Origin of the sequence: Rhizobium sp. BK418 (genome assembly GCF_004341105.1) — a bacterium.
Taxonomy (GTDB): domain Bacteria; phylum Pseudomonadota; class Alphaproteobacteria; order Rhizobiales; family Rhizobiaceae; genus Rhizobium.
The window spans coordinates 340,285-397,955 of record NZ_SLZK01000007.1 but is presented as its reverse complement, the minus strand read 5'-3'; the positions used below and the strand labels follow the sequence as shown (position 1 = coordinate 397,955).

The 57,671-nt window shown below is 59.7% G+C and carries 48 protein-coding genes, 1 pseudogene and 2 riboswitches (1 of these 51 running past the window's edge); of the genes and pseudogenes, 28 read left to right on the top strand and 21 right to left on the bottom strand.

The window, feature by feature from the left end; translation table 11 throughout:
- Nucleotides 1-212: 212 nt before the first annotated feature.
- From EV281_RS26240 to EV281_RS26230, 3 genes and pseudogenes are all read left to right on the top strand, one after another.
- The gene (locus EV281_RS26240) at nt 213-1,010 is read left to right on the top strand and encodes a cysteine rich repeat-containing protein (RefSeq protein WP_132657222.1); all 798 of its coding nucleotides are present in this window, start codon (nt 213-215) and stop codon (nt 1,008-1,010) included.
- A 167-nt stretch (nt 1,011-1,177) separates the two neighbouring features.
- Nucleotides 1,178-1,968: pseudogene (locus EV281_RS26235) on the top strand (DUF2092 domain-containing protein).
- Nucleotides 1,965-2,294 (top strand): hypothetical protein, encoded by a 330-nt coding sequence (locus EV281_RS26230; RefSeq protein ID WP_132657220.1) that lies wholly within the window; start codon nt 1,965-1,967, stop codon nt 2,292-2,294. Before EV281_RS26235 ends, EV281_RS26230 begins: the two are co-directional and overlap by 4 nt.
- 13 nt (nt 2,295-2,307) lie before the next feature.
- Here EV281_RS26230 and EV281_RS26225 read toward each other — a convergent pair whose 3' ends face one another.
- The 10 genes from EV281_RS26225 to EV281_RS26180 all read right to left on the bottom strand — a co-directional run bounded on the left by EV281_RS26225 (nt 2,308) and on the right by EV281_RS26180 (nt 14,414).
- Nucleotides 2,308-5,475 (bottom strand): multidrug efflux RND transporter permease subunit, encoded by a 3,168-nt coding sequence (locus tag EV281_RS26225; RefSeq protein ID WP_132657218.1) that lies wholly within the window; start codon nt 5,473-5,475, stop codon nt 2,308-2,310.
- Between the two features lie 42 nt (nt 5,476-5,517).
- Entirely contained in the window at nt 5,518-6,714 is a 1,197-nt protein-coding gene (locus tag EV281_RS26220) for an efflux RND transporter periplasmic adaptor subunit (RefSeq protein ID WP_132657217.1), read from the bottom strand.
- Nucleotides 6,715-6,951: 237 nt separating this feature from the next.
- A complete protein-coding gene (locus tag EV281_RS26215) occupies nt 6,952-8,085 on the bottom strand; it encodes a calcium:proton antiporter (protein WP_132657215.1) in 1,134 nt (377 codons plus the stop codon).
- Between the two features lie 176 nt (nt 8,086-8,261).
- Nucleotides 8,262-8,612 carry a ribbon-helix-helix domain-containing protein gene (locus EV281_RS26210; RefSeq protein ID WP_132657213.1) on the bottom strand — a complete coding sequence of 117 codons (351 nt, stop codon included), beginning with the start codon at nt 8,610-8,612 and terminating at the stop codon, nt 8,262-8,264.
- A gap of 124 nt (nt 8,613-8,736) precedes the next feature.
- Nucleotides 8,737-9,333, bottom strand: coding sequence for a DJ-1/PfpI family protein (locus EV281_RS26205; RefSeq protein WP_132657211.1), 597 nt, complete (start codon nt 9,331-9,333; stop codon nt 8,737-8,739).
- 87 nt (nt 9,334-9,420) lie between these two features.
- Nucleotides 9,421-9,816: a DUF779 domain-containing protein gene (locus EV281_RS26200; RefSeq protein WP_132657209.1), complete on the bottom strand. Its 396-nt coding sequence runs from the start codon at nt 9,814-9,816 to the stop codon at nt 9,421-9,423.
- Between the two features lie 73 nt (nt 9,817-9,889).
- Nucleotides 9,890-11,398, bottom strand: coding sequence for an aldehyde dehydrogenase (gene adh, locus EV281_RS26195; protein WP_132657207.1), 1,509 nt, complete (start codon nt 11,396-11,398; stop codon nt 9,890-9,892).
- 168 nt (nt 11,399-11,566) lie between these two features.
- The gene (locus EV281_RS26190; RefSeq protein WP_132657205.1) at nt 11,567-12,526 is read right to left on the bottom strand and encodes a helix-turn-helix domain-containing protein; all 960 of its coding nucleotides are present in this window, start codon (nt 12,524-12,526) and stop codon (nt 11,567-11,569) included.
- 215 nt (nt 12,527-12,741) lie between these two features.
- Nucleotides 12,742-13,953, bottom strand: a complete 1,212-nt coding sequence (locus tag EV281_RS26185; protein ID WP_132657203.1) for a TIGR03862 family flavoprotein — start codon at nt 13,951-13,953, stop codon at nt 12,742-12,744.
- A gap of 38 nt (nt 13,954-13,991) precedes the next feature.
- Nucleotides 13,992-14,414, bottom strand: coding sequence for a helix-turn-helix domain-containing protein (locus tag EV281_RS26180; RefSeq protein ID WP_132657201.1), 423 nt, complete (start codon nt 14,412-14,414; stop codon nt 13,992-13,994).
- 71 nt (nt 14,415-14,485) lie between these two features.
- Here EV281_RS26180 and EV281_RS26175 point away from each other — a divergent pair, with 71 nt between their 5' ends.
- From EV281_RS26175 to EV281_RS26145, 7 genes are all read left to right on the top strand, one after another.
- A complete protein-coding gene (locus EV281_RS26175) occupies nt 14,486-16,771 on the top strand; it encodes a heavy metal translocating P-type ATPase (protein ID WP_132657200.1) in 2,286 nt (761 codons plus the stop codon).
- 40 nt (nt 16,772-16,811) lie between these two features.
- Nucleotides 16,812-17,017: riboswitch (cobalamin riboswitch) on the top strand.
- A 100-nt stretch (nt 17,018-17,117) separates the two neighbouring features.
- A complete protein-coding gene (gene metE / locus EV281_RS26170; protein ID WP_132657198.1) occupies nt 17,118-19,439 on the top strand; it encodes a 5-methyltetrahydropteroyltriglutamate--homocysteine S-methyltransferase in 2,322 nt (773 codons plus the stop codon).
- Nucleotides 19,440-19,596: 157 nt separating this feature from the next.
- Nucleotides 19,597-19,823: riboswitch (cobalamin riboswitch) on the top strand.
- A gap of 263 nt (nt 19,824-20,086) precedes the next feature.
- Nucleotides 20,087-20,308 carry a glutaredoxin-like protein NrdH gene (nrdH, locus tag EV281_RS26165; RefSeq protein WP_132657254.1) on the top strand — a complete coding sequence of 74 codons (222 nt, stop codon included), beginning with the start codon at nt 20,087-20,089 and terminating at the stop codon, nt 20,306-20,308.
- A 13-nt stretch (nt 20,309-20,321) separates the two neighbouring features.
- On the top strand, nt 20,322-20,723 hold the full coding sequence (nrdI, locus tag EV281_RS26160; RefSeq protein ID WP_132657196.1) for a class Ib ribonucleoside-diphosphate reductase assembly flavoprotein NrdI: 402 nt from the start codon (nt 20,322-20,324) through the stop codon (nt 20,721-20,723).
- On the top strand, nt 20,702-22,870 hold the full coding sequence (gene nrdE / locus EV281_RS26155; RefSeq protein ID WP_132657194.1) for a class 1b ribonucleoside-diphosphate reductase subunit alpha: 2,169 nt from the start codon (nt 20,702-20,704) through the stop codon (nt 22,868-22,870). Before nrdI ends, nrdE begins: the two co-directional genes overlap by 22 nt.
- A gap of 16 nt (nt 22,871-22,886) precedes the next feature.
- Entirely contained in the window at nt 22,887-23,861 is a 975-nt protein-coding gene (gene nrdF / locus EV281_RS26150; protein ID WP_132657253.1) for a class 1b ribonucleoside-diphosphate reductase subunit beta, read from the top strand.
- 93 nt (nt 23,862-23,954) lie between these two features.
- Nucleotides 23,955-25,202 carry an adenylate/guanylate cyclase domain-containing protein gene (locus EV281_RS26145; RefSeq protein ID WP_132657192.1) on the top strand — a complete coding sequence of 416 codons (1,248 nt, stop codon included), beginning with the start codon at nt 23,955-23,957 and terminating at the stop codon, nt 25,200-25,202.
- Here EV281_RS26145 and EV281_RS26140 read toward each other — a convergent pair.
- Nucleotides 25,199-26,251 carry a LacI family transcriptional regulator gene (locus EV281_RS26140; protein WP_132657190.1) on the bottom strand — a complete coding sequence of 351 codons (1,053 nt, stop codon included), beginning with the start codon at nt 26,249-26,251 and terminating at the stop codon, nt 25,199-25,201. The two genes, EV281_RS26145 and EV281_RS26140, sit on opposite strands and share 4 nt — an antisense overlap.
- Nucleotides 26,252-26,559: 308 nt before the next feature.
- Here EV281_RS26140 and EV281_RS26135 point away from each other — a divergent pair, with 308 nt between their 5' ends.
- The 4 genes from EV281_RS26135 (at nt 26,560) to EV281_RS26120 (ending at nt 30,911) form a co-directional block, all read left to right on the top strand.
- The gene (locus EV281_RS26135; RefSeq protein WP_132657189.1) at nt 26,560-27,819 is read left to right on the top strand and encodes an ABC transporter substrate-binding protein; all 1,260 of its coding nucleotides are present in this window, start codon (nt 26,560-26,562) and stop codon (nt 27,817-27,819) included.
- 75 nt (nt 27,820-27,894) lie between these two features.
- Nucleotides 27,895-28,848: a sugar ABC transporter permease gene (locus tag EV281_RS26130; RefSeq protein WP_132657188.1), complete on the top strand. Its 954-nt coding sequence runs from the start codon at nt 27,895-27,897 to the stop codon at nt 28,846-28,848.
- The gene (locus EV281_RS26125) at nt 28,845-29,792 is read left to right on the top strand and encodes a carbohydrate ABC transporter permease (RefSeq protein WP_132657186.1); all 948 of its coding nucleotides are present in this window, start codon (nt 28,845-28,847) and stop codon (nt 29,790-29,792) included. Before EV281_RS26130 ends, EV281_RS26125 begins: the two co-directional genes overlap by 4 nt.
- Before the next feature lie 3 nt (nt 29,793-29,795).
- Nucleotides 29,796-30,911, top strand: a complete 1,116-nt coding sequence (locus EV281_RS26120; protein ID WP_132657184.1) for an ABC transporter ATP-binding protein — start codon at nt 29,796-29,798, stop codon at nt 30,909-30,911.
- A 6-nt stretch (nt 30,912-30,917) separates the two neighbouring features.
- Here EV281_RS26120 and EV281_RS26115 read toward each other — a convergent pair whose 3' ends face one another.
- The 3 genes from EV281_RS26115 to EV281_RS26105 form a co-directional block, all read right to left on the bottom strand.
- Nucleotides 30,918-33,161 carry a glycoside hydrolase family 2 TIM barrel-domain containing protein gene (locus EV281_RS26115; RefSeq protein ID WP_132657182.1) on the bottom strand — a complete coding sequence of 748 codons (2,244 nt, stop codon included), beginning with the start codon at nt 33,159-33,161 and terminating at the stop codon, nt 30,918-30,920.
- Nucleotides 33,162-33,265: 104 nt separating this feature from the next.
- Nucleotides 33,266-34,264 (bottom strand): LacI family DNA-binding transcriptional regulator, encoded by a 999-nt coding sequence (locus EV281_RS26110; protein ID WP_132657180.1) that lies wholly within the window; start codon nt 34,262-34,264, stop codon nt 33,266-33,268.
- Nucleotides 34,265-34,273: 9 nt separating this feature from the next.
- Nucleotides 34,274-35,278: a Gfo/Idh/MocA family oxidoreductase gene (locus tag EV281_RS26105; protein ID WP_132657178.1), complete on the bottom strand. Its 1,005-nt coding sequence runs from the start codon at nt 35,276-35,278 to the stop codon at nt 34,274-34,276.
- A gap of 202 nt (nt 35,279-35,480) precedes the next feature.
- Between EV281_RS26105 and EV281_RS26100 the strand changes: the two genes are divergently transcribed.
- The 6 genes from EV281_RS26100 to EV281_RS26075 all read left to right on the top strand — a co-directional run bounded on the left by EV281_RS26100 (nt 35,481) and on the right by EV281_RS26075 (nt 40,878).
- Nucleotides 35,481-36,773 (top strand): extracellular solute-binding protein, encoded by a 1,293-nt coding sequence (locus EV281_RS26100; protein WP_132657177.1) that lies wholly within the window; start codon nt 35,481-35,483, stop codon nt 36,771-36,773.
- A gap of 88 nt (nt 36,774-36,861) precedes the next feature.
- Nucleotides 36,862-37,749 carry a sugar ABC transporter permease gene (locus EV281_RS26095; protein ID WP_132657175.1) on the top strand — a complete coding sequence of 296 codons (888 nt, stop codon included), beginning with the start codon at nt 36,862-36,864 and terminating at the stop codon, nt 37,747-37,749.
- Nucleotide 37,750: 1 nt separating this feature from the next.
- Nucleotides 37,751-38,662, top strand: a complete 912-nt coding sequence (locus EV281_RS26090) for a carbohydrate ABC transporter permease (RefSeq protein WP_132657173.1) — start codon at nt 37,751-37,753, stop codon at nt 38,660-38,662.
- Nucleotides 38,663-38,681: 19 nt separating this feature from the next.
- The gene (ugpC, locus tag EV281_RS26085; protein WP_132657171.1) at nt 38,682-39,764 is read left to right on the top strand and encodes a sn-glycerol-3-phosphate ABC transporter ATP-binding protein UgpC; all 1,083 of its coding nucleotides are present in this window, start codon (nt 38,682-38,684) and stop codon (nt 39,762-39,764) included.
- Between the two features lie 15 nt (nt 39,765-39,779).
- Entirely contained in the window at nt 39,780-40,529 is a 750-nt protein-coding gene (locus tag EV281_RS26080; RefSeq protein ID WP_132657169.1) for a ThuA domain-containing protein, read from the top strand.
- A gap of 160 nt (nt 40,530-40,689) precedes the next feature.
- The gene (locus EV281_RS26075) at nt 40,690-40,878 is read left to right on the top strand and encodes a MurR/RpiR family transcriptional regulator (protein WP_165911957.1); all 189 of its coding nucleotides are present in this window, start codon (nt 40,690-40,692) and stop codon (nt 40,876-40,878) included.
- A gap of 10 nt (nt 40,879-40,888) precedes the next feature.
- On the opposite strand, the gene EV281_RS26070 is transcribed toward EV281_RS26075, so the two are convergent.
- The 3 genes from EV281_RS26070 to EV281_RS26060 form a co-directional block, all read right to left on the bottom strand.
- Nucleotides 40,889-41,800: an SMP-30/gluconolactonase/LRE family protein gene (locus EV281_RS26070; RefSeq protein ID WP_132657165.1), complete on the bottom strand. Its 912-nt coding sequence runs from the start codon at nt 41,798-41,800 to the stop codon at nt 40,889-40,891.
- Nucleotides 41,801-41,895: 95 nt separating this feature from the next.
- Nucleotides 41,896-42,717: an SDR family oxidoreductase gene (locus EV281_RS26065; protein WP_132657163.1), complete on the bottom strand. Its 822-nt coding sequence runs from the start codon at nt 42,715-42,717 to the stop codon at nt 41,896-41,898.
- 81 nt (nt 42,718-42,798) lie between these two features.
- The gene (locus EV281_RS26060; protein ID WP_132657161.1) at nt 42,799-43,986 is read right to left on the bottom strand and encodes a phytanoyl-CoA dioxygenase family protein; all 1,188 of its coding nucleotides are present in this window, start codon (nt 43,984-43,986) and stop codon (nt 42,799-42,801) included.
- A 107-nt stretch (nt 43,987-44,093) separates the two neighbouring features.
- Between EV281_RS26060 and EV281_RS26055 the strand changes: the two genes are divergently transcribed.
- Together EV281_RS26055 and EV281_RS26050 are read left to right on the top strand one after the other, a co-directional pair.
- On the top strand, nt 44,094-45,116 hold the full coding sequence (locus tag EV281_RS26055; RefSeq protein WP_132657160.1) for a LacI family DNA-binding transcriptional regulator: 1,023 nt from the start codon (nt 44,094-44,096) through the stop codon (nt 45,114-45,116).
- A gap of 83 nt (nt 45,117-45,199) precedes the next feature.
- Nucleotides 45,200-46,423: an adenylate/guanylate cyclase domain-containing protein gene (locus tag EV281_RS26050; RefSeq protein ID WP_132657159.1), complete on the top strand. Its 1,224-nt coding sequence runs from the start codon at nt 45,200-45,202 to the stop codon at nt 46,421-46,423.
- 238 nt (nt 46,424-46,661) lie between these two features.
- Here EV281_RS26050 and EV281_RS26045 read toward each other — a convergent pair whose 3' ends face one another.
- Nucleotides 46,662-47,441, bottom strand: a complete 780-nt coding sequence (locus EV281_RS26045; protein WP_132657158.1) for an SDR family NAD(P)-dependent oxidoreductase — start codon at nt 47,439-47,441, stop codon at nt 46,662-46,664.
- A gap of 79 nt (nt 47,442-47,520) precedes the next feature.
- Nucleotides 47,521-47,916, bottom strand: a complete 396-nt coding sequence (locus tag EV281_RS26040) for a DoxX family protein (RefSeq protein WP_132657157.1) — start codon at nt 47,914-47,916, stop codon at nt 47,521-47,523.
- Between the two features lie 366 nt (nt 47,917-48,282).
- Here EV281_RS26040 and EV281_RS26035 point away from each other — a divergent pair, with 366 nt between their 5' ends.
- The 4 genes from EV281_RS26035 (at nt 48,283) to EV281_RS26020 (ending at nt 53,835) form a co-directional block, all read left to right on the top strand.
- Nucleotides 48,283-48,714, top strand: coding sequence for an OsmC family protein (locus EV281_RS26035; RefSeq protein ID WP_132657156.1), 432 nt, complete (start codon nt 48,283-48,285; stop codon nt 48,712-48,714).
- A 150-nt stretch (nt 48,715-48,864) separates the two neighbouring features.
- The gene (locus EV281_RS26030; RefSeq protein ID WP_132657155.1) at nt 48,865-49,473 is read left to right on the top strand and encodes a TetR family transcriptional regulator; all 609 of its coding nucleotides are present in this window, start codon (nt 48,865-48,867) and stop codon (nt 49,471-49,473) included.
- 50 nt (nt 49,474-49,523) lie between these two features.
- Nucleotides 49,524-50,663, top strand: a complete 1,140-nt coding sequence (locus EV281_RS26025) for an efflux RND transporter periplasmic adaptor subunit (RefSeq protein WP_132657154.1) — start codon at nt 49,524-49,526, stop codon at nt 50,661-50,663.
- A 25-nt stretch (nt 50,664-50,688) separates the two neighbouring features.
- On the top strand, nt 50,689-53,835 hold the full coding sequence (locus EV281_RS26020) for an efflux RND transporter permease subunit (RefSeq protein ID WP_132657153.1): 3,147 nt from the start codon (nt 50,689-50,691) through the stop codon (nt 53,833-53,835).
- A 52-nt stretch (nt 53,836-53,887) separates the two neighbouring features.
- On the opposite strand, the gene EV281_RS26015 is transcribed toward EV281_RS26020, so the two are convergent.
- On the bottom strand, nt 53,888-54,373 hold the full coding sequence (locus EV281_RS26015) for a hypothetical protein (protein WP_132657152.1): 486 nt from the start codon (nt 54,371-54,373) through the stop codon (nt 53,888-53,890).
- Between the two features lie 137 nt (nt 54,374-54,510).
- Between EV281_RS26015 and EV281_RS26010 the strand changes: the two genes are divergently transcribed.
- Nucleotides 54,511-56,424: a family 20 glycosylhydrolase gene (locus EV281_RS26010; protein ID WP_132657251.1), complete on the top strand. Its 1,914-nt coding sequence runs from the start codon at nt 54,511-54,513 to the stop codon at nt 56,422-56,424.
- A gap of 58 nt (nt 56,425-56,482) precedes the next feature.
- Here the strand turns inward: EV281_RS26010 and EV281_RS26005 are convergent, their stop codons facing one another.
- Nucleotides 56,483-57,394, bottom strand: a complete 912-nt coding sequence (locus EV281_RS26005) for an ROK family protein (RefSeq protein WP_132657151.1) — start codon at nt 57,392-57,394, stop codon at nt 56,483-56,485.
- A 261-nt stretch (nt 57,395-57,655) separates the two neighbouring features.
- Between EV281_RS26005 and EV281_RS26000 the strand changes: the two genes are divergently transcribed.
- A protein-coding gene (locus EV281_RS26000; RefSeq protein ID WP_245508359.1) for an exopolysaccharide biosynthesis protein crosses the window boundary here: on the top strand, nt 57,656-57,671 show its 5' end (the start). 563 nt of this gene lie beyond the right edge of the window; 16 of the gene's 579 nt are visible here — the first part of the coding sequence; the start codon lies at nt 57,656-57,658; its stop codon lies off the right edge, out of view.

The following is a 57,671-nucleotide window of genomic DNA, read 5'->3' as shown; positions in this document are numbered from 1 at the left end:
CTTACAGCCAACATAAAAGCACAACACGCTAGTCCTTGAACGGATATTCGAGCCTAGTCTATAGAATTCGAATGTGCTAATTCTAAAGACAGGTGGACATTCCACAATTCCGGTTTCGCGACTTTCACCGACCTTTCGAGATCCTGTTGTCTTGTTCAGCCGGAGTATTTGTTTTCATGCCGTAAATCGATGAATATTTGTGGGAGGGGACAATGCGAGAACGTGCATCTTCTCTAAGGACAAGGCGGCGCGGGAGACGTCAACTCTTGTCCGGACTATCGATATCAAGCGTTGTCTGCGCCAGTCTTTTCGCCGGGATTGCCGTTGCGCAGGCGCCAACCGAAGAGCAGAAAAGCGCGATCAGATCAGCCTGCCGGTCCGATTTCATCGCACAATGCTCCGGCGTGCAGCCGGGCGGCATGGAGGCGCTGCAATGCCTGCAGCAGCATGATTCCACTCTTTCTGCTGCCTGCCGCAAGGCGGTCTCCGCTATCACCGTCAAGCCGAAATCGACATCCGCCGAGCCAACCCAAACGGCGCCCGCTACAACGGGGACGGCAACGCCCGCGCCGGCGAGCGGCGCCCAGACGGCGGCTCAACCGACCGAAGCGCAACGCAGTGCCGTTAAATCGGCCTGCAGGTCCGACTTCATGGCGCAATGCTCCGGCGTGACTCCAGGTGGTGCAGCGGCACTTTCCTGCCTACAGCAGCACAGTGCTCGCCTGTCGGCGCCCTGCCAGCAGGCCGTTGCGGCATTGGGTGCGTCAGGTGCTCCCGCTGTAGGCGGAGGTTCTGCCACTGCTGCGGCACCGGTGCCGACCAAGCCGGCGGCAATGCCTGACTTTTCTCCGCGTGAAGAATTGATGATCGCGCGGGAAGCCTGCGGGCCGGATTTCCGGGCTTTTTGCCGGGCGGTGCCTGTCGGCGGGGGCCGCGTGATTTCGTGCCTGCGGGACAATCTGCAGCGCGTGTCGCCGGCGTGCCATCGGGTACTGAGCTCCGGACTATAGAGGCCTGCTCTCCTTCATTTTCGACGTTCGTTGGGAACGCCTAAGCCTCCGGGCGAGGCGATTTCCATGACGGTAAAGGAGGATGACCGTCGGGCGGCCATCCATTTTTCGCATCGAAATCCCAGCATCGATGAATTCAATGACGACACAAGTGAAAGGCAATTGCCATGTCATCGACTTCTCATCTATCGCGATTGAAACGAATACTAACCTATTCCGTGATTGCCGCCGGCCTTGTCCTGCCGACGCCTGCGTGGGCGGATGATGCTAAAGACCTTCTTAAGGCCATGTCCGATTTTCTGGTGGCGCAGAAGACAATATCCTTCAACTATCAATCTTCGCTCGAGGCTGTGACGCGGACTTCGAAAAGCTGCAGTTCGTAAGCTCGGGTACGGCCAACATCACGAGACCCGACAAATTGCGTGTCACAAGAACCGGAGGTTTTGCCGATATCGACGTCAGTTTCGACGGTTCGACGCTGACAGTGCATGGGAAGAACCTCGATGCTTATGCAAAGATCGACGGCAAGGGCTCGCTCGACGATCTGATCGACAGGCTTGCCGATGCGGGCGCGGAAGCGCCTGGTGCGGATCTTCTGTCGTCGCATGTCTACGATATCCTGATGTCTGACGTGACTGAGGCCAAGCATATCTCCAGCGCCTTCGTCGACGGGGTGGAATGCGAATATCTGACCTTCCGGACACCGGAACTCGACTGGCAGATCTGGATACAGACCGGGTCGCAGCCGATACCGCGGCGCTATGTGATTACCAGCAAGCATGTCGTCCAGGCGCCGCAATACACGCTTGAGATCAGCGACTTCAAAAGCGGAGCGGAGGTTGCCGCCACCTCCTACAACATCGAGATCCCGGCCAATGCCAAGACCGTCGATTTGAGCGAACTCCAGTCGATCGATGAGCTTCCCGCGCCCGTTGCCGATACAGGAGAGATGAAATGACTTTCAGCAAGCTCGCATTTGCCCTCGCCCTTGCCGGCGCGATGACCTTCACCGATTTTCGCATTGAGGGACAAGGTCCGCTGCCGTTCGCGATCGGCTTTGCCACTCCGGCGGGTGCCGTCATCGGTCGGCCTTTGACACCGCTATCCTATGCCGGTGTTGCCCGCAGGACGACGCGCCGGGTTGTCCGTCGAACGGCGACGACGATCCCCGTGCTGCCTCCGGGCTGCATCTATGGTCCCTATTACGGCGGCTATTACTATCGCTGCGGTGGATTGTATTACGCCAAGAGCGGCGGCGTTTATGTGCAGGTGATCGTACAATAGGCCGTTTGCAGGCCTATTGCGCTGCCATCTCCGCATCGGCTTCCGCCGGAGTTTTACTGCGGCGCTTTCGGAATTCTTCGAAGCGCTGCAGCACGACGTAGAAAGACGGGACAAAAAGCACGGCAAGGCAGGTCGATGCGATCATGCCGCTGAAGACCGATATCCCGATCGACTTGCGGGCGGAGGCGCCCGCACCCGTTGCCAGCACGAGCGGCAGCACCCCTAGAATGAAAGCAAATGATGTCATGAGGATCGGACGGAAGCGCAGGCGTGCCGCCTCGACCGCCGCGTCCAGTATCTCCATGCCCTCCGCCCGTTTTTCCCGCGCATATTCGACGATGAGGATAGCATTCTTCGATGCCAGAGCGATCAGAAGGATCAGGCCGATCTGGGTGTAGAGGTTGTTGGCAACGCCAGCCGCCATTAGCGCTCCGACCGTGCCGAGGAGAGCGAGCGGCACGGCGAGCAGCACCGCAAATGGCAGAATCCAGCTTTCATATTGTCCTGCCAGCACGAAGTAGACGAGCAGCATGGCGAGGGCGAAAATGTAATAGATCTGACCGCCGACTGCTTTCTCCTGATAGGAAAGCGCGGTCCATTCGTAGCCGGTGCCGGGCGGCAAGGTGTGGTTGGCGATCTGCTCCATGACATCGAGCGCCTGACCGGAACTGAAGCCGGTGGCCGGTCCGCCGACAATCGTTGCCGATGGATAGAGGTTGTAGAGGCTGATCAGCGAGGGGCCCTGCATCGGCGTGACATCGACGACGGTTCCGAGCGGCACCATGGTGCCATCGCCGGCCTTGACCTTCAGATTGCGGATATCGTTGGGACTGACGCGAAATTCGGAGGAGGCTTGTGCATAGACCTGGAATGTGCGGCCGAACTTGTTGAATTGCGTTACATAGCTCGATCCTACATAGCCCGAGAGCGCCGAGAAAACCTGACCAACGGTAACGCCCAGCGTTTCAGCCTTGATGCGGTTGACGGAGACTTCGAACTGCGGAACGTTCGAGCGGAACGGCGTGCTCAGCCTCTGCAGCGATGACTGGGCTTCGCCATTTTTCACGATCGTGTCGGAGAGAGCCTGCAGCAAAGCGTAGTCGGAAACGCCGTTCTTGAGTTCCACCTGCATCGTGAAGCCGCTGGCATTACCAACGCCCTGGATTGGGGGCGGTACGATGACCAGGGTTTTTGCGACCAGTATGCTTTCGAGGGCGCCATTCAGATGCTGGTAGATGGAAAGCAGATCCTGCCCCTTTTCCTTGAGGCGTTCGTCCCAGTCTTTCAGCACCACATAGGCGACGCCGGCATTCTGCAGACTGGCATTGTTGTCGAGAACGGACATGCCGCTGATCGTCAGCACCTGATCGACACCAGGCGTCTCCTCGGCAATCTTTCCGACCTGCGCCAACACTGCATCAGTGCGTTCCTTCGCTGCGCCATCAGGCAGCTGGGCATTGATCAGGACGTAGCCCTGATCCTCGATCGGCAGGAAGGCGGTCGGCACCCGGCTGAGCCCCCAGACGGCAACGCCCATCAGCGCCAGCGCCAGGATGACCATGACGACGCTATGATGGACCATCGCGTTGATCAGCCTGACGTAACCGCGTTCACAGCGATCGTAGATGCTATTGAAGCTACGATAGAAGAAGTTGCGTTTTTCAGGCGGCACCGGCGTTCGTAGCCAGAGAGCGCATTGTGTCGGTTTCAGCGTGACGGCATTGATGGCGCTGATCAGTGCCGTTGCCGCGATGACGAGCGCGAACTGCCGGTAAAGCTGGCCGGTCAGTCCCGGCAGAAAGGCGGCAGGAATGAAAACGGCCATCAGCACCAGCGTGATGCCGATCACCGGGCCGAGCAGTTCGTCCATCGCTTTTTCGGCAGCCTTGCGACCAGACATGCCGGCTTCGATGTGTCGCGCCACCCCTTCCACAATGACGATCGCATCGTCGACGACGATCCCGATCGCGAGAACGATCGCAAACAGCGTCGACAGATTGACGGTAAAGCCCATCGCCGCCATGGCGGCAAAAGCCCCGATGATGGTGACGGGAACGGTCGTCGCCGGCACGAGCATCGCCCGCCAGTCCTGCAGGAAAGCGAGGATGACGATGAGAACGAGGATGCCTGCCTCGATGAGCGTAACGTAGACTTCGTTGATCGACGCTTTGACAAATTTCGTCGTATCGAAGGGAACGTGATATTCGAGACCTTGCGGAAAGCTCTTCGACAGTTCCGCCATCTTGGCGTTGACTGCCTCGGCCACCGCGATGGCGTTTGCTTCCGGTAGCTGGAAAATGCCGATGCCGGCTGCCGGACGGCCATTCTGCATGAAGGACTGGCTGTATGTTTGCGCGCCCAGCTCGACACGGCCGATATCGCGGATTCGCGTTACGCGGCCGCCGTCCAAACCATCGACTTTGACGATGATGTTCTCGTAATCGGCGGCATCATTCAGCCGGCCATTGACATTGAGCGTGTATTGGAAGGTCTGTCCCGCCGGGACTGGCGGAATGCCGATCTGGCCGGCCGTCACTTCCTGGCTCTGCTGCTGCACCACATTGACGATATCTTGAGGTGTCAGCCCGCGGGCCTGCAGCAGGTTCGGATCCATCCAGATGCGCATGGCATATTGGCCGGCGCCGAACACCGTGACGTTACCGACGCCCGGCAGGCGGGCAAGCTCGTTCTGCAGATTGATGACCGCATAGTTGGAGAGGAACAGGCTGTCATAGCGGCTGTCGGGCGAGGTCAGGCTGACGAAGCCGAGGATCGCCGTCGATTTCTTCTGGGTCGTCACGCCCTGAACCTGCACCGCCTGCGGCAACGACGACATGGCGATGGCAACGCGGTTTTGTACCAGTACCTGCGCCTGGTCGGGATCCGTGCCGATCGCAAAGGTCACGGTCAGGGAATAGGTGCCGTCGCTCGCGCTCGTCGACTGCATGTAGAGCATGTCCTGAACGCCGTTGACCTGCTGCTCGATCGGCAAGGCGACCGTATCGACAAGCGTTTTGGCACTGGCCCCGGGAAAGCGGGTCGTGACCTGCACGGTTGGCGGAACGACATTCGGATATTGCGCCACAGGCAGTTGGAAGAGAGCCACCGCGCCGATGAGAACAAAGACCAATGCCAGAACATTGGCGAGCACTGGCCGTTCGATGAAAAAGCGCGATATCATGCTGTTGTCCTTGGACGTTCAGATGAAGCGTGGCGGCGGATTTTATTGCGTCGTGGTGGCCTTCGCATCGGCGCCGGCTTCCGCCGACTGCACATTCATGTCGATCTTTTGAGGCGCAACCTTGCTGCCGGGGATGGCCTGCTGAATGCCCTGGACGACAACCAGGTCCGACGGATCGATGCCGGATTCTATGACGCGGAGCGCGCCTTCCCGCTGACCTGTCTTGACCTGTTTCTGCTCGACCATATCGTCCTTGCCGAGGACGAGCAGATAGCTGCCGAGCTGGTTGGTGGCGATCGCATCGTCGCGCACGAGCAAAGCCTTATCGCTCTGGCCGATGGGCACGCGCACGCGCACGAAGAGGCCTGGCAGCATTGCTTTGTCCTTGTTTTCGAACAGAGCCCGCACCTGCAGGGTGCCGGTCGATGCATCGAGCTGGGGCGAGACGTAATCGAGATGTCCCTTGTGTGGATAGCCTTCTTCCGATTGCAGGCCGAGCTCGGCGGGAATGCTCGGAAGGTCCGTCTGCTTGAATGTGCGTCCCTGCTTCCTCAGCATATCCTTGATCAGCAGCACCTGGGATTCGCTGACGTTGAAATAGGCATAGATCGGATCTGTCTGAACGATGCTGGCAAGCTTGGTTGGGCCTGAGACGCCGACGAGCGTACCGATATCGACGAGGTGGTTGGTCACAGTACCGTCAAAGGGCGCAAGCACTTCGGTGTAGCCGAGATTGATCGTCGCGAGCTCGAGATTGGCCTGGGCGTTGAGGATGGCGGCGTTCGCTTCGTCGAGCGTCGCCTTGGCGCTATCGACGGCAGTCTGCGTGGTGACCTGCTGTTTGAGGAGGTTCAACTGGCGGTCATATTCCTGCTTGGCCCCGACCTGAGAGGCCTGTTGCGAAGCGAGCGATGCCTTCGCCTGATCGAGTTGTGCCTGGTAGGTATCGCGTTCGATGCCGAAGAGCTTGGTGCCCTTCGTCACCGATGTGCCGTCCTGATAATCGATCGATTGAAGGTAGCCCTGGACACGCGCTTCGATATCGACGGAATTGAGTGGGGCGGTGTTGCCCGTCAGCTCGAAATAAAGAGTTATGGGCTGTTGCACAGGCTCGGCGACGTGAACGGCGGGTGGCGGAGGCGGAACGTAGGTGTTGCTGCTTCCATCGCAGGCGGCGAGTGCGGCCATGCCGATGAGGGTTACAAAAATCTGCTGGCCCCGATGCAATCCCTCACGCATTCCTGTTGCCCCGACAATTTACGTGTCCCGGTCTTATGCGTGCCTCGGCGGCGCCCCTCAAAGTTCGCCGGATCTTCAGGCATGCGCTACTATGCCGCGGGATGTTTCGAAATTGCAATAGCTTCCGGTAAGCAATTTAGCTGCGCCTAAACAAATCATGGCCGCTTGGTACCGGCAAGGCTAAGCCTCGGCTTCTTTTGACGAAATGGCCGCCAGCAGGCGAGACGGGCGTTGTGCTCATTGTTGGGTAATGAGCAGCACGTAGGCGATGAACAGCACCAGGTGAACTGCACCCTGCATGAGATTGGTGCGGCCGCTTGAGAAGGTGATGATGCTGACGGCGAGCGTCAGCAGGAACATGACCAGATCTGGCCCCTGAAGGCCGAGCGTGACCGGATGCCCGTAGAGGTGGCTGATCGCCAGCATTGCCGGCACGGTCAGACCGATCGTCGACAAGACGGAGCCGAGAAAGATATTGATGGCGCGCTGGAGATGGTCGGCGATGGAGGCGCGCACGGCGCTGATTGCCTCGGGCGTTGCAACAAGAATCGCCATGACCACGCCCCCGAATGCAGCGGGCGCATGCAAGGTTTCGATTACGTAGTCGATCGGCCTTGCAAGCTGTTCGACCAGGAAGGCAACCGGTCCCATGAAGGCCAGCAGCATCACCGCGTGATACCATACCGGTCGATGGTGGCTGATGACGACGGTATGGGTTTCATGATGATCGCTGTCGTCGGCGAAGTAGCGATGATGCCGTCCGGCCTGCAGCAGCAGAAAGATGCAGTAAAGACCGATCGAGACGACACCGAGGAACATCTGTCTTGGAGCCGAGGGATGCGGGTCGTCCGGGCCGGCGAGGAACGTGGGCATGACCAGGCTCAGGGTCGCCAGCGGAACGATAACGCCGAGATAGGCATTGGCACCGTGCAGGTTGTGCTGCTGATCCTCGCGCCGCCATGCGCCAAAGAGCAGGGACAGCCCCACCATGCCATTCAGGATGATCATGACCACGGCAAACAATGTGTCGCGAGCAAGTGTCGGATTATTTTCTCCATGCAGCATGACGGCCGAAATCGCCATCACCTCGATCGAGGTGATGGCAAGGGTCAGGATGAGGGTTCCGTAAGGCTCCTGAAGCTGCTCCCCCAGATGATCGGCGTGGCGAACGACCGACAAGGCAGAGCCCAGCACCACGGCAAAGAGCCACAGAAAAATGAGAGCGAACCAAAGCGGCTCAGAAAGCCGGCTAAATATTTGCTCCGGGAAAACGAGGAAAGCCAGGCTGGTCGCGAAACTGACGCCGAGAAACCATTCCTCGCGTGCAAGGCCCGCTACGCCCGAGGTGCGTATTGTGGAACCGTCAGTCATCGAGACCACCATGGGTCACGAAATACCGTCGCGCTACGACCGTTGCCACTTCCCCCTCCGCTCCCCTCCGCCCTATCCGACCGAGCAGGGCGGTTTGAAGGCGGTTAAGGGCGATTGTCTCACGCAGAAGGGTATTCCGCCTATCTAAAAATCATCACGCCGTGTGTGATCCGCGATCAATGATATTTCCGCTTCTCCCGCCCCAGAATTTCCGGCGCATTGAGGCCGGCAATCGGCCTCGAGAGGTCGGCGGGGATGTCGCCGGCAAGCTGGAGGTCCAGGTAGCGGGCGCAGCAGACGCGGAGGAACGAGGTGAAGTTGCCGAGATCATGGCCGGCATCGATCGACTCGTGGTGCAGCTTGGTGATCAGCTGGACCACGTTCATGCCGTCGCGGGCGGCAATTTCCTCTAGCTTCGACCAAAAGAAATTCTCCAGCCGCACACTGGTGACCATGCCATCGATACGCAGCGACCGGGTGGTGCTTTCCCAGAGCCGCGCATCGGCTTTGATGAACAGTTCACACATCACGTTCCTCCCGCCGGTCCATTTAAAGCGTGTCGCGATCCTTCGGATTCGTTTGCCACGCTTTAAGGCTTTGATTTTGCATGTCGGTATCGCAGAACCGCTGCGTACTTTGGCGCGACATGCTTTAGGCGGCATTGGTCTCCAGAACCGTTGCCGCATCGAGCACCGTCATGAACTGGCGCAGCCACGAAGGATGGGCTGGCCAGGCCGGTGCAGTGACGAGATTGCCATCGGAAACCGCATCGCTGATCGGGATATCGGCATAGGTGCCGCCGGCAAGCTCGACTTCGGGACGGCAGGCGGGATAGGCCGAGCAGGTGCGGCCCTTGAGAACGTCGGCGGCGGCCAGAAGCTGGGCCCCGTGGCAGATCGCGGCAACCGGCTTGTTGGCATCAAAGAAATGCCTGACAGTCTTGATGACATCGGGGTTGAGGCGAAGATATTCCGGTGCGCGGCCACCGGGGATGACGAGCGCATCGTAATCTTCGGCGCGCACGCTTTCGAACGTGGCGTTCAGCGCGAAGTTATGACCGCGCTTTTCCGAATAGGTTTGGTCGCCCTCGAAATCATGGATGGCGGTGGCGACCGTCTGGCCGGCAGTCTTGCCGGGGCAGACGGCATGGACCGTATAGCCGCAGGCAAGCAGCGTCTGGAACGGCACCATGGTCTCGTAATCTTCAGTGAAATCGCCTGTGATCATCAGGATCTTGCTCGCTGGCATGTCTTCCTCCCGTAAAAACCAACAGATGGACTTTAACAAAGGATCGCGGCCGCGGGTAATATAGGAATACTACACGGGGCTTCCTAATCAGGTCGTCTCGCGTGCCCTGACATCGGGAATCGCGCAGGCCTCGCCGCCGCCGAACATGCGCGAACGGGTGAGGAAGCGCTTCTCACGGCCATTATCGAGCGAGAACATGCCGCCGCGGCCGGGCACGACATCGATGATGAGCTGCGTGTGTTTCCAGGCCTCGAACTGGCTGGCGCTGATATAGACTGGCACGCCGCCGATCTCGCCGAGCTTCACATCCTGATCGCCGACGATGAAATCGTCCGTCGGATAACACATGGGTGAAGAGCCGTCGCAGCAGCCGCCGGACTGATGGAAGAGGATTTTGGGATAATCCTGCTGGATTTCCCTGATGAGGTCGAGCGCTGCATCGGTGGCGAGCACACGTGGTTCGCCATTGGCCGTCTGTTCCATGATTGCCTCCTCCAAGACAATGTCTCCTCCCCACGAAGGGAGGAGACTTGATAGTAGAACAATTGGATGGCTCTCAGAAGAAGCCGAGCTTCTTCGGGCTATAGCTGACCAGCATGTTCTTGGTCTGCTGGTAGTGGTCGAGCATCATCTTGTGTGTTTCGCGACCAATGCCGGACTGCTTGTAGCCGCCGAAGGCCGCATGGGCCGGATAGGCGTGGTAGCAATTGGTCCAGACGCGGCCGGCCTGGATTTCCCGGCCGAAGCGATAGGCGCGGTTGGCATCGCGTGTCCAGATACCGGCGCCGAGGCCGTAAAGCGTATCATTGGCGATCTCGAGCGCTTCCTTCTCATCCTTGAAGGTGGTGACCGAGACGACCGGCCCGAATATCTCTTCCTGGAATACGCGCATCTTGTTGTGGCCCTTGAAGATGGTCGGTTTGACGTAATAGCCGTCAGACAATTCGCCGCCGAGATCGTTGCGTGAGCCGCCGGCAAGCACCTGTGCGCCTTCCTGCTTGCCGATATCGAGGTAGGCGAGGATCTTCTCCATCTGCTCGGTCGAGGCCTGGGCGCCGATCATCGTTGCCGGGTCGAGAGGGTTGCCCTGCTTGATGGCTTCGACCCGTTTGACGGCCCGTTCCATGAAGCGGTCATAGATTGATTCCTGGATGAGAGCGCGGCTCGGGCAGGTGCAGACCTCGCCCTGGTTCAGCGCGAACATGGCGAAACCTTCGAGCGCCTTGTCGAAGAAATCATCGTCTTCGGCTGCCACATCGGCAAAGAAGATGTTGGGCGACTTGCCACCGAGTTCCAGTGTGACCGGAATGAGGTTCTGGCTGGCATATTGCATGATGAGGCGGCCTGTCGTGGTCTCGCCGGTGAAGGCGATCTTGGCGATGCGCGGGCTGGAGGCGAGTGGCTTGCCGGCTTCGAGACCAAAACCGTTGACGATATTGAGCACGCCGGGCGGAAGCAGGTCGCCAACGATTTCTGCCCAGAGAAGCAGGGAGGCGGGAGTCTGTTCGGCTGGCTTGATGACGACGCAGTTGCCGGCGGCCAGGGCCGGCGCAAGCTTCCAGGCGGCCATCAGAATCGGGAAGTTCCAGGGAATGATCTGCCCGACGACGCCGAGTGGCTCATGGAAGTGGTAGGCGACCGTATCATGATCGATTTCGCCGATCGTGCCTTCCTGGGCACGGATGCAGGAAGCGAAATAGCGGAAGTGGTCGATGGCGAGCGGAATGTCGGCTGCCATGGTTTCGCGGATCGGCTTGCCATTGTCCCAGGTTTCGGCCTGGGCCAGAAGCTCCAGCTTGTCTTCCATACGCTGGGCGATCTTCATAAGGATGTTGGAGCGCTCGGTGGTGGACGTCCGGCCCCATTTTTCCTTCGCGGCATGGGCGGCATCGAGCGCGGCATTGATGTCTTTTTCATCGGAGCGCGGGATTTCGCAGAGCTTGCCGCCAGTGACGGGCGTGACGTTGTCGAAATATTTGCCGCCGATCGGCTCGCGCCACTCGCCACCGATATAGTTGCCGTATTTCAGTTTGAACGGCGACTCGACGATTTTTTGATGAAGCATGTCATCCTCCCTTGATGAACAGGTTCCGGATCGAACCAGTGGGAGAAATCTGTGCCGCTTTTACCCGGGGCAACAGGGTCGCTAGCCAATACCGCAGTGCACAGTGTCGCAGACTTGCGACAGGTTTCGGCACCACCATGAAATCGTGATCGAACCTCTCGCCCTGTCTCAGTGCAGGTCGAGCTTCTTCATCTTCCGGTGAAGCGTGGCACGGCTGATGCCGAGGGCTGTGGCGGCCTGAGAGACATTGCCATGGGTGCGGGACAGCGCTCGCAGGAGAGCAGCCCTTTCCGCCTCGGCCATTTCCTCTTCCTGCGAGACGCGGCCTTCCTGCAGCGCATCGGAGGCAGGAAGCCCGGCGGCGATGCGTATGTCATCCAACTTGAGGGCGAGACGGGCGGCGCGCGTGGCGCCGAGGATGAGATCGTGCCGGTCAACGGCCAGCAGGGCGTTGGCGGAATTGGCGCCGGCCGGGACCATGACGAAGCGGGCGCCGGCAAACGCAGAACGGAACAGATTGAGCTCGATGCGCATCGCTGCATCCCGTACGGCCTGCGAGAGAATGGTGAGCGTCATCTCGTTGACATCATCGCGGCAGGTGGAAATGTCGAGGGCGGCGGCAAGAAGCCCGCGGTGATCGCGGATCGGCGCGGTGGTGCAGCTCAGCTTGATATTGGAGCAGAAGAAGTGTTGGTCGCGGAAGACGGCAACGGAACGCTCATCGGCGAGGGCCGTGCCGATGCCGTTCGTGCCGATGCTGGCTTCAGTCCAGACCGAGCCTGTCCAGAGACCGAGATCCTGGAATTCCTTATCATTGCCGACAGCGCCGCGGCGCTCCAGCGCGATGCCGTTACGATCCGTTAAAAGCAGGCAGCAGCCGGCCTTGCCGACGGTCATGAAGAGACGGTCGAGTTCCTCGCGAGCATCCGCCATCAATTGTTCTGATTGTTCCCGCGCAAGGCGGAATTCCTGCTCCGTGAGACGCAGAGGTGCGCGTTTTTCTTCCGGCGCAAGCTGATACATGGTCATGCATCGGCGCCACGAAGCCACGATCGGCGAACTGGCCGCAGCAGAGTTTTGCTGGGCGCACGTATAGACATGCTCCGCATGTGCGGATTGTTCGTGCATAAGGCTCCTCCCACGGAACTTGCGCATATTCTGATGTAAACGCGGCGGCTTTGCAATCAGCCGGCGGGACTGCGGATTGTATGGATTGAATTTGCCTGATGATGGGTGTCGCATATCTGAGACAGTTAAACACTGCGGTTCACACGTCGTGATCGCGATAATATGACCGTAGGCAAAAGTGAAAACCGAAAGCCGGAAATAATCGCCGGCTGCCTTCATTTTCGGCTGAGCCAACTTTCGATGCCTTTTGCCGCGGCACGGCCCGTGGCGAAACAGGCTGTGAGCAGATAACCGCCTGTCGGCGCTTCCCAATTCAGCATCTCTCCGGCTGCAAAGACGCCGGGCAGATGTTTTAGCATGTAGTGTTCGTCGATGTCGCTCCAGGCGATGCCGCCGGCAGACGAGATGGCCTCGGCGATCGGACGCGGACGCAGAAGCGGAATCGGCAGAGCCTTGATGGCGGCGGCGAGCTTCTGCGGGTCGTTGCGATCGGTCTCCAGCGTCAGTTCGCGCAGGAGCGCAGCTTTCACGCCGTCGAGGCCTGCGCCTTTGCGCAGACGGTTAGAGAAGCTCGATTTCGCATCCTGGCGGGCAAGATCGCGGGAAAGACGTTCGAGCGTGCGGCCGGGGGCGAGGTCGAGCGTCAAAGGCGCCTTGCCTTCGCCACGTAGTTGATCGCGCAGAGCGGCTGCATGCGCATAGACGAGGCTGCCCTCGATGCCGTGCCTGGTGATGACGAATTCGCCGGGAAATGTGCCCGCGGAGGAGGTTGCCGTGACGGATTTCAGCGGTTCGCCGGCAAAACGCTCACGGAAGGGATCGCTCCAGTCGACGTCGAAGCCACAATTGGCTGGCTGGAATGGAGCGATTTTAATACCACGTTCGGTAAGCAGCGGCAGCCAGGCCGCATCGGAGCCAAGGCGAGGGTAGCTTGCGCCGCCAAGCGCAAGCAGCGTGGCATCGCAGGAGATCGTCTTGCGTCCGCCGATCGTTTCGAAACTATGCCCGCCCTCAACAAAGCCGATCCAGCGATGGCGGGTGAAGAAGCTGACGCCGTGTTGCTCCAGCCGGGAAAGCCAGGCGCGCAGAAGCGGCGAGGCTTTCATGACCTTGGGGAAGACTCTGCCGGAGGAGCCGACGAAGGTTTCCGTGCCGAGGCCGGCTGCCCACGCGCGGATATCGGCCGGGGTGAAGGCGTTGAGGGCTTGCCGGAGACTGACATTGGCGTCGCCGAAGCGGGTGGCGAAACGGTCGTAGTCTTCCGAATGGGTGATGTTGAGACCCGACTTGCCGGCGAGCAGGAACTTCCGGGCGAAGGTCGGCATCGCGTCATAGACGGCGACGGCATGACCGCTCTCCGATAATATTTCGGCGGCCGACAAACCTGCGGGACCGCCGCCGATGATCGCGATTGTTTTCTGCTTCATTGCGCCTTCTTGGCGTGGCCGATGATCCGGCGCAAGTCTCAGTGATGCGGATGCACGCACTTGCCGTGGTCGGCGAGCACCTCGATGACCCGGCACTGATCGACTCGGCCATGGCCGCACCCCTCCACCATCTGTTCGAGTTCCGCCTTGAGCGCATTCAGACTGCGGATACGCTGTTCGACTTCGATCAGGCGCGCCTTGGCGATGGCGTCGGCGGAGGCGCAGGACTGGTGCGGATCGTCCTGCAGCTGAAGCAAGGTGCGGATCGCATCGATCTCGAAACCGAGCTCGCGGGCGTGGCGGATGAAGGCGAGGCGATTGAGGTCTGATGGTTCGTACGAGCGCTGGTTGCCCTCGCTGCGATTTGGCGCGGATAGGAGGCCAATACCTTCATAATAGCGGATCGTCGGCACCTTGACGCCGCTCTGACGGGCGGCTTCACCAATGGTGATCTTTTTCATGATTTTCCTCTTGTACCTCTAGTCGCTAGAGGATGTAGGAAGGATGCAGCCTACAAGCAAGGATTTAGATCATGAGTGAAGCATCACAGGCGCGGTACAGGCTCGGGGGCATGGATTGCGCTGCCTGCGCAACGAAAATCGATACGGTCGTAAGGCGTATGGATGGCGTCGAGGATGTCTCTGTTTCGGTGACGGCGGGCACGATGACGGTGCACCACAACGGCAGCAGCGATCTCAAGGCGATTGAGAGGAAGGTGACCGGCCTCGGATATTCCGTCGCTCCGCTCATGGGCAAGGCGCCCGCTCAGGAACCAAAGGAGAATCACGATCACGCGCATCATGATCACGATCATGACCATGCCGGACATGAACATCATGATCACTCCCATGAGGGCCATGATCACGATCATGCCGGTCATGATCGTTCCGATCACGGGCATTTGCACGGTGCGGAGGAAGTCGCGGGACTGCACGGTCATGATCACGGGCCAATGACCGGTCCATGGTGGCAGAGCAAGAAGGGCCGGCTGACGATCTTCTCCGGCCTGGCGCTCGTTATAGCCTATGCTGTCGGCCATCTGGTGCCCGCGATCGCTTCCTATGCTTTCATCGCAGCCATGCTGGTCGGGCTAGTTCCGATTACGCGGCGTGCGATCATGGCAGCACTTGCCGGGATACCCTTTTCCATCGAAATGCTGATGACTATTGCCGCTGTCGGCGCCGTCATCATCAATGCCGGGGAAGAAGCAGCCACTGTTGTCTTCCTGTTCCTTGTCGGCGAATTGCTGGAGGGCGTCGCTGCCGGCAAGGCGCGCGCCAGCATTCAGTCGCTGACGACGCTGGTGCCGAAGAATGCGCTGCTTGAAACCGGCGGCGAGATGAAGGAGGTGCCGGCGGAGACGCTCGCGGTCGGCTCCGTCATTCTTGTACGGCCGGGAGACCGGATTTCTGCCGACGGCACAATTCTCTCCGGTGAAAGCGCTATCGACGAGGCTCCGGTGACGGGCGAAAGCACGCCGGTGCGCAAGGGTGCAGGCGAGACCGTTTTTGCCGGCACGGTCAATGGCGATGCAGCATTGCGTGTTCGCGTCACCGCCGCTGCCGAGGACAATACGATTGCCCGCGTCGTCAAGCTGGTCGAGGAAGCCCAGGAATCGAAGGCGCCGACCGAGCGCTTCATCGACCGGTTCTCGCGCTATTATACGCCGGGTGTCGTCGTTGTAGCGGCTCTGGTCGCGGTCCTGCCGCCGCTGCTGATGGGAGCGGCATGGGGCGAATGGATCTATAAGGGCCTTGCGATCCTGCTGATCGGCTGCCCTTGTGCTCTTGTTATCTCCACTCCGGCGGCGATTGCCGCTTCGCTTTCGGCGGGCGCGCGTCGCGGGTTGCTGATGAAGGGTGGGGCGGTTCTGGAATCGCTCGGCAAGGTGACGGCTGTCGCCTTCGACAAGACGGGCACGCTGACCGAAGGCAAGCCGCAGGTGACCGATATCATTGCCTATGGTCGCTCGGAGGCGCAGGTATTATCGCGCGCCGCGGTCCTGGAACAGGGCTCCAGCCACCCGCTGGCGCTTGCCATCCTCAATCGCGCCAAGGCCGATGGCGTGCCTGTGCCGCCGGCTTTCGAAGTCGAAGCGCTGCCCGGCAAGGGGATGACCGGGAAGGTGGGTGGCGAGGTGCTTGATCTTTTGTCGCCGCCGGCAGCGCGCGAGCGTGGGGCGCTGAATGCTGAGCAGGACGAGCAGGTCGCTGCGCTGAACGGCGTGGGCAAGAGTGTTTCGGTGTTGCTCGTCGATGGCGTCGCTGGCGGCTTGATCGCCATGCGCGACGAGCCGCGCGAGGATGCAAAAAGTGGTCTCGTGACGCTGAAGGCGGCCGGCGTGCGTGCCATCATGCTGACCGGCGACAACAAGCGTACGGCAGCCGCCGTTGCCGGCGATCTTGGTATCGACTGGCGTGGCGAGCTGCTGCCGCAGGACAAGCAGCGCATTGTCGGCGAATTAAAGAAGGAAGGGCTCTTCGTCGCCAAGGTCGGTGACGGCATCAACGATGCGCCGGCACTTGCAGCAGCCGATGTCGGCATCGCCATGGGCGGCGCTACCGATGTGGCGCTGGAAACAGCCGATGCAGCGGTGCTGCATGGGCGTGTAGGCGATGTGGCGCGCATGATCGAGCTTTCGAAGCGGACCATGCGCAATATCATGCAGAACATCAGCATGGCTCTCGGGCTGAAGGCGGTGTTCCTCATCACCACCATTGCCGGCATTACCGGCCTGTGGCCGGCGATTCTTGCGGATACGGGTGCAACCGTGCTGGTGACGATGAACGCACTCCGTCTGCTTCAGATAAAGACATAAAGATTTCTTTATATCATCTTGACGATCGGATACGGCACGTGCATGCTTGACGCATCGTGGTTCTCTGGATCTGCCGATCCGGGGCTAAGAGGGAATTCGGTGCGGCCATCGCCAAGACCGGAGCTGCCCCCGCAACTGTAAGCGGATAGACACCGTCCTTCGACGTCACTGGGAAGACGCCTGGGAAGACTGGACGATGTTGATGACCCGCGAGCCAGGAGACCTGCCGCGATTGATAACGTCCACGGGCGGGGTGTCCCGGTGCGCCGCTTTTGCGAGACAGCGCCCCGCGTCCGTCTGCTTTTGCGTCCGCCGCAGCCTTGCCCATAACCTTCGGGGTAAGGAAATGAGCATCAAGACTGCAAATCTCGGCTTTCCGAGGATCGGAAAGCACCGCGAACTGAAATTCGCTCTGGAAAGCTACTGGGCCGGCAAATCCGAGGCCAGTGCGCTTCTCGACGTCGCGAAGCAGCTACGGGCGGAAAATTGGGCCCTGCAGAAAAAGAGGGGGATCAAGATCATCCCCTCCAATGACTTCTCGCTTTATGATCATGTGCTCGATACGGCCGTCATGGTCGGCGCCATTCCTTCGGCCTATGGCTGGAAAGGCGGGCCTGTTTCACTCGATACCTATTTTGCCATGGCGCGCGGCTCGACCGGCGATGAGGCGCATGCCGATTGCGGCCATCAGCACCATCATGGCCATGGCGCGCCAGCGCTGGAAATGACGAAGTGGTTCGACACGAACTATCACTACATGGTGCCGGAACTTGGTCCCGATCAATCCTTCGCGCTGACGGCGAACAGGCCGCTCGATGCCTTTATCGAGGCGAAGACGCTTGGTATCCACACCCGGCCGGTCATTCTCGGTCCGGTCACTTTCCTGAAACTCGCCAAGGGAACCGAGGAAGGTTTTGTGCCGATCCGCCTGTTGGAACGCCTGTTGCCAGTCTATACGCGGGTGTTGGCGGAACTGAGTGCTGCAGGTGCCGATTGGGTGGAGATCGACGAGCCATGCCTCGTGCTCGATCTTTCAAGAGAAGAACAGGAAGCACTGCAGCATGTCTACTGCGCGCTGCATGAGCTTGTGCCGAACCTGAAGATCATGCTCGCCACCTATTTCGGCGAAATCGGCGACAACCTGCCGACGGCGCTTGCATTGCCGGTTGCCGGCCTGCACGTCGATCTCGTTCGCGCTCCGCAGCAGATCGATGCCTTTCTTAAGGCGCCCGCCGACCTGACGCTGTCGCTTGGCGTCATTGACGGACGCAATATCTGGAAGGCGGACTTGGCCGCGATCCTGAAAATAATCGAGCCGCTCCTTCAGCGTTTCGGCGCGGATCGGCTGCAGATTGCGCCATCCTGCTCGCTGCTGCATGTGCCGATCGATCTGGAATTGGAAACCGGACTGGATGAGGAGCTGAAGTCGTGGCTCGCTTTCGCCACCCAGAAGCTTGGCGAACTTGCAGTGCTCGGCGACGCCAGCAAGGCTTCTGAGGTGATCGCGGCGGCCTCGCAGGCCGTTGTTTCGCGTGCTGCATCCCCCCGTGTGCATGATCGGAAAGTCAGGCAGCGGGTCGGTGCGATCGACGAGGTGATGACGAGGCGGGCCAGCGCCTTTGCTGAGCGGACCGGCCTGCAGGAGCGCAAGCTTCGCCTGCCGCTCTTCCCGACGACGACGATCGGCTCCTTCCCGCAGACGTCGGATGTGCGCAAATCTCGCTCTGCATTCAACAAAGGCATCATCAGCGAGACGGAGTATGATGCCTTTCTGAAAAAGGAGACGAAGGCTGCGATCCGCTGGCAGGAGGAAATAGGCCTCGACGTGCTCGTCCACGGCGAGTTCGAACGCAATGACATGGTGCAGTATTTCGGCGAGCAGCTTTCCGGCTTCGCCTTCACGCAACATGCCTGGGTGCAGAGCTATGGCTCGCGCTATGTTCGCCCGCCGATCATCTTCGGCGATGTTTCTCGGCCGAAACCGATGACCGTGGAGTGGTGGCGTTACGCGCAGTCGCTGACGGAAAAGCCGGTCAAGGGTATGCTGACCGGTCCAGTGACGATCCTCAACTGGTCCTTCGTGCGCGACGATCTCTCCCGTGCGGATGTCAGCCGGCAGATTGCGCTGGCGATCCTCGATGAGGTGCTCGATCTCGAAAAGGCCGGTGCGGCGATGATCCAGATCGACGAGGCCGCGCTTCGTGAAGGCCTGCCGCTGCGCAAGGCGGACTGGAATGCCTATCTCGGCTGGGCGGTCGAAAGCTTCCACCTCTGCGCGTCCGGTGTTGCCGACGAAACGCAGATCCATACGCATATGTGCTACTCGGAGTTCAACCAGATCATCGATGCCATTGCGGCGATGGATGCGGATGTGATTTCCATCGAAACCTCTCGTTCCAAGATGGAATTGCTGGAAGCTTTCCGAAGCTACAAATACCCGAACGAGATCGGTCCAGGTGTCTATGATATCCATTCGCCGCGCGTTCCCGACGTCGACGAGATGACGGAGCTTTTGACGCTGGCGCGTGAATGGCTGACGGATGGGCAGCTCTGGATCAATCCCGATTGCGGCCTGAAGACCCGCAAATGGGATGAGGTGCGCCCGGCACTCGTCAACATGGTTGCCGCTGCCAAGGCGCTTCGGGCAGCCGCACCGATTCGGCGGTAGGAAAACGGAGGGCCGACAAGACTTCGGCTCTCCTTAATCCCCAAATGGCATTAGACATGGCTTGATTAATCCACTGTTAACCATGATCGGACCTTTATCTAGTACCTGACGCAAGGGAAGGCACAACAAGCCGTTGATCGTTCCTTCTCATTGGGCTACTACATATAGCGTTCAAGGTTCTCCTGATTCGCAAGGATTAGGGGCTAAGATGGGAATACGGTGCGTTTCGCCATGACGGCGCGACAAGGCCGGAGCTGCCCCCGCAACTGTAAGCGGCGAGCAACTGTCCGATTTCAGGTCACTGAGGCATGAAGCTTTGGGAAGACTGGGGCAGGGTGCTTCGACCCGCGAGTCAGGAGACCTGCCTTGAACAAAAAGTCCACGGGCGGGGTGTCCGGAAGGTCGCGTATTATGCAGGCGGATCAAATCCACGCTTGCAGCGCTGCCCCGGAATGCCCGATGAACACTTAGGGGTTGAAGTCATGTCGAGGGCATCAAAACCGCCGCCCGCGCAGATCCTGCATGGAAGGGTGTTCGGCGTGTAAAGCGCCAACTTTATCAGATCAATATCAAACGTTGCCTCGGACGCCGCAAGGCGCCCGATCCCAGTATTGCGTCCGTAATCCATTGATATCACGAGGGACATGATGAGCGTTACCGTTTACAGCAAGCCTGCCTGCGTTCAGTGCACAGCTACCTACCGCGCCCTCGACCGTCTGGGCGTAGACTATGAAATCATCGATATTTCCGAGGATGCAGACGCGCTCGATCGCGTGCGCGGCATGGGGTACATGCAAGTCCCGGTCGTCGTTGCCGGCGAGAGCCACTGGGCGGGTTTCCGTCCCGACATGATCAGCGCACTCTCCTGAATGGAGAAGAGCGATGGGCCTGATCGTCTATTATTCCAGCCGATCTGAAAATACCCATCGTTTCGTCGAGAAACTGGGACTGCGCGCGGCGCGCATTCCCCTCGGCGCTGAAAATATCCAAATCCGCGAGCCCTACGTGCTGATCTCGCCCACCTATTGCGGGGACGGCGGCAAGGGCGCTGTGCCCAAGCAGGTGATCCGTTTCCTCAACGATGCGGATAACCGCTCCAACATCCGCGGCGTGATTGCTGCGGGAAACAGCAATTTCGGCGAGACTTACGGGCTTGCCGGCGACGTGATCTCGCGGAAGTGTCAGGTGCCGTACCTCTATCGGTTCGAGCTTCTGGGCACTGCCGAGGATGTCGCCAATGTCAAAGACGGGATGGGACGATTTTGGACACGGGAACAAATCTGACGCGGGATGCGAGTGCAAAGCCGGTAAAGGCAATGGAAGCGCTGGATTATCATGCGCTGAACGCGATGCTGAACCTCTATGACGACGAGGGCAAGATCCAGCTCGACAAGGACCGCATGGCGGCCAAGCAGTATTTCCTGCAGCATGTGAACCAGAACACGGTGTTCTTCCATAACCTCCGGGAGAAGCTCGATTATCTGGTCACGGAAGGCTATTACGAGCAGGAAGTGCTCGACCAGTATTCCTTCAATTTCATCCGCGACCTGTTCGATCAGGCCTATGCCAAGAAGTTCCGTTTCCCCACTTTCCTCGGCGCCTTCAAATATTACACCAGCTATACGCTGAAGACCTTTGACGGGAAGCGCTATCTCGAGCGCTACGAAGACCGCATCTGCATGGTGGCGTTGGCGCTTGCCAGAGGCAATGAACAGCTTGCTCGCGATCTGATGGAAGAGATTATCACCGGCCGTTTCCAGCCGGCAACGCCGACCTTTCTGAATGCCGGCAAGAAGCAGCGCGGCGAGCTCGTCTCCTGCTTTCTGCTGCGTGTCGAAGACAATATGGAATCGATCGGCCGCTCCATCAATTCGGCGCTGCAGCTTTCCAAGCGCGGCGGCGGCGTGGCGCTGTCCTTGACGAACATTCGCGAGGCGGGTGCGCCGATCAAGCAGATCGAGAACCAGTCCTCCGGCATCATCCCCGTCATGAAGCTACTTGAAGACTCGTTCTCCTATGCCAACCAGCTCGGTGCCCGGCAGGGCGCGGGTGCGGTCTATCTCAACGCCCATCACCCCGACATCATGCGATTTCTCGATACCAAGCGCGAAAATGCCGACGAGAAGATCCGCATCAAGACGCTGTCGCTCGGCGTCGTCGTGCCCGATATCACCTTTGAGCTCGCCAAGAACAACGAGGATATGTACCTCTTTTCGCCCTATGACGTGGAGCGGGTCTATGGCGTGCCCTTCACCGAGATTTCGGTGACGGAAAAGTATCGCGAGATGGTGGCGGATGCCCGCATCACCAAGAAGAAGATCAAGGCGCGCGAATTCTTCCAGGTCATTGCCGAAATCCAGTTCGAGAGCGGCTATCCCTACATCATGTTCGAAGACACGGTGAACCGGGCAAATCCGATTGCTGGCCGCATCAGTATGAGCAATCTCTGCTCGGAAATCCTGCAGGTGAGCGAGGCGAGCGAATTCAACGACGACCTTTCCTACAAGGCGATGGGCAAGGATATTTCCTGCAATCTCGGCTCGCTGAACATTGCCATGGCGATGGATTCATCAGATTTCGGCAAGACGATCGAAACCTCGATCCGCGCGCTGACGGCCGTATCCGATATGAGCCATATCTCCTCGGTACCGTCGATCGAGAAGGGCAATGACGACAGCCACGCGATTGGCCTCGGCCAAATGAACCTGCATGGTTATCTCGCCCGCGAGCGTATTCATTACGGTTCGGAAGAGGGCGTCGATTTCACCAATATCTATTTCTACACGGTCACCTATCACGCGCTGCGCGCCTCCAACCGCCTGGCGGTCGAGCGCGGTGCGAGCTTCAAGGGCTTCGAGAATTCGAAATATGCCTCGGGTGAATATTTCGACAAATATACCGCGCAGGATTGGAAGCCGGCGACCGGGAAGGTGCTGGCGCTGTTCGACGATGCCGGTATCCATATCCCCACGCAGGGAGACTGGCTCGAACTGAAGAAGGCGGTCATGGCGTCGGGTCTCTATAACCAGAACCTGCAGGCGGTGCCGCCGACCGGCTCGATCTCTTACATCAATCACTCGACCTCCTCGATCCATCCGATCGTCTCGAAGATCGAGATCCGCAAGGAAGGCAAGATCGGCCGTGTCTACTATCCGGCGCCGTTCATGACCAATGACAATCTCGATTACTACGAGGACGCCTACGAGATTGGGCCGGAAAAGATCATCGATACCTATGCGGCCGCCACCCAGCATGTCGACCAGGGCCTGTCGCTGACGCTGTTCTTCCGCGACACGGCGACGACGCGCGATATCAACCGCGCCCAGATCTATGCCTGGAAGAAGGGCATCAAGACGATCTACTACGTCCGCCTTCGTCAGATGGCGCTGTCCGGCACCGAGGTGCAGGGCTGCGTTTCGTGTACGCTCTAACCGACCGGAGATAATGATGAATATGCAATTCAAGCCGGTCAGCCGCGTGCGCGCCATCAACTGGAACCGCATCGAGGATGACAAGGATCTCGAAGTCTGGAACCGCCTCACTGGCAATTTCTGGCTGCCGGAAAAGGTGCCGCTTTCGAACGATATTCCCTCCTGGGCGACATTGACGCCGGCGGACCAGCAATTGACGATCCGGGTTTTCACCGGGCTGACGTTGCTCGACACGATCCAGAATGGTGTCGGCGCCGTCAAACTGATGGCGGATGCGGTGACCCCGCATGAGGAAGCGGTGCTCTCCAACATCTCCTTCATGGAGGCGGTGCATGCGCGCTCCTATTCCTCGATCTTCTCGACGCTCTGCCTGACGCCCGATGTCGATGATGCCTATCGCTGGTCGGAGGAGAATGAGTTCCTGCAGCGCAAAGCCACGCTGATCATGGAGCACTACGCTTCGGGCGATCCGCTGAAGAAAAAGGCCGCGAGCGTCTTCCTCGAGAGCTTTCTCTTCTATTCCGGCTTCTATCTGCCGATGTACTGGTCGAGCCGGGCCAAGCTCACCAACACGGCCGACATGATCCGCCTCATCATCCGCGACGAGGCCGTGCACGGCTATTATATCGGCTACAAGTTTCAGCGCGGACTCGAGCGGCTCTCCGACGAGGGCCGGCAGGAGATCAAGGATTTCGCTTTCGATTTGCTGCTCGAACTCTACGACAATGAAGCGAAATATACCGAGGCGCTCTATGACGGCGTCGGGCTGACTGAAGACGTCAAGAAGTTCCTGCACTACAACGCCAACAAGGCGCTGATGAACCTTGGCTATGAGGCACTGTTTCCGGCAGACGCCTGTAAGGTCAATCCCGCGATCCTGTCTGCGCTCTCGCCCAATGCCGACGAAAACCACGACTTCTTCTCGGGTTCCGGCTCGTCCTATGTCATCGGCAAGGCGGTGGCGACCGAAGACGAAGACTGGGATTTCTAAGGTTTATCTTTACGAAGCCTCTTATCATTCGGCCCGCTATCGCCCACATTCAGCCCGATGTGTTCGTTGAATGTCGCGTAGCGGGAGTTTTTCATGAGGCCCTCTTTCGAAACGATTGATCCGGCAGGCGAAGCTGCCGAAGGCGTCTGGCCAATCCGCAGGCGCCGAATTCTCGATTGGCTGATCAACGAGACCCGCAGCGAGCGTTTCATCGACAATATCCTGGTGGAGATGTGCAAACGGCTGCTGGCAGCGGGCGTACCGGTGAACCGTTCCAGCCTGCATTTTCGCACCAATCATCCGCAGTGGATCGGCGCCCGCATCCTGTGGGTGGAAGGTATGGAAGAGGCAAAGATCAACACCTTTGCCTACGGGGTGGAAACCACGCCGCAATTCCTCAACAGCCCGGTCAATGAGATCCATAACGGCGCCAACGAGGTGCGGAAGAACCTGGACGATTTGTGGGAGGGCGACGACTATCCCTTTTACCAGGAACTGCGCGACGACGGCTATTCCGAATATATCGCCTGGCCGATCGATCATACGTTCGACAAGCGCCACGTTGTTACGTTCGCCACAAATAGGCCTGGGGGGTTTACCGGCGAACACGTGGATTTCCTGCGCGATCTGCTGCCGGCTCTCACTCTCGTCAGCGAGATCCGGCTCAAGAACATCATGGCGCGTACGCTGCTGCAGACATATGTGGGGCCGCATGCGAGCGAGCAAATCCTATCCGGCGTCATCACCCGTGGCAGCGGCTCGACCGTCGGCGCGGCAATCATGATTTGCGACCTGCGCGACTTTACGGCGATCTCCGATCTTTGGCCACGCGATGATGTTATCCATCTGCTCAACGATTATTTCGACGCTATATCCGATCCGATCGAGCGCAATGGCGGCGAGATCCTGAAATTCATGGGCGATGGCCTGCTTGCCATCTTTCCGCTGACAAAACCTTCGGCCTGTCACGATCTGCTGACGGCGATCCGTGAAGGGCAGGCGGCGATGGCGAAGCTGAATGACCAACATCAGCGTCTGGGGCGTGATCCCTTGCGTTACGGCGTGGGCGTCCACGTCGGCGACGTCATGTATGGCAATATCGGTTCGCGTCGGCGGCTGGATTTCACGGTCATCGGACCGGCGGTCAATGTTGCCTCGCGGCTCGAGAGCCTGACGAAGGAGGTCAAGCGGCCAGTGCTGCTGTCTCGCGCTTTCGTCGAGATGGCAACCTGCACGGAAGAGATGGATAATCTTGGCATGTTCCCGTTGCGCGGGCTTGGAGAGCCGGTGGAAGTCTTCGCGTTTCGCGAGACGCCGATAGACGGTCGTGACGCGGCTTAGGTCACCGGGAAATTGATCTGCGGTGGCAGGAGCAGGCCCTGGTTTTCCGCCGCCGGATTATTGATACGCTGAAGAAGCATGTGACCGAGATGTTCCCCCGCCTCGACCAGATCCTCGTAAATGGTTTCGATCTTCGGCTGCAGGTGGGTCAGGAGACGTGATGTTTCCTTGGCGACAATATCGTAGTCCTCGGCCAGGACGAAGCCAGTATCGCTCATGGCGGTGACGAGTGCCAGCGCGGAAACTTCGCCCGGGCAGACAAAGCCGTCGGGAACATCGGGTGCGGCGGCACGTGCGCGGAAGAAATCCCTGAGTTCATTGGCCGGTGAATCGAGTGTGACCGCTTCCGTTATTTCGTAGGCGACACCGGCCTCGCGCACGGCAGTCATGAAGCCATGGAGAATGTGCTGGCTGAAGGTCAGCCGCCTCGGCGGCATGACGACCGTGACTTTCTTCCTGCCCTTGGCGATCAGGCGCCGCGTGGCCTCATAGGCAAAGGCATAATTGTCATAATCGACATAAGGATGCGGCGTGGAAAACTCTGTACGGCCATGCGATACGAAGGGAAATCCCACTTCCTGCAGCATCCGCACCCGCGCATCGAATGGTTCGGTCCGTGTGAAGATCAGGCCGTCGGCGAAATTGTTGCGGACGATATATTCCGCCGCTTCGAGATCCGTCGTCGACAGGAAGTTCGGGGCGACAACGAGGTGATAGGAGGTTTCCTTCAGCACCTTGGCGATGCCGTACATGATGGCGGTGCCGAAGCCGACGACTTCCTGATGCGGATCGAGCAAGATGCTGATGACATTGGTGCGGCCCGTCTTCAGGCGCTGAGCGGCACGGTCCGGCAGGTAGCCGATCTCTCGGGCGATGCGATGGACGCGTTCCCGAGTCTCGACCGATATTTGCGGCGCGTCGCTGAGCGCACGCGAAACCGTCGTTACCGCAAGTCCGGTCAAAGTTGCGATGGTGCGTAATGTCGGCTTGCCGCGTTTTTGCGCGCCATCCGGATTTTCAACGCGTTGCAATTGGGACGATTCGGTCACTGAGGACATTCCGTGCTGGATCGCGGCTACCATAACACGATGAAACCGGCATGCAATCGATCAATGCAAACGATTTAAATTTTTACAACTTCTTAGGCAATCTGAGAAATCGCAACAAAATCAACCGTTATAGAGTAAATCATATTTTTCTCGGGAGTCGAGTAAGGGCTTGACGCGACACCGTTTATAACGTTTTAAATTGTTAACCGCACTGGGAGGTGCGGTGTGGTGTTTGATCGCCTTTGCGGCGGGAGACATCGGGGCGGCTGAGGAGGGTCTCGCCGCCACTCACGAACGGGAGGATATTCATGCGCAAGTTTTTGAGCTCGGCAGCTCTTGCTGTCGTGATGATGGCTGGTTTCGGCAGTGCCCATGCGGCCGACGTCAAGGAAGTTCAGATGCTTCACTGGTGGACGTCGGGCGGTGAAGCCGCAGCGCTCAATGTGCTGAAGCAGGACCTTGCCAAAGAAGGTTTTGCTTGGAAGGACGTGCCGGTGGCCGGCGGCGGCGGTGATGCTGCCATGACGGCGCTGAAGGCAATGGTTGCGGCCGGCACCTATCCGACCGCTTCGCAGATGCTCGGTTACACGGTGCTCGACTACGCTCAGGCAGGCGTCATGGGCGACCTGACCGAGACGGCGAAGAAGGAAGGCTGGGACAAGGCCGTTCCGGCAGCACTGCAGAAATTTTCCGTCTATGACGGCAAGTGGGTCGCAGCCCCCGTCAACGTTCACTCCGTCAACTGGCTGTGGATCAATAAGTCCGTCATGGACAAGATCGGCGGCAAGCAGCCGAAGACCTTCGACGACCTGATCGCGCTGCTCGACAAGGCAAAGGCAGCCGGCGTCACCCCGCTCGCACTCGGCGGTCAGAACTGGCAGGAAGCCACGATGTTCGACTCCATCGTGTTATCGACCGGCGGCCCGGAATTCTACAAGAAGGCCATGAACGACCTCGACGAGGACTCCCTGAAGTCCGACACGATGAAGAAGTCGTTCGATAACCTCGCCAAGATCATCAAGTATGTCGATCCGAACTTCTCGGGCCGCGACTGGAATCTTGCGACCGCCATGGTCATCAAGGGCGACGCTCTCGTGCAGGTCATGGGTGACTGGGCGAAGGGTGAATTCGTTGCCGCCAAGAAAAAGCCGGACACCGACTTCCTGTGCTATCGCTTCCCCGGCACCGACGGCAGCGTGATTTACAACTCGGACATGTTCGGCATGTTCAATGTGCCTGACGACCGCAAGGCCGCTCAGGTGGCGCTCGCCAAGGCTACACTGTCGAAGAGCTTCCAGTCCGCCTTCAACGTCGTCAAGGGTTCGGTTCCGGCCCGTACCGACGTTTCGGATAAGGATTTCGACGCTTGCGGCAAGAAGGGCATCGCCGACCTGAAGGCTGCCAACGCAGGCGGCACGCTGTTCGGCTCGCTGGCGCAAGGTTACGGTGCTCCGCCGGCTATCGCAAATGCCTATAAGGACGTTATCTCGAAGTTCGTCCATGGTCAGATCAAGACCTCCGACGAAGCCGTGACCCAGCTCGTCGCGGCCATCAACGACGCCCGTTAATTCCCATCGAGCAAGGCTTTCCCGCACTCTTGCGGGAAAGCCGCAGCCCCCGCGATGCGGGGAGGAGATGATCACATGACCACAGTTGCGACCACGGATCCGGTCCTGACGTCGAAGTCTTCAAGCCGCACGTCCATTCGCGGCCGCTTGCAGGATGCGCTGCCGAAGATCGTCCTGGCGCCAAGTTTCCTCATCACAGTGATCTTCGTCTATGGCTTCATCGTCTGGACGGCCTATCTCTCCTTCACAAATTCCAAGACTTTTCCGTCCTATGTGCTGACCGGCACGCGCGCCTACGAGCGGCTCTGGCGCTGGACCTTCGAGAGCGATCCACCGTCCTCCTGGTACACGTCAATCACCAATATGGGGATATTCGGTTTTCTCTATATTTTCATCTGCCTAGGGCTTGGCCTGCTGCTGGCGATCCTTCTCGACCAGAAGATCCGTGGTGAAGGTATATTGCGGCCGATCTTCCTCTATCCGATGGCGCTCTCTTTCATCGTGACAGGCGTCGCCTGGAAGTGGTTCCTCGATCCGGGCCTCGGGCTCGAGCAGACGCTGCATCAATTCGGTTGGACGAGCTTCCATTTCGACTGGATCAAGAACAAGGACTTCGTCATCTACACCGTCGTCATCGCCGGTGTCTGGCAGGCCTCCGGTTTCGTCATGGCAATGTTCCTCGCGGGCCTGCGCGGTATCGACGGCGAGATCATGAAGGCGGCGCAGATCGATGGCGCATCGCCCTTCCAGATGTACCGGCGCATCGTCATTCCGATGCTGCGGCCGATCTTCCTGTCCGCTTTCATCGTGCTCGCCCATATGGCGATCAAGTCCTACGACCTTGTGGTCGCGCTGACATCGGGTGGGCCGGGTGGCTCGGCATGGCTGCCGTCCAACTTCATGTACGAATACACATTCAAGCGGAATGAAATGGCTGTGGGTTCTGCAAGCGCGATCATCATGCTGATGACCATCTCGGCGATCATCGTCCCCTATCTCTATTCCGAACTGAGGGAGAAGGCGCGATGAGCAGCATTACTTCTTCCGAGATCACAACCTCGCAAGGCGGCAATAGCGGCCGCTGGATCGGTCGCATCATCATCTACGGCCTGCTACTGATCTTTGCCGTTCTCTATCTGATGCCGCTCTTCGTCATGCTGACGACCTCGTTCAAAACGATGGACGAGATCCAGAATGGCAATATGCTCGCCTTGCCGCAGGCGCCGACATTTGATCCTTGGTTTAAGGCTTGGGGCGAAGCCTGCGTAGGCCTCACCTGCGCTGGCATCAAGGGCTATTTCTGGAACTCGATCAAGATGGTCGTGCCGGCAGTTGCCATCTCGACCATTCTCGGCGCGCTCAATGGCTATGTGCTGACCAAGTGGCGGTTTCCCGGCCATACACTGGTTTTCGCGCTGATGCTCTTTGCCTGCTTCATCCCGTTCCAGTCGGTGCTGCTGCCGATGGCAACCATTCTCGGCGCGCTCGGCCGTTTCGGCACCACGCTGCAGAATGCCACGGGGCTGAGCTTCGGTTTCGGCAATTCGACCGTCAATCTCGTCTTCGTGCATGTCGTCTATGGTCTCGGCTTCACGACGCTGTTCTTCCGCAATTTCTACGAGGCCTTTCCGACGGAACTGGTGAAGGCGGCGCAGGTCGATGGCGCGAGCTTCTTTCAAATCTTCCGCCGCATCATGCTGCCGAATTCGCTGCCGATCATCGTGGTGACGGTCATCTACCAGTTCACCAATATCTGGAACGATTTCCTTTTTGCCTCGGCCTATGCCGGCACGGGCGATTCCATGCCTATGACAGTGGCACTCAACAATGTCGTCAACACTTCGACCGGCGTGGTCGAATACAATGTCAACATGGCTGCGGCGATGATCGCGGCTGTTCCTACGCTCATCGTCTATATCCTCGCCGGCCGCTATTTCGTGCGCGGTCTAATGGCGGGCGCCGTCAAAGGGTGATCCATGGCTTTCCTCGAAATCTCCGGTCTCAAAAAGCGCTTCGGCGCCGTCGACATTCTCAAGGGGATCGATCTGGAGCTCGAAAAGGGTGGCTTCCTTGTGCTAGTCGGCCCTTCCGGCTGCGGCAAGTCAACGCTGCTGAATACGATCGCCGGGCTTGAAGCGATCACATCAGGCGAAATCCGCATCGATGGCCGCGCCATCAATAATCTGCATCCTTCCAAGCGCGATATCGCCATGGTGTTCCAGAGCTATGCGCTCTATCCGAACATGACGGTTGCCGGCAACATCGCTTTCGGCATGGAAATCCGCGGCGTGCCGAAGGAGGAGCGCGAAAAGGCGATCAAGCAGGTCTCCGACATGCTGCAGATCGGCCATCTGCTCGATCGCAAGCCCTCACAATTATCAGGCGGCCAGCGTCAGCGCGTTGCGATGGGTCGTGCGCTGGTGCGCAATCCGCAGGTCTTCCTGTTCGACGAGCCGCTCTCCAACCTGGATGCGAAGCTGCGCGTCGACATGCGCACGGAAATCAAGCGCCTGCACCAACGCATGGGGACGACGATCGTTTACGTCACGCATGACCAGATCGAGGCGATGACGCTGGCGACGAAGATCGCTGTCCTGAGGGATGGCGTGCTGCAGCAATTCGGCACGCCGGCAGAGATCTACAACAGTCCGGCCAATGTCTTCGTTGCCGATTTCATGGGATCGCCGGCCATGAACCTGCTCAATGCAACCGTTGAGAACGGCGCCGGCGGGCTACAGGTATCGCTGGAGCGGCCGAATGGCGAGCCGTTGAAGCTGCCAGTCAATTCGGGCAATAACAGCCTGACCGGTTATGCCGGCAAGCAGGTAATTTTCGGCATCCGCCCCGAAGCGCTGACGGATATTGACGGGGCTGACCGGAAGGCGAAGTCGGTCGTCCATGGCGACTGTGCCATCGAGGTCGTGGAACCGGCCGGTTCCGACACCTTCGCCGTCACCAAGCTCGGCGGCAAATCGGTCGTGGCCCGCCTTGGCGCCGACGCCGGTATCATGCCCGGCCAGAATACGCGCCTGGCCTTCAATCTCGACAAGGCGGTGTTCTTCGATCCGTCCAGCCAGCTCAGGATCGCGTAAAAGTCGTCAGACGGCAGCTACGGAAATGCTAACGGTCGTGAAGTGGCTGGACGCCGTTTCCACCGTGATTTCGCCCGTCAGGCCCGTTGCCTCCAGCCAGAAGCCAGCCGTGCCGCCTTGCAGCGGAACACTCGTCGGACCGATGATCTTGGCCGGGCCGTTGACCTTCAGCGTGACGACATCGTTCAGGAAGGGCAGGCGCTGGCCGCGCTGATCGAGCGCCCGGATGACGACGCGGGTCGTATCACGTTCGCGAGCCTTCAGCGTAGTACTGTCGGGCGCGACTTCGAGCGTTGTTGGCAGGGGATCGGCTGCGAGCGTCAGTGTGGCGACCGGCTCTCCATTGATGAAGCCGGTGAATTCGCCGTCGATCCATTCCAGACCCCAACGGCCGAGTTCGTCCTGGGTGAAGTGGCGATGATCCAGCACGATCGGCGGATGCGGCAGGTGCGGATAATTTTCGCGATCCGGACCGATGCGCTTCGTCAGCGAGCCGTATTTCAGCTCCACCTCGTCGCAATTGGTGAGGATAATCAGCGGCAAGACGCCGCCGATGCTGCGTTCGCCGCGCGCCCAGAAGGTGACCGGCTTCATGATGATTTCATCGGAAGGGTCGCACTGGCTGGCATAGACATAGGCTGCGAATTTCGGCTCGCGGAACATGTCCATGACGCCGTGATAGCAGATGCGGTCACCGGAGCCAAAATCCTTATGCGTATTGTAATCGAACATGCACCAGCCGATGGCACCTGAAATATCTGGATCGCCATAGGCGGCATTCAGCACTTCCAGATGGCGACGCACATGCTCGGCCTGGCGCTGCTCTGCATCATACATCTTGGTCGGATGCATGTGGCCGTTGAACTCGGTGATGATATAGGGAACCTTGTAGGACAAGCCGGTAACTTCCTGCTGACTGCGGAGCGCCGTGCGTGGGCGGTTGGCGCCGGGCAGCTCCTCGTTGCCGAGGATAAAGTCGTTCATCGTATAAACGTCTTCCAGCAGTTCGCTTTCGGTGAGGTAACGAACGCCGCCGGTCTGGCGGGTGGAATCGAGCTCGTGGGCCAGCCTGTTGGTTGCGGTGTAGAAATCGTGGCTATCGAGCGACTCGTTGATGCGCACGCCCCAAATGACGATCGACGGATGGTTCCAGTCGCGTTCGATCATACGGCGGACGTTTTCGATTGACTCGTTCTGCCAGTCGAGATCGCCGATATGCTGCCAGCCGGGGATTTCTTCGAACACGAGCAGGCCGATCCGGTCGCACTGGTCGAGGAACCATTTCGACTGAGGATAGTGCGAGGTGCGCACGATGTTGCATTTCAGGACTTTCTTCATGATCTCGGCGTCGCGCTCCTGGGCAGAGCGGCCGGCGGCATAACCGACATAGGGAAAGGCCTGATGGCGGTTGAGGCCACGAAGTTTCACGGGAACGCCGTTGAGGAGGAAGCCTTCCGGCGTGAATTTGGCGGTACGGAAGCCGAAATGGGCGGAGGTTCTGTCAGAACCGTGTTCGGTCCTGAGATCGACCGAGATTTCGTAAAGCGCCGGGTTAGAAAGGTCCCAGAGTTCGATGCCGGTCAGTCCGCCGAAGGAGAGTGTCGTCACGGAACCGATCGTTTCGCCGGCGGCACTTGCAAGCACGGTGCCGCTTGCATCCTTCAGCGAGGCCGTCACGGTCGCCGCATAGGTCAGGCTCTGGGGGTTGGCGATATCGACGCGGACTGTTGCCGATTTCACGTCGGACAACACGTCGTGGGTCTCGATCTTGAGATTGCGGATCGAAACCTTGTCGGTGACCTTCAGCCAGACATCGCGATAGATACCGGCATAGGTGAGATAATCGATACGACCGCCGAAAGGCGGGATGGCGGGGTTCTCGCTGCCGTCGATCTTGACTGTGATCAGGTTGTCGCCCCTAAGCAGCTTGCCGGTGAGACGAGCCTCGAAGGGCGTGTAACCGTCCTTGTGGGCAATGATCTCTTCACCGTTCAGATAGACGACGCTATCGGCCATAGCGCCATCGAAGACGATGGAAACTTCGCGGCCCTCGAATTCCGGCAGCCAGCGCAGAACCTTCTGATAGGTGAAGGCGCGCTGATAACGCTTCTCGTCGAAATAATTGAAGGGCAGCTCTACGGCCGTGTGCGGCAGACTGACCATATGATCGCCATCGAAAGTCTCGGTCAGGCGCTGACCGAAGCCTTCGTGGAAGCTCCAGGATTCATTCAAGGAAACGATTGAGCGCATCTCAAGCCTCTCCGCCGGCGGCAGGGGAAAGGCAGCGCGCTGCGGCGGCGCGTGAACGGGTGATCATCGGTATTCCTCCTCGAAACGAATGACTTTACCGACCCTCAGGCGGTCGAACCCCAGCGGGGCGTGCAGGTAAGCGTGATGCTGTGCGGACCTTCGTCGCCGGCCTCGTGGCGCTCGATCACCTCGACGACGGCGTCCATGAAGGCGGCATGGTCGAGGCTCAGTGTCGTCAGGTCGTTGCAGTCCCAGCCGGCCATGGCAATACCATCCTGGCCGACGATAGCGATGTCTTCGGGCGTATTCTTGCCGAGCACTCGGCGGGCGGCATCGCGCGCGCCGATCGCCATCACGTCATTACCGCAGATGATTGCATCGACCTTGGACCGGTGCAGCAGCAGAACCGCTTCCTTGAAGCCGGAATCATAGGAATAGTCGCCGAAGGCTTCCGCTTCGAAGGCAAGGCCGTGCCGGGCGAGCGCGTCGGCAAACCACTTGCGGCGAAGCTTGTCGATCCAGCTCGACTTGGTGCCGGCGAGATAGGCGAAGCGCCGTTTGCCGTCGCCGACGATCTTGTCGATGATCTCGCCGGCGCCGACGGAGCCATCAATACGCACATTGGATACATCCTCGTTCTCAAGTGGTTCGAAGGAAACGATGATGGGTCTCGTCGTGTGGAAGATATCAACGGCATCCTGCATCGAGACCATGTCGGAGAAGATGACGACGTGATCGACCTGATAGGTCGAGGCGAGCCGCATGAGTTGCAGGCGGTCCGAATGATCGGCGCAGCAGAGAAGGATGGGCAGGAGCTGGCGGGCTTGCAGGCGGTGGACGAGAAGCTGCTGCTCTTCGGCTTCGCAGGGGTTGCCGATTGCATTGACGACGAGCGCGACGAGCCGTGAGCGCTGGTTGTTCAGCGAGCGGGCGATCGCATTCGGCTGGTAACCATATTCGCGAGCAACGGCGAGGATACGGTCGCGCGTCGCGCTGCCGATCCTCGAATCCGGCGAAAAAGCTCGGGAGATCGTCGCAGATGAGACGCCGGCAAGTTTCGCCAATTCCTTCGAAGTGATCCGCCGCCTGTTCGTTCCGCTCATCGCCTGCGCCTATCCGGCAATCCTGACGGGTGCACCGTCGGCTGCTGCCGATTCCTTGATTGCATCCCAGAGCCTAGCGAATCTGAGACCCATTTCAACGGAGCCGGAATTTTCCATCGTTCCGGCGCGGATAGCGAGGAAATTCTTCATGGGATTGCCGAGAATTTCGGCCTCTTCGCGCGGTTCGCTGTTGCGGCCAACGCTGATTTCGCGCCAACCGCCCCAGGCGTCGATGCGCACGATCGCCTTGGAATAGAAGAAGGTGATGTAGGAGGCGCAGCCGGGAGGGCCTTCGCCGGCGGCCGTCAGTGTTGCGAGCGCGCCATTCTTCAGCCGAGCGGAAACGGCGGTGGCTATATCGACCTTTTTGCCGTGGTTGTTCATATAGGCGGAGACGCAGTCGAAATCGGAATTGGCGAGCAGGCAGACGGTGTTCATCATGTGCGCGCCGGTATCGAACATGAAACCGCCGCCGGAGATGTCCGGCTGCTGTTTCCAGTGGCCGTCATAATTGGAAGACCAGCTTTCCCAGATCATGCCGGATATGGCGATCAGCTCGCCGAATTCACCTGACAGCGCCCGCTTGCGCGTATCGAGCACCAGCGGCGAAAGCCCACCCTGGAAAGCTGTGACGATGGTGACGCCGCTCTTCTTCTGCGCCGCGATCAGCGTTTCGGCCTCGGCGACCGTGGTCACCATCGGCTTTTCGAGGAAGAGGTCGAGACCTGCTTCGGCGACGGCCGTCGCCTGCTCCGCATGAAAGGCGTGCGGGGTGGAGACGTAGACGATATCGAGCTCATCGCGGCATTGGGCGAGCATGTCGCGATAGTCCTCGAAGCTCTTCGGCTCACCCGTGCCAGCTGCCGTGCAAACGTCAATGAGGCGTTTGCGGGAAGATTCCGTCGTGTCGGCCACGGCCGCGAATTCGATTTCCGGCATCTTCGCCCAGCTATGGGCATATTCAGCCGCTTTCAAGCCGGCGCCGATGACGCCGAGCCGCAATTTTCGAAACATCGAAGTCCTCCCTGATATTGTTGTGCAAACGATTACACAAACGAAACGCCTGAGGCAAGCTATAAATTATATAATAAAATCAATAGTATAAATTTGCATTGAACAGGGTTCTAAAAATCACCTTGTCACTATCTAGAATGCGTGTACATTTTCTTCACCGGTGCTGGAGGGCGCCGTTGCTCTAAAAAAGGGAGGACTTCCGTTGAAGAAGACGGTTATCGGTGGCCTGTGCGCCATCCTGCTCAGCGCTGTTTCGACGCTGGCCCATGCTGAAACAATCCGTATCGCCAATCACGGTCAGGCCGGCATCGACGCCATGAAGTCGACCGTCGAGCGGATCGAGAAAAAATACGGCGTAACCATCGAGGTCGTCGAATATCCGGCGCCCGATAAGGACTATCTCACCAAGCTGTTGACCGAGCTTGGTGCAGGTAATGCACCCGATCTCTTCTCCATTCCGACGACGGCCGCCGTTGCCGATATGGTGGAAGCCGGCTACCTCGCGCCGATCACCAGCGAATTCAAGGCCTGGGACGGCTACGCCAATCTCTATGACGTCGCCAAGCAGCTCGCTGTCAGCCCCGATGGCGAAACCTATGTGATGCCGTTCATGCTCGGCATTCAGGAAATCTATTACCGCAAGGACGTCCTCGAAAAGGCCGGCATCTCGACGGAACAGCCGAAGACCTGGCAGGAGCTGCTCGACCGCGCAGCCGAAGTCAAGCAGAAGACCGGCTCTTACGGTCTGCTCTTTCCGGCCGGTGTATCCTGGGGCAGCGGCGCCTTCGATGAAGGCTTCCAGCACCTGATCGTCGGCTCCAAGACGCCGCAGCTCGTCGATGCCGACGGCAAGCTCGATCTGAACGGCGAAGGCGTGAAGGATGTCTTCAACGTTTACAAGACGCTGATCGACAAGGATCTGATGCCGGTGCAGCCGCTACTCGGACCGGAGCCGTGGGTTGTACCGAAGTACGAAATGTTCCCGGCCGGCAAGCTTGCCGCCACCACCTGCGGTTCCTGGTGCTACATTTTCGACTGGGGTCGTGAGAGCAAGAATCCGATCCCCGACGTGACCAAGATCGTCGGCACATGGACGGTCCCGGGCCAGAGCGGCGGTCAGTACGTGCTTGCCAACCTTGCTGCTCCGTGGGCCGTCAACTCTAAGTCTGCCAATGTGGAACTTGCCAAGAAGGCGCTGATGGAGATCGGCTCTGTCGAAACGCAGGTCTCTTACGCTGCCCGCATCGGCAATATCCCGGCCAGCAAGGATGCCGCCAAAAATCCGGAATTCCAGAAGCTGACGGAGCTCGTTCCGATCCATGCTGCTGCTGAAAACGGTGCCTTCCTGAAGCAGGCTTCCGGCTTCGGCACTGTCGCCGAAGGCGTGGCGCGTGCCACCGAGGCCCTGCTGCGCAAGGAAACCGATGCTGCCGGCGCCCAGAAGATCCTTGTCGATTACGTCAAGGAAACGCTCGGCGACGACATGGTCAAGTAAGCCACTGATATCTTCCTCCCGCCGAGACGGGGGACGCGGCACAGTCGCCGCGTCTTCCCGATTTCATTCGATAAGGTTGTCAGCTTCAATGGCCCGAAACTCTCATGAAAAGCGAACCGAGCGCCAACTCCTGCTGGTTCTACTGCCGTCGCTCATCTTGCTTCTGGCCTTTGTGATCTATCCTGCCCTCTATTCCGTCTATCTGAGCTTCACCAATGAAGCGCTGACGGGCGCTGCAGCGCTGCGGCCGCGTTTCGTCGGCATCCGCAATTATGTGCGGCTCTTCAACGATGCGAAGTTCTGGAATTCGCTGTTCGTCACCTTCGTCTTCGTCATGGGGTCGGCCGTCATCGGGCAGTTTGTTCTCGGGCTGATTTCGGCGATGGCGCTGCGCCGGCCGATCCGTTTCCGGCGGTTCTTTTCCTCGATCATCCTTCTGCCGAATGCGGCACCGGAAGTCGTCGCCGGCTTCATGTGGATTTCGATGCTGGCGGGCGGCGAACACGCCACATTGTCGCGCATCGTTGCCTTCTTCGGCATCAATCCGACTGACTGGCTGAATGTCTTTCCGCTGTCGATGATCATTATCGTCAATACCTGGCGCGGCATCGCCACCGCCATGATCCTGCTGACGGCTGGTTTGAGCACCATTCCCTCTGAAATCTACGAGGCGGCGCGCATGGATGGCGCGACACCCTCGCAGATGTTCCGTCGTATCACCCTGCCGCTGATGATGCCGACGATCCTGCTCTACATGCTGATCTCGGCCGTCTCGACCATTGCCGTCTTCGGCCTCGTCTATGCGCTGACGCGCGGCGGGCCGGGCGGGGCGACGGAGGTCGTCAGCATCTACATCTACAACCAGTCCTTCACGGCCTTCCAGCTCGGTTATGGCGCTGCGGTCGCGGTCGTCGCGCTCATCATCTCGCTGATCCTCGGCATCGGCTATGTGCGCGCCATGAAGGTGGAGTTCTGACATGACCGCTATTTCCCCGAGCGAAGGCGCCAACAAGACCCGCTCCGATCTTCTCGCCTACGCCACGCTGTCGATCATCTCGATCTTCTGCGCCGTGCCCTTCTTCTGGGTGCTGCTCGCCTCCTTCGATGGCAAGGCGCAGCTCTTCCTGCGCTGGCCGGATCAGTGGACGCTCGCAAACTATGTGCGCGTCTTCACCAAGGAAGACGGAGCGAAGTGGCTGTTCAATTCGCTCTTCGTCGTCGGCGGCGCCACGCTGCTCGTTATGGTGCTGGCAGGGCTCGGCGGCTATGCGCTGTCGCGCACCCGTGCCTGGTGGAAGCTGCCCTTCCTCTACGCGATCCTCTTGATCCGCGTGCTGCCGCCGACGGCCCTGGTCGTGCCGCTCTATAAGTTCCTGCTGACGCTCAACAATGCGGAAGGCGCCATTCTTAGGCCAATCTTCGGAAGCTACGCCCGAGACATCATGCGCTGGACGGGTTTCATCGACGGCTATCTCGGCCTCATGCTTGTGCTAGCCACGATGCAGCTGCCGCTGGCGCTTTGGATCATGAAGACCTTCTTCGACGGTCTACCGCGCGACTATGAGGAGGCGGCGGTCATGGACGGCGCGACGATGATGCAGCGCATCCGTCGGGTACTGATCCCGCTTGCCATGCCAGGGCTGGCCGCTGCCGGGCTCTTTGCTTTCATGTCGGCCTGGGGCGATTTCCTGCTGCCGCTGATCTTCCTGTCTTCGCCGGAGCTGCAGACACTGCCGCTCGGTCTCTTCCGCGCCTTCCTGCGCATCAACGAGATCGATTACGGCCTGCTGACGGCGCTGGCCTTCATCTACCTGCTGCCGGCCGTCGTCGCCTTCGGCTTTGCGCGGCGCTTCCTCGTCCAGACCTTCGCGGGCGGTGTGAAGGGTTGAGATCAAGAAAGAGAAACGAATGATCAATGTCAGAAACGTTCGCAAATTCTACGGCGCGCTCGAAGTCATCAAGGGCGTCGATATCACGGTGGAAGACGGCGAATTCGCTGTCTTCGTTGGCCCGTCCGGCTGCGGCAAGTCCACGCTCTTGCGCATGATCGCCGGCCTCGAAGGCATCGACGAGGGCGACCTGGTGCTGAACGGCCAGCGCATCAACGATGTGCCGCCTGATAAACGCGGCATCGCCATGGTGTTCCAGTCCTATGCGCTCTATCCGCATATGACGGTCGCGGAAAATATCGGCTTCTCGCTCAGCCTGAAGAAGGTGCCGGAAACAGAGATCAAAAAACAGGTGGATGGCGTCGCCGAGATCCTGCAGCTGACCGATTATCTCAATCGCAAGCCGGCCGCCCTTTCCGGCGGCCAGCGCCAGCGCGTGGCGATTGGTCGTGCGATCATCAAAAAGCCGTCCCTGATCCTGTTCGACGAGCCGTTGTCGAACCTCGACTCGGCGCTGCGCGTACAGATGCGCGCCGAGCTGCAGCGGCTGCATCGGGAGCTGAAGGCCACCGTCGTTTACGTCACACACGATCAGGTCGAAGCGATGACGATGGCCGACCGTATCGTCGTCCTGAACAAGGGTGTCGTCGCCCAGCAGGGCGCACCGATGGAGCTCTACCATCAGCCGGAAAACGAGTTCGTCGCCACCTTTATCGGTTCGCCGAAGATGAATGTGCTGCCGATGACGGCGACGCGGAGGGACGCCGGCAAGGTGCATCTGGAAAGCCCGCTCGGCCTTGCGATCGACCTCTCGGATGCCAACGGTTCCGTGCCGCAGGGCGAGGCGAAGCTTGGCATTCGGCCGGAACATTTGAAGCTCGCGCCGCAGGGGCAGGGCGATTTTGTAGCGGAGGTTGTCATCGTCGAGCGGCTTGGCGTGGAGACCTATCTGACGGTCGGTTCGCAGCAGCAGCCGATCGTCGTGCGCGCCGAGGGCGACGTGACCATCCGTCCCGGTGACCGGGTGTCGCTCACTGCCGAGCGCGCCGCCTGCCATCTGTTTGATCCCGCCGGCCGGGTTGTCCGTTCCGCCCAAGCTTGAAACAAGAGGAATGACATGACAATCAAGGTCACGATCTGGAACGAAGGGCGTCACGAGCAAGTACACAAGGAAGTTCAGGATATTTATCCCGACCGTATCGACGGCGCGATCGCCGCCGGTATCGCCCATCCCGATTTCGAGATCCGCCGCGGCACGCTCGACGATCCGGACGAAGGCCTGCCGGATTCCGTGCTCAACGATACTGACGTGCTGCTCTGGTGGGGGCATATGGCGCATGAGGACGTCAGCGACGGGCTGATCGACCGCGTGCAGCAACGGGTGCTGAAGGGCATGGGTCTGCTGGTCTTACATTCCGGCCATCACTCCAAACTCTTCCGCCGGCTCATGGGCACCAATGCCAATCTCTCCTGGCGCGAAACCCCGGAGGGTGATCTGGAACGTGTCTGGGTGGTCAATCCCTCGCATCCGATCGCCGAGGGCCTGCCGCCCTATTTCGAGGTCAATGCTTCGGAAATGTATGGCGAGCCCTTCGATATTCCGCAGCCGGACGAACTGGTCTTCATCTCCTGGTATTCCGGCGGCGAAGTATTCCGCAGCGGCTGCACCTTCCAACGCGGCCGCGGGCGCATCTTCTTCTTCAGCCCCGGCCATGAGACCTATCCGATCTATCACGACAAGATGGTGCACAAGGTCATTTCGAACGGCATCCGCTGGGCACAGCAGAAGCATACCGACGGCCGCATCCTGGAAAACTGGCACCGCAAGGAGCCGCTGCACGGCCGGCCGGACAACGTGAAGGCTTAAACGGCTCTTCCCGCGGGGACTGGGGCCTGATGGCTCTGGCCTCCCTGGGCGACAATGATGGAGTGAAGAATGCAGACCCTATCGATAAAGGCTAGCGGCGATGCCTTTCTCAGCAAGGCATTCTGGGTTGCCATCCATTGCGACTTGCCGCAGCGGCTGGATGCGCTGGCGAGGCTTGCAGCCGAGCGGCCCCGATATCTTCGCCTTCGAAAGCAGCCACAAGATCGCCGAGCGCTGCAATGTCTCGCAGGCCAGCGTCATCCGCTTTGCGCATCATCTCGGTTTCGACGGCTTTGCCGAGTTGAAGCAGATCTTTCAGCAGGGTCTGCGGGCTGGGGCGCAGAAATAGTTCGTCGCGCCTACGGGTACTGTGCCCCGTTCGTCGTCGTATAGATCGAATAGAGCGATTGCGTCGCAGTGATGAACAGGCGGTTCTTCTTCGGGCCGCCGAAGGTGATGTTGGAGACGGTCTGCGGTACCTTGATCTTGCCGATCAGTGTCCCGTCAGGGGCAAAACAGTGCACGCCGTCAGCCGCACTCGTCCAGAGATTTCCCGAGATATCGAAACGGAAACCATCAGGCACACCGCTGTCGATCGAGCAGAAATAGCGGCTGTTTGCCAGCTTGCGGCCGTCGACCACATCGAAGACGCGGATGTGGCGCGGGACGTCATGATTGGAGGAGCCGGAATCGGCGATAAAGAGCTGTCGCTCGTCCGGGGAGAAGGCGAGGCCGTTCGGCTGAATGAAATCGGTGACGACAGCTTCGATTTCGCCGGTCGCAGCGTCGATGCGATAGACGTTGTGGGTTTCCTGCTCTTTCGGAGACTTGTGGCCTTCATAGTCGGACATGATGCCGTAGCTCGGATCGGTGAACCAGATTGAGCCGTCGGACTTAACCACGACGTCGTTCGGGGAATTCAGGCGCCTGCCGTTGTAGCTGTCTGCGAGAACGGTGATGCGGCCATCCGGCTCAGTCCGGGTCACGCGGCGGCCGCCATGCTCGCAGGAAACGAGGCGGCCCTGCCGGTCGCGGGTATTGCCGTTGACGTAATTCGAGGGCGAACGGAAGACGGAGACGGTGCCATCCGGTACCCAGCGCATCATGCGTTCGTTCGGAATATCGCTCCAGATGAGGCAGTTCAGATCGGAGAACCAGACCGGTCCTTCGGCCCAGCGACAGCCCGTGTAGAGCTCTTCCAGCATCGCGCTGCCGACGATCAAGGCGCCGAAACGCTCGTCTCTGATATCATAAAGCTCGTTTCCGGCCATGCCCGATTCCTCCCAGATCGATATCGCCTCTTCGTAGCCGCAAACGGCAAAACGTGCCAGAGCCCGGCTGTAAAAAGCGCGGGCTCCGGGGCGCCTCAGAGGGCCGCGACGGGATGGGGGGAGCCGTCATAGGCGCCCCAGATCGACTGGTCGAAGCAGATGACCGAGCCGGTCATCAGGCCGGATTCGGCTGACGAGAGATAGGCGCAGGCGCGGGCAACTTCTTCCGGATCGACCAGTCGACCGAAGGGCTGGCTGGCGGCGGCCTTGGCGAGCCAGTCGTCCGACGCCTTGTGAAATTCCTTCTGGATGCGATCTTCGCCCTCCGAGGCCATCCAGCCGATGTTGAGGCCGTTGACGCGGATGCGGTTGCGCAAGAGCGCGTAGGCGGTGTTCTTGGTCAGCGTTTCCAACGCGCCTTTGGAGGCGCAATAGGCGGCGATGAAAGGCTGGCCCGCCTTGGCGGACATAGAGCCGATATTGACGATGGTGCCTTCGATCTTCTCGCGTCGCATGACCTTCACGGTTTCCTGCATGAGGAAGAAAGGCGCGCGGACGTTGACGGCGAACATGGCATCGAAGAGTTCGGGGCTGGTGTCGAGGATTGTGCCCCGATCGGTGATGGCGGCAGCATTGACCAGCGCATCCACGCGGCCGAAGGTCTGGTCGCAGACATGGACGACGTTCTGCGCATCCTCCACCTTGCCGAGATCGGCTTTGACGTAGACGACTTTCGCACCGGTCTTTGCCGATATCTCCTCGGCTTTCGCTTTCCCCTTGGTCTCGTTGCGGCCGCAGATGACGATGCCCCTGGCGCCGCGTTCGGCAAAGAGGCGGGCGATGGTGGCCCCTAGGCCCTGTGTGCCGCCGGTGACGATGGCGATCTTGCCGTCGAGGCGGGCGTAATCCGTGCTCATATGTCTTCTCCTCCTGATGATATGCAAATGGCCCCTCGCCGGAAGCGAGGGGCACTGGGATCAATTTAGCTAGGCTCAGGGTCAGCTCAGCTTCTTGGCCGCCTGGTCGGCGAGGGCTTTGGTGAATGTTTCATCGCTCCAGCCTTCTTCCAGCGCCTCGTGCATCAGCTGTGCCTGTGTCTTCGGCGCGAGGCCGCCGAGCGGCGGGTCGCGGTCGAGATTGGTCGGGAAGGAATAGCCTTCTGCACAGCATGCGACGGCATTGGCGATCTCGCCGGCCGAAAGCCTGCTCTTCAGCGCCTTCAGGGCGGGGAAGAGTTTTGCGCTCATGCGTTCGCGATTGACGGTTTCCATGGCTCGGCCGAAAGCCGAGGAGACCTGAAGCAGGTTCGCCACGCGTTTGATGTCCTTCGAGCGGTTGGTGCCGGCAGCGTGGAAGAGGGCGGGGTTGAAGAATACGACATCGCCCTTTTCCAGCGGCAGCTGGATATGGTTCTGCTCGAAATAATCCTTGAATTCCTGGCGCTTGAGAGCGAGATAGCCCGGCTCGTAAGTCTGGCTGTGCGGCAGGAAAAGCGTCGGGCCGCTTTCGAGCGGCATGTCGCAATGGGCAACCGCACCCTGCAGGGTCAGTACCGGCGAGAGGCGATGCACATGGGCCGGGAACTGCTCGATCACTTTGGAGGACTGGAAGCCGAGGTGGTAGTCGCGGTGGGCGGATTGCGCCGCACCGCCGGGGTTCACCCGGTTGACCTGTGCCGTCATCTGATAATGCGGGCCGAGCCATGCCTCGCTTGCCAGCGCCACGATGGTATTGCCGTAATAGCGGGCGAAATTTTCAGGGTCTGCCAGGCAGTGTTTTTCCAATGAATTCCAGATGCGGTCATTGGCGCCCGGTTTGGCAAAATGGTCGCCGCCGCCAGTGGATGTGCGGTGCTGCTCCTCAATGATCTCTTCGAAGATGGTGCTCGCCCGGTCGATGATGCTGGTGTCTTCATAGGCACGCTTGAAGACGACGACACCGGGGCCGATGCCGAAGGCTTCGCAGATTTCGGCGAGAACGGCGCGACGGCCTGCCGGCGTAGACGCCGCTTCGATCACTTTGCGGCTGTTGTAGATCAGAACGTTCTTCTCGACGGCAGAGGCCGTCGGGTAATCGGCGAGCAAGGTGGTCTTTTCTGCGAGTGCGCGGAAATCGCTGAGATCGCAAGCGTCTTCGGTGAGCCAGACGCGATCGGCGCGCAATTTTTGCTGGTTGTCTGATTTCATCGGGTACTCCTCCATGTCCGATGAAGGGGACTATACGCCGCCGGCGATCCTGATGTAGATCAGGAATCCATCAAAAAACCATCAGAATTCCGGGAGTGAAGATCGCCGTGGCTCATCGCTTTCTCGTCAAGGATATCGCTTTTCAGGCAGGCCTCAGCACCGCAACCGTTGACCGGGTGCTGAACGGCAGGCCCGGTGTGCGGCGGCAGACGGAGATGCGGGTGAAGGCGGCAATCGCCGAACTCGAAAAGCAGGCGGGAGCCGATGTGGCCGGCCGCAAGCTTGCGATCGATATCGTTATGGAGACGCCGGAGCGGTTCAGTACTGCGGTGCGGGCTGCCTTCGAAACGGAGGTCGCGACCTTCCTGCCGACGGCTTTTCGCTGCCGTTTCCATTTCGCCGAGGTGATGCGCGCTGCGGAGCTGGTGCAGCTTCTCGACCGTATTCGCCTACGCGGCACGCATGGCATCGTGCTGAAAGCGCCTGATGTGCCTGAGGTCGTTGCCGCCGTTGCGCGGCTCGATGCGGCCGGTATTCCCGTCGTCGCGCTCGTGACGGACCTGCCGAATTCGGCGCGATCAGCCTATGCTGGCGCCGACAATCGAGCAGCGGGCGAGACGGCGGCCTATCTTATCGGCCGGCTTCTCGGACCTGCGGGCGGCAAGGCACTGGTGACGCTATCGAGCGGCCGGTTCCGGGGCGAGGAGGAGCGCGAGATCGGCTTTCGCCGGGTGATCCGGGCGCATTATCCTTCGATCGGCATTGTCGAGGTCAGCGAAGGGCACGGTACCGATACTGCGACAGGCACGCTCGTTGCGGCAGCCCTCGCCGGTGATCCTGATATCAATGCCGTCTATTCGGTCGGCGGCGGCAACCGCGCGGTGCTTGCGGCTTTCGAGGCTGCGGGCCGGGCAGTCTCGGTTTTCGTGGCGCATGATCTCGATGCCGACAATCGCGCCCTGCTTGTCGAACGGCGGATCGATTTCGTGTTGCATCATGATCTCAGAACCGATGCGCGCTCGGCCTTTCGTGCGATCATGGCCCGCGCCATTCCCGCCACCCGGACGGCGCCGGTTGCGTTCTCGGCCGTCGAAATCGTCACACCCTACAATATGCCGGCAATGCAATGATGCGTTGAGCGAGCGCTTCGGGTTGATTGTCTTTCCATCTGCCGCAGATTCGCGTTACAGCTTGCAGCGAATGAGGAGAGCGTATGGGCTATAGCGATATCGGCACAATCGCAGCATGGGTGACGGAACAGGGCTTGAACGGCGCGACCGAGGCGGAGCTGCTCGCCGGCTTCTGCGAGGTCTGCCGCAATGCGGGCATGCGCCTCGATCGGGCCATGGCGCTGATGGATACGCTGCATCCGGTTCATGAAGGGCGCGCCTTCCGCTGGGATAGTGAAAGTGAGGCGAATTTCGAAGGCGAATTCGAATATGGCCCTTCAGGCGAAGGCCAGGGACTGGAAACCTGGCGTCGCTCGGCTTTCTACCATCTCTGGACGAGTGGCGACCGCGAGGTGCGGCGCAGGATCGGATTCGGCGATCCGACCGATTTCATCATGCTGGACCAGATTCATGCGCTCGGCCATACCGATTACATCGCCATGGCGCATCATTTTGCCCAGGCCGGTACGATCGGCGAGATGGACTGTTTCTTCTCGCATTTCTCAACCAAACATCCTGAGGGTTTCTCCGATCAGGACCTTGCCGTCCTGCGCAAGCTGGTGCCGGTGCTGGGGCTGGCGATCAAATGCGTGGCGCTTGCCCGCATCGCTCGCACCATCGCCGAAGTCTATCTCGGCGAAGATGCCGCGCGCCAGGTGATGGAAGGCAAGATCTCACGCGGCAAGACCGAGCGGATTTCAGCCGCACTCTGGTTTTCGGATCTGCTGAATTATACGAAAATATCAGACAATTCGCCGCCCGAAGATATCATCCCGCTGCTCAACGAATATAGCGAAGTCGTGATCACCGCGATCCATGAGGCCGGCGGCAATGTTCTGAAACTGATCGGCGATGGAGTGCTCGCAATCTTCAAAGGTGAGGAGCCATCGGAAAGCTGTTCGGCTGCCCTGCAGGCAGAGCGGCTGGTGCGGCAGAAGCTCGCGGTTCTGAATGCCGCACGCGAGGCGGATCGGCGGCCGACGACCGATGTCTATATCGGCCTGCATATTGGTGACGTTTTCTACGGCAATATCGGCAGCCAGGATCGTCTGGACTTCACAGTCATCGGGCCGGCCGTCAACGAGGTAAGCCGTATAGCCTCCATCTGCCGGTCGGTCGATCTCAACGTGCTGATGTCGTCGGATTTTGAATCCGCGATCCCCGAGGCAGAGCGCAATGTTCTCGCCTGCGTCGGCCGTTACGCGCTGCGCGGCGTCAAGCGTCCACAGTTGCTCTACACGCTGGAGAGTGCGCGGCTGAACAGCTGAGTGGCAGCCCTTTATCTTGACGCCATTGCATGTCATTTTTTTCATGGAGCTTTAGGTGTCTGCATAGGATGAAGGAGATGCAGGGGCATTTTTTCGGCGCACTATGGAAAATGTCAGATCTTGATAGATGCAGATCTCACTGACAGATTTCCGCGTTCGGTTAGATAATCATGCAAGTTATGCAACCTATTCACCTGATCGGCGAGCCAAGGCATGTTCATTCCGCCGAAGAACGGCCTTAGCGCAGCAACCCCTGCCCGCCATCGATCCAGACCGGCGTGCCGGTAATATGGCGCGCGCGCTCGGAGGCCAGGAAAAGGATCGTTTCGGCTACATCGTCGCTCGATCCCGCCTTGCCGCCGGTAATCGGGATTTCCCCTTCCGGCCAGATGACGGGCACCTCGGTTTCCTCGCGATGACGTGACGCTGTGTTGGCGGCGATGCTGGTTTCGATCGCGCCGGGGCACACGGCGTTGACACGTATGCCGTGTTTGCCGAGTTCCAGCGCCAGCTGCTGGACTATGGCTACCTGGGCGGCCTTGGTGGCGGCATAGGCTGTGGCGCCCGGCGTGGTGAAGGTGCGCGTGCCGTTGATGGAGGAGACGACGACGATCGAGCCGCCATTCGTCTTCAGGTAGGGCACGGTGAGATGCAGCGTCATGTATGTGCCGCGTAGGTTGACGGTCATTGTCCGATCCCATTCATCCGGCTTGAGATCGTCGATCGGCGCCCAGACACCGTTGATGCCGGCATTGGCCACGACGATGTCGATGCCGCCGAAACTCTCGGTCATCTTGTCGATGGCGGCGCGCATCTGGGCTTCGTCGCTTGTATCGGCGGTCAGTTCGATAGACTGACCGCCGGCTGCGATGATCTCATTGCAGGTCTGCAGCACCTCGCTTTCGGTGCGACTCAGCACCGCAACTTTGGCGCCTTCAGCGGCGAGCTTCAGTGCAGTCGCCTTGCCGATGCCCGAACCTGCGCCTGTGACTAATGCGATCTTTCCCTGCAGCTCCATGGGCCGCTCCTCTCTGCTGTTGCCGGTAAAGGCAATGATCGGGGCGACTGTTGGTTCCGGACCGGACGTGTGACGGAAGTTATTTCAGAACGCTATGGCGCAGCGCCCATTTTTCCGGTCCGTGGACGGCGGCAAAGAGCAGGCCGGCGAGGAAGGTGAAGTGATCGATGAAGAAGCCGAATTCGGCCTGGTTCTGCTGCCAGTGCGAAGGGCCATGGAAAGAAAAGGCAAGGAAGATCACGTAGATGCCGGCAAGCAGGCTGGCTTCGGTGAAGAAGGCGCCGGTAATGAAGGCAAGTGCCAGCGCGATCTCGAAGAAAGCCGCGACCCAGGCAAGGAATGTCGGCGCGGGAAAGCCGGCCGACGTTATGTAGGCGGCGGTCGCCCCGATATCGGCAAATTTGAAGCCGGCGGCCATGAAGAAGATGAAGCTGAAGATGATGCGGGCGATAAGAATTGCGACTGTTCTGGCCATGTGAAATCTCCTCTTAGAGTTTCCATTATGACGGATGAGTGGTTCATGATCCGACAAGGCGGATGAAAAAGGACCACTTTCGCGGCCCCTTGCTTACCACTCGGCAAAGCTGCCGTCTTCACGGCGCCAGGGCATCGACATTCACGCGAGCGCGAGCGGGCAGTGCGGCGCGATCGCCGCCAGGATCAGGGTGGATGCGCGGCCGGCGCCCGGGCACGCCGAGTTCTTTTCGTCGCGTTTTGTTGCGGGCTCAATCTGATGTCGTCTTCCGCGGATAGAGGACTATATTGCCGGTCGGAAGGGCGGAATGTCCTTCGCGGTGGAGCGTTGCGGCGCTTCGAAAATCAATCGAAACAGGAGGACGGCATGCAGATCAATCGCACAGGTTCGGCCCAGTGGTCGGGCGGTCTCAAGGACGGCAAAGGTCAGATCTCGACCCAGAGCGGCGCGCTGAACAACTACCCCTATGGCTTTGCAAGCCGCTTCGAAGGAATTCCCGGCACCAACCCGGAAGAGCTTATCGGTGCTGCTCATGCAGGCTGCTTCACCATGGCGCTGTCGCTGACCCTCGGCGAAGCCGGCCTCAAGGCCGACCATATGGAAACGTCTGCCAGGGTTACTCTCGAAAGCGTCGAAGGTGGTTTTGCCATCACCGCCATCCACCTGTCGCTGACGGGCAGCATTCCCGGTGCCGACCAGGCAAAGTTCGAAGAGCTTGCCGGCATGGCCAAGGCCGGGTGCCCTGTTTCCAAGGCTCTCTCGGCCGTTCCGATCACGCTCGACGTCAAGCTCGCCTGATCCTTAAAGCCTGTTTTCGTTCTGATGCCGCAGCCTCCCGGGGTGCGGCATTTTTGTTTGCATCGTAAGATCATTGACAATTGAAGGATGATATTTTACGACTGACGAAATTCGAATTTCGTCAGTCGTAAAATATCAGGCCTGAAACCCATGAATGACATCGCGGAAAACACGCTGGACGTCACACGGCAGGAAAATATCACCCGCATCCTCGATGCGGCCGAGCGGCTTTTCCGCCACTACGGATATTCGAAGACGACGGTCGCGGATGTCGCCCGCGATCTCGGCATGTCGCCTGCCAATATCTACCGCTTCTTCGCCTCCAAGGTTGAAATCCACCAAGCGATCTGCGGCCGGATGCTGGCAACCAGCTACCAGCTTGCATCCAATATCTGCCATCAGAAGATCAGCGCTTCGGACCGGCTGCGCCAGTTCGTTCGCAGCCAGTATCAGCTGACGCTCGACACCATGCTCGACCAGCAGAAGGTGCACGAGATGGTGATCGTCGCCATCGAGCGTGACTGGCATGTTATCGAAAAACACATCGATGACATCCATGCGTTGCTTGCCGATGTCATCCGCGAAGGCATCGCTGCCGGTGAATTCGCCGAACAGGATCCAGAGGTCGCCTCCCGCTGCTTTGGGGCGGCGACCGTCAATCTCTGCCATCCGCAGATGGTAGCCCAATGTCTTGCCAAGACGAACCGGGCAGCCGTCGAAGAGCTGATCGAATTTGCGATCAGGGCACTGAAAAAATAAGCGCGGCCAAGGTCGCCCAAGAAAACCCGAAACAATCAGGAGCGCGAAAGATGTTTTCGCTCAAGGCCTTCAGCAACCGCATGCCGTCCGTCATGAGCCTCGCGCTTGTCAGCGCGATCGGGGTCGGCGTTGCCGGCTGCACGGAAGAAAAGGCAGAGGTCAAGGACGTGATCCGTCCGGTCAAAGTGGTCGAGGTCGCCAAGGCTGGTGATACCCGCACGCTCGATTATTCCGGCTCGGTGCGCGCGCGCACGGAAATGAACCTCGGTTTCCGGGTCAATGGCAAGATAACCGAACGTCTTGTCGATATCGGCGAGCGGGTGAAGCCCGGCGATGTCCTCGCCCGGATGGATTCGACCGATTACGAACTCGCCGTGAAGACCGCCGAAGCCAATCTCGCTGCTGCCGAAAAGGCCGTCGAAACGGCCGATATCGCCAACCGTCGCGCCGAACAGCTCTTTGACAAGAATGTTGCGCCGAAATCGCAGGTCGAGCAGGCCTCACTCACTCACGATCAGGCGATTTCAACCCGCGATGCAGCCGTTTCCGCGCTCGATCAGGCGAAGAACCAAGTGAGCTATACGGAGCTCAAGGCCGATCACAACGGGATCGTGACGACCATCAATGCCGATGTGGGCCAGGTCGTGGGATCGGGAACGCCTGTCGTCACCGTCGCTGTCGACGGTGAGAAGGAAGTGCAGATCGCGGTGCCGGAAAACGATATCGCCCAGTTCAAGCCGGGTAAGACCGTGAAGGCGGGCTTCTGGGCCGACAGCAAGCTGGTGCTCGATGGCACGGTTCGCGAAGTATCCGGCAGCGCCGACCAGCAATCCCGCACCTTTGCGGTGCGTGTCAGCCTGCCGAACGATCCCCGTGTGCTGCTCGGCATGACGGCGACGATCGAGGCCAATGTCAGCAACAGCGATACTTATGTTTCCATTCCGCTCAGCGCGCTCGCGCAGAAGGACGGCAAGCAGGTCGTCTGGACTGTCGATCGCGGCACGGAAACCGTTCATATCAGAGATATCGAGGTGGTGGATTTCACCGGCGACGGCGTACGCGTCGCCAAGGGTCTCGATAGCGGCGATCTCGTCGTTGCCGCCGGCACGCAATTCATGAGCGAAAACCTGAAGGTCAAGCTTCCCGACCAGCAATCGGCTGCCGCCGAAACGGATGCAGCCGTCCGCTGAACGGCCAGGAAGAGGGAACAGGATCATGGACGCCACCAACACTGAAAAGCGCCCCTTCAACCTTTCACGCTGGGCAATCGGCCATCCGAGTATCGCACGCTTCCTTTTCGGGCTGATCCTGATTACCGGCGTGCTCGGCCTGACCCGCATGGGCCAGAAGGAAGACCCGGATTTCACCTTCCGCGTCATGGTGGTGCAGGCACTCTGGCCGGGTGCATCCCTCCAGGACATGGAAGATCAGGTCACCAACAAAATCGAGCGCAAGCTGCAGGAAACGCCGCATCTCGACTGGGTGAAGTCCTACACGCGCGCCGGCAGCACGATCATCACCGTGCAGGTGAAGGGGGATACCGATAGTGCCCAGGTGGCGGACGCCTTCTATCAGGTGCGCAAGAAGGTCGGCGACATCAACAGCGACCTGCCGCAAGGCCTGCTCGGTCCCTATTTCAATGATGAATTCGGCGATACGTTCATCACGCTGCATTCAATCAGCGGCGACGGCTACTCCTATCCGGAGCTGAAGAAATTCGCGATCCAGGCGCGTGACATGCTGTTGACGACGCCCGGTGTCGAAAAGGCCGTCATCATCGGCGACCAGCCGGAAAAGATCTATATCGACGTCTCCTCGAAGGCGCTCGCCGAACGCGGCCTGACGATCCTCGACCTGCAGAACGCCATCAAGGGTCAGAACGCCGTCGATCCGGCAGGCAATGTCGATACGGGTCTGCGCTCGGTGCGCATCTCCGTCGAAGGCAATGTTCACAAGGTCGAGGATATCAGAGAACTGCGCCTGCGCTCCGGCAATCAGGTGACGCGGCTTGGCGATATCGCCACCGTCACCTCCGGCCTCGAAGATCCCTATCAGCGCAAGTACCGCTTTAACGGTCACGAGAGCGTGCAGGTCGGCGTCGTCATGGCCAAGGGTTTCAAGGTCACCGATGTCGGCAAGGATGTGGAAGCGACCTACAAGCGCTTCGAGGATTCGCTGCCCTATGGCGTCGCCGTCGACCAGATCTCCAACCAGCCTGATGTCGTGACCGATGCGGTCAGCGAGTTCATGCATGCGCTTGGCGAAGCCCTTGCCATCGTGCTCGTCGTGTCGTTCCTGTCGATCGGCTGGCGCTCGGGGCTCGTGATTGCGATCGCCATTCCACTGGTCCTGGCTGCGACCTTCGCCATCATGTACGAACTCGGCATCGACCTGCAGCGTATTTCGCTCGGCGCGCTCATCATCGCGCTCGGCCTGCTCGTCGACGATGCGATGATCGTTGTGGAAATGATGGAGCGGAAGCTCGAAGAAGGTCTTGTCAAGATCGATGCGGCGAGTTTCGCCTATTCCTCGACCGCCTTCCCGATGCTGACGGGTACGCTGATCACCACGGCCGGGTTCATTCCCGTCGGCTTTGCTGCGTCGACGGCCGGCGAATATGTGCGCTCGCTCTTCTATGTCGTCGGCATCGCGCTGGTGACCTCGTGGTTCGTGGCAGTCTATTTTACGCCGTGGCTCGGTTACATGATCCTGAAGCAGCGTCACCATGCGGGTGAGCATCATGACGTGTTCGACACGCGCTTCTATCGTGGCCTGCGGCGCACGGTGGGCTGGGCCGTGCGCCATCGCGTCATCGTGCTTTCGCTGACGCTCGCCACCTTCGTTGCCAGCCTCTGGAGCTTCCAGTTCATTCCGCAGAATTTCTTCCCGCAGTCCTCGCGTCCGGAAATCCTCGTCGATCTCTGGCTGCCCGAGGGCACCAGCATCAAAGAAGTGGAGGCCCAGGCCAAGGCGCTGGAAGCCAAGATGATGGATGACAAGGACAAGAAGTTCATCGCCACCTACATCGGCGAAGGTGCGCCGCGCTTCTTCCTGCCGCTCGACCAGCAGCTTCGCAACCCGAACTATGCCCAGCTTCTGATCATGGCCAATGACGAGCCGGCGCGTGAGCGGCTGATCACTAAGCTCAGGTCGATCCTGGCGGAAGATTTCCCCTCCATCCGTGGCAAGGTCGACCGCCTCTTCCTTGGCCCGCCGACGGGCTGGCCCGTGCAGATGCGCGTGATGGGTCCCGATCGTGCGGAAGTACGTGAGATCGCTGATCAGGTGAAGGAGCGCTTCACTAGGGATCCGATGCTTGGCGCCGTCCATGACGATTGGCTGGAGCCGGTGCCCGCCATGAAGCTGGTCATCGATCAGGACCGTGCCCGTGCACTCGGCGTCACTTCGCAACGCGTCCGCCAGATGCTGCAGACAGCTATGTCCGGCGCGCCGCTCGATGACTTCCGCGATGGCGAGGAGACGGTCTCGATCGTCGCCCGGGAGCCGGATGCCAATCGTTCGCTGCTCTCGGCCGTCAATTCGGTTTATGTGCCGACGGATTTCGGTGGCTACGTTCCGGTCTCGCAGATCGCCAAGGTCATGCCGGTGATGGAGCAGGGCGTCGAGTGGCGGCGCGACCGTTTGCCGACGATCAGTGTTCGTGCGACGCTGCCTGATGGCGTTCAGCCGAACGATGTCGTAACCAAGCTCTACAATGACATGCAGGACCTGCGCGACAGTCTGCCGGCTGGCTACAAGATCGAGATTCAGGGCGGTGCCGAGGATTCGGCCGAAAGCCAGGCCTCAATCGCTGCCAAGGCGCCGATCATGCTCGTCGTCATCATGATCCTGCTGATGGCGCAGCTTCAGCATTTCGGCAAGGCAATGCTGGTCTTCGCGACCGGCCCGCTCGGCATCATCGGCGCGGCTTCGGCCCTATTGATCAGTGGCGCGCCCTTCGGCTTCGTGGCGATCCTCGGCGTCATCGCGCTGCTCGGCATCATCATCCGCAACTCGATCATCCTCGTCGACCAGATCGATCAGGACATCAAGGCGGGCATGCACCGGCAGGAGGCAATCGTCGGTGCAGCCGTCCGCCGCTTCCGGCCGATCATTCTGACGGCGCTGACGGCGGTGCTGGCACTGATCCCGATCTCGCGAGGTGTCTTCTGGGGGCCGCTTGCCTACGCCATGATGGGCGGTATCCTGGTCGCGACCGTGCTGACCATTCTCGTGCTGCCGGCTGGTTACGCCCTGTTCTTCGGCCGTGAGCCGAAGACGAAGACAGACGAACATGCCAATGCCAACCAGGAAGAGGCGGACGGCGATATTCATCATCCGCCGGCATTGGCAGCCGAATGAGAAAAAAGGCGCGGTTTCGGCCGCGCTTTTATGTTTCAGATGATCTTTCGTTTCAGGCCATCGGATTCGGCAGGTAGCCGGTGAAGCCAGAGATTTTCCAGCGGCCTTGATGCTTGCGGCAATAGTAAAGCGTCTGCCAGAGCATGCGATCACGTAAACCATCGGGGCGCAGGATGCTGCCGTCGAACTTCTTGTGCACCAGCGCCATGTCGCCATTGATCTCGATGTCTTCCAGCACCGTGGTGGTGAAGATCGCCGTGCGCGGATCTTCGGAGAAGCTCTGCTTCTTGAAATCCTCCGCCTGGCGCAGCCATTCGTCGCGATAGGCCGAAAGCGTCGGGAAGGCGAGGTGCCACTTGTCCGGGCTCACTTCCTTGCCGCCATCGATGCCGATGAAGCCGTCTTGAACGAAATCTTCGGCCACCTTGCTCCAGTCAGCGGCGAGGAAGGCGTCGATGTCGCGGTGAACGAGCATTTCCCAGATGGAATGGCGGGCTTCATCGGAGGCGGGGAGGGGGTTCTTGAAAGGATCTCTCATCGGGGCTCGCTTCGCATTGAATTGTCTCGATCTCCGCTGATGCCTGCAAATTGTCAAACCGCGAAAGCACGCGAGGAGACGATGGCGCTAAACGGGAGTAAAGATCGCCCTATATTCGTTGGAGGGAGGACATGACTGTGGCCGATTACCGTTTAGAAGCGAGCTGGCGCCCGGTCGAAGGAAGCTTCGGACGCTTCAGTTTCACGCTCTTCAATCTTTCTGACGAACCGCTTACCGGTTTTACACTCGCCTATACTTCGCTCACCCGGGTAGCAGAGGAACATGTCGCCGAGGGTGCCGTGCTCAAGCGGCGCGTTGCCAATCTTCACGAATATTCTCCGCCCGACGGGCTCACGCTCAAGCCGGGCGGCTGCTGGCAATTTTCCGTGGAAGGCCTGACGAATGGCCCGAGGCACGTCACGGCGGGTATCAAATCCGCCTACCTTACGCTTGCCGATGGCCGGCATGTCCCCGTCAGCTTCGGCGATCTGATGCTTGATAGCGTAGTGCACGGCGAATTGCCGGAGTTGCTGCCGAGGGGCGAAGTCACCGAGCCGTTCTCGCTGCTGCCCTGGCCACTGTCCCTGTCGATGCGGCCGGAGGAGATGCCGCCCATCGCGCTTTACCCGGCAGCCGGTTCACGCCCGGAGGATATCAAGGCCGTGGCGAAGGCGCTGGCGCTCTATCAGCGGCTCTTTCCAGCCGACAACGTGCCTTTCACGTTGCAGCCGGTCCAGGGCGGGCGACCGATCCGCTTCAAGGTGGAGTCCTCGATCATGCCGGAGGCCTGTGAGCTGCGCTTCACGTCACAGGAGATCATTCTTGCCACCGACGACGAGGCCGGGCGGTTCTATGGGCTGATCAGCCTCGCCCAGTTGCTGCATGGCGCGCGCCGGGACGCGGAAATCTTTCAGTTTCCGGTCTTCGGCGACATAGCCGACCAGCCTCGTTATGCTTGGCGCGGCTGTCATCTCGATGTTTCGCGTCAGTTCTATCCGGTGGCGGATATCGAGCGGCTGATTGATATCCTCGCCTGGAACAAGCTCAATATTTTTCACTGGCATCTGACTGACGATGAGGCCTGGCGACTGGAGATAAAGGCCTATCCGGAACTGACTGACATCGGTGCGAGACGCGGGCCGAACGAAGTTCTGGTGCCGCAGCTCGGCGATGGGGCCGAACCGCGTTCGGGACATTACACGCAGGATGACGCCCGCCGGATCGTTGCCCATGCGGCCTCCCTCTATGTGAATGTCCTGCCGGAGATCGATATTCCCGGTCATAGCACAGCAACGCTCGTCTCTCTGCCGCAGCTTGTCGACAGACAGGAGGCGCCAGGCAGCTATCGTTCGGCACAGGGCTATCCGAACAATGCGCTCAATCCGGCTGTTGAGTTCACCTATGAATTTCTCGGCAAGGTGTTTGACGAGATGGTGGCACTCTTTCCCTTTGAATATATCCATATTGGCGGGGACGAGGTGCCGCACGGTTCATGGCTCGCCTCACCGGCCTGCAAGGCCTTGATGGAGAAGGAGAGGCTTACCGGAACGGCCGAGCTTCAGTCGCATTTCATGCGGCGGATCAAGGCGATGCTTGCCGAACGCGGCAAGAAGCTTGCCGGCTGGAACGAGGTTTCGCATGGCGGTGGCGTCGATCGTGAGGGTACGCTGCTGATGGCCTGGGAAAAGCCTGAAGTCGGTATCGAGCTGGCTAGAGAGGGCTATGATATCGTCATGACGCCGGGCCAGGCCTATTATCTCGACATGGCCCAGGCCGAAGGGTGGAGAGAGCCGGGCGCCAGCTGGGCCGGTTTCACGCCTCCGGAAAAGACCTATGCCTACGAGGCCGAGGGCGAGTTGCCAGAGGACCTGAGAGACCGGATGCGTGGCATCCAGGCCTGCATCTGGGGCGAGAATTTCGTCTCGCGGGCCTATTTCAACCGCCTGGTTTTCCCGCGGCTGCCGGCCGTCGCAGAGGCAGCCTGGACCCCGACTCTACGCAAGGACTGGCTTCGCTTTGCCGTGATCGTCAGGATGTGGCCGCAGCTCTAAGTTCGGCTTTTGCGCAATTCCGGACGCAAAACCGCTATGCACTTTTGCTGGAATTGTTTCAGGCTGCTTCGGCCTTCAGGCCCAGAAGTGCTGCGCCGATCAGGCCGGGTTCGATGCGACATTCACTGCGCACCACCAGCGGCCGATCGAATTTCCGCAGGATGCGGGCGCGCACTGCCTGATCGAGTTCGGCGAGAAGCGGTTCGACATTCGAAAGGCCGCCCCCGACGGGCACGATAGTCGCTCCCGTTATGTTGATGGCGAGCGCCAGCGGCGAGGCGACGAGATCGACATAGACATCGATGGTGCGGTTGGCCTTTTCCTCGCCGCCTTGCCAGTTGGCGATGATTTCTTCGCTGGAGAGGTCGAGATCGTGCAGCGTCTTGTGCAGGCGTTCGAGGCCGCGTGCGCCGCCGATGGTATCGACGCAGCCCTTCTGGCCGCAGCCGCAGGCATAGGCGGGGATGGCGACTGGCGGGGTCCCTGCCTGCGATGCGATGATCGGGCCGTGGCCCCATTCACCGGCAAAGCCGCCTGACGCATTGATGAGGCGGCCATCGGAGACGACGCCGCCGCCGACGCCGGTGCCGAGGATGGCGCCGAAGACGATGCGGTGGCCGCGGCCGGCGCCGAGCTCGGCTTCCGCCATGGCGAAACAGTCGGCATCGTTGGCGATCAGCACGGGCAGGCCGAGCGCTGCCTCCAGGTCGGCGGCGAGGTTGCGGTTGTGAATGCAGGGGATGTTGGCGACGATCAAGCGCTGCGTGTCCGGGTCAACGACACCGGCAATCGAGAGCGCTATGAGGGACGGCTGTTCACCGTTCTCGGCGATAAAGCTCTTCAACGTTTCGACAAAGGCCGGAAAATTGTCCTTCGGGGTCGGGCGGCGGCCAAGCGGCACGATGTCGGATTCAGAATGTGCAAACCCGCCCTTGATGGCGGAGCCGCCGATATCGAATGAAATGATCATCTGATGTCTGCCAGTTATCTCTGCTGGGCGTCTGCTCGCACTCCTGGCGTCGAATTACAAGGATTATTCGATAAATTAACTAAGTTGCTGGCGAGCCTTCGCTCGATAATTGTCCGTCAAGGTCATGCTAATGGCATATTACACGGGCAAGCTCTTCGCTATTCACATACCGATACCGGATCTATGACAATCGAAAATACCGGAACCAACAGAACGACAGCCCGCAGACCTCGCCCGAAAGGCCGGCGGCTTTCCTCCATCCTGCGACAAATGGCGG

Bases quoted from the DNA above. Each gene is read 5' to 3' on its own strand.
- EV281_RS26240 (WP_132657222.1), top strand. From the start codon at position 213: ATGCGAGAACGTGCATCTTCTCTAAGGACAAGGCGGCGCGGGAGACGT.
- EV281_RS26230 (WP_132657220.1), top strand. From the start codon at position 1,965: ATGACTTTCAGCAAGCTCGCATTTGCCCTCGCCCTTGCCGGCGCGATG.
- EV281_RS26225 (WP_132657218.1), bottom strand. From the start codon at position 5,475: ATGATATCGCGCTTTTTCATCGAACGGCCAGTGCTCGCCAATGTTCTG.
- EV281_RS26220 (WP_132657217.1), bottom strand. From the start codon at position 6,714: ATGCGTGAGGGATTGCATCGGGGCCAGCAGATTTTTGTAACCCTCATC.
- EV281_RS26215 (WP_132657215.1), bottom strand. From the start codon at position 8,085: ATGACTGACGGTTCCACAATACGCACCTCGGGCGTAGCGGGCCTTGCA.
- EV281_RS26210 (WP_132657213.1), bottom strand. From the start codon at position 8,612: ATGTGTGAACTGTTCATCAAAGCCGATGCGCGGCTCTGGGAAAGCACC.
- EV281_RS26205 (WP_132657211.1), bottom strand. From the start codon at position 9,333: ATGCCAGCGAGCAAGATCCTGATGATCACAGGCGATTTCACTGAAGAT.
- EV281_RS26200 (WP_132657209.1), bottom strand. From the start codon at position 9,816: ATGGAACAGACGGCCAATGGCGAACCACGTGTGCTCGCCACCGATGCA.
- adh (WP_132657207.1), bottom strand. From the start codon at position 11,398: ATGCTTCATCAAAAAATCGTCGAGTCGCCGTTCAAACTGAAATACGGC.
- EV281_RS26190 (WP_132657205.1), bottom strand. From the start codon at position 12,526: ATGCACGAACAATCCGCACATGCGGAGCATGTCTATACGTGCGCCCAG.
- EV281_RS26185 (WP_132657203.1), bottom strand. From the start codon at position 13,953: ATGAAGCAGAAAACAATCGCGATCATCGGCGGCGGTCCCGCAGGTTTG.
- EV281_RS26180 (WP_132657201.1), bottom strand. From the start codon at position 14,414: ATGAAAAAGATCACCATTGGTGAAGCCGCCCGTCAGAGCGGCGTCAAG.
- EV281_RS26175 (WP_132657200.1), top strand. From the start codon at position 14,486: ATGAGTGAAGCATCACAGGCGCGGTACAGGCTCGGGGGCATGGATTGC.
- metE (WP_132657198.1), top strand. From the start codon at position 17,118: ATGAGCATCAAGACTGCAAATCTCGGCTTTCCGAGGATCGGAAAGCAC.
- nrdH (WP_132657254.1), top strand. From the start codon at position 20,087: ATGAGCGTTACCGTTTACAGCAAGCCTGCCTGCGTTCAGTGCACAGCT.
- nrdI (WP_132657196.1), top strand. From the start codon at position 20,322: ATGGGCCTGATCGTCTATTATTCCAGCCGATCTGAAAATACCCATCGT.
- nrdF (WP_132657253.1), top strand. From the start codon at position 22,887: ATGAATATGCAATTCAAGCCGGTCAGCCGCGTGCGCGCCATCAACTGG.
- EV281_RS26145 (WP_132657192.1), top strand. From the start codon at position 23,955: ATGAGGCCCTCTTTCGAAACGATTGATCCGGCAGGCGAAGCTGCCGAA.
- EV281_RS26135 (WP_132657189.1), top strand. From the start codon at position 26,560: ATGCGCAAGTTTTTGAGCTCGGCAGCTCTTGCTGTCGTGATGATGGCT.
- EV281_RS26130 (WP_132657188.1), top strand. From the start codon at position 27,895: ATGACCACAGTTGCGACCACGGATCCGGTCCTGACGTCGAAGTCTTCA.
- EV281_RS26125 (WP_132657186.1), top strand. From the start codon at position 28,845: ATGAGCAGCATTACTTCTTCCGAGATCACAACCTCGCAAGGCGGCAAT.
- EV281_RS26120 (WP_132657184.1), top strand. From the start codon at position 29,796: ATGGCTTTCCTCGAAATCTCCGGTCTCAAAAAGCGCTTCGGCGCCGTC.
- EV281_RS26115 (WP_132657182.1), bottom strand. From the start codon at position 33,161: ATGCGCTCAATCGTTTCCTTGAATGAATCCTGGAGCTTCCACGAAGGC.
- EV281_RS26110 (WP_132657180.1), bottom strand. From the start codon at position 34,264: ATGAGCGGAACGAACAGGCGGCGGATCACTTCGAAGGAATTGGCGAAA.
- EV281_RS26105 (WP_132657178.1), bottom strand. From the start codon at position 35,278: ATGTTTCGAAAATTGCGGCTCGGCGTCATCGGCGCCGGCTTGAAAGCG.
- EV281_RS26095 (WP_132657175.1), top strand. From the start codon at position 36,862: ATGGCCCGAAACTCTCATGAAAAGCGAACCGAGCGCCAACTCCTGCTG.
- EV281_RS26090 (WP_132657173.1), top strand. From the start codon at position 37,751: ATGACCGCTATTTCCCCGAGCGAAGGCGCCAACAAGACCCGCTCCGAT.
- ugpC (WP_132657171.1), top strand. From the start codon at position 38,682: ATGATCAATGTCAGAAACGTTCGCAAATTCTACGGCGCGCTCGAAGTC.
- EV281_RS26080 (WP_132657169.1), top strand. From the start codon at position 39,780: ATGACAATCAAGGTCACGATCTGGAACGAAGGGCGTCACGAGCAAGTA.
- EV281_RS26075 (WP_165911957.1), top strand. From the start codon at position 40,690: ATGCGCTGGCGAGGCTTGCAGCCGAGCGGCCCCGATATCTTCGCCTTC.
- EV281_RS26070 (WP_132657165.1), bottom strand. From the start codon at position 41,800: ATGGCCGGAAACGAGCTTTATGATATCAGAGACGAGCGTTTCGGCGCC.
- EV281_RS26065 (WP_132657163.1), bottom strand. From the start codon at position 42,717: ATGAGCACGGATTACGCCCGCCTCGACGGCAAGATCGCCATCGTCACC.
- EV281_RS26060 (WP_132657161.1), bottom strand. From the start codon at position 43,986: ATGAAATCAGACAACCAGCAAAAATTGCGCGCCGATCGCGTCTGGCTC.
- EV281_RS26050 (WP_132657159.1), top strand. From the start codon at position 45,200: ATGGGCTATAGCGATATCGGCACAATCGCAGCATGGGTGACGGAACAG.
- EV281_RS26045 (WP_132657158.1), bottom strand. From the start codon at position 47,441: ATGGAGCTGCAGGGAAAGATCGCATTAGTCACAGGCGCAGGTTCGGGC.
- EV281_RS26040 (WP_132657157.1), bottom strand. From the start codon at position 47,916: ATGGCCAGAACAGTCGCAATTCTTATCGCCCGCATCATCTTCAGCTTC.
- EV281_RS26035 (WP_132657156.1), top strand. From the start codon at position 48,283: ATGCAGATCAATCGCACAGGTTCGGCCCAGTGGTCGGGCGGTCTCAAG.
- EV281_RS26030 (WP_132657155.1), top strand. From the start codon at position 48,865: ATGAATGACATCGCGGAAAACACGCTGGACGTCACACGGCAGGAAAAT.
- EV281_RS26025 (WP_132657154.1), top strand. From the start codon at position 49,524: ATGTTTTCGCTCAAGGCCTTCAGCAACCGCATGCCGTCCGTCATGAGC.
- EV281_RS26020 (WP_132657153.1), top strand. From the start codon at position 50,689: ATGGACGCCACCAACACTGAAAAGCGCCCCTTCAACCTTTCACGCTGG.
- EV281_RS26015 (WP_132657152.1), bottom strand. From the start codon at position 54,373: ATGAGAGATCCTTTCAAGAACCCCCTCCCCGCCTCCGATGAAGCCCGC.
- EV281_RS26005 (WP_132657151.1), bottom strand. From the start codon at position 57,394: ATGATCATTTCATTCGATATCGGCGGCTCCGCCATCAAGGGCGGGTTT.